The organism is Streptomyces sp. NPDC049541 (assembly GCF_044465725.1).
Lineage (GTDB): Bacteria > Actinomycetota > Actinomycetes > Streptomycetales > Streptomycetaceae > Streptomyces.
This window is the reverse complement of sequence record NZ_JBITLY010000004.1, coordinates 508,280-564,361: the sequence shown is the minus strand read 5'-3', so window position 1 is coordinate 564,361 and position 56,082 is coordinate 508,280. Positions and strand designations below refer to the sequence as shown.

The 56,082-nt window shown below is 71.5% G+C and carries 49 protein-coding genes and 2 pseudogenes (2 of these 51 only partly in view); 21 read left to right on the top strand and 30 right to left on the bottom strand.

Translation table 11 applies throughout. The features are described 5' to 3' along the window. Nucleotides 1-532: the 3' portion of an amidohydrolase family protein gene (locus ACIBW9_RS18405; protein WP_398956158.1), read on the top strand. The gene continues 374 nt to the left of window position 1, outside the view; the window shows 532 of its 906 coding nt (coding positions 375-906); the start codon falls outside the window, past its left edge; it ends in the stop codon at nt 530-532. Between the two features lie 146 nt (nt 533-678). Here ACIBW9_RS18405 and ACIBW9_RS18400 read toward each other — a convergent pair whose 3' ends face one another. Next, entirely contained in the window at nt 679-2,151 is a 1,473-nt protein-coding gene (locus ACIBW9_RS18400) for an APC family permease (RefSeq protein ID WP_398956156.1), read from the bottom strand. A 54-nt stretch (nt 2,152-2,205) separates the two neighbouring features. Beyond that, on the bottom strand, nt 2,206-2,931 hold the full coding sequence (locus ACIBW9_RS18395; protein ID WP_398956154.1) for a FadR/GntR family transcriptional regulator: 726 nt from the start codon (nt 2,929-2,931) through the stop codon (nt 2,206-2,208). A gap of 179 nt (nt 2,932-3,110) precedes the next feature. Here ACIBW9_RS18395 and ACIBW9_RS18390 point away from each other — a divergent pair, with 179 nt between their 5' ends. Further along, nucleotides 3,111-4,526: an amino acid permease gene (locus ACIBW9_RS18390; RefSeq protein ID WP_398956152.1), complete on the top strand. Its 1,416-nt coding sequence runs from the start codon at nt 3,111-3,113 to the stop codon at nt 4,524-4,526. Nucleotides 4,527-4,601: 75 nt separating this feature from the next. On the opposite strand, the gene ACIBW9_RS18385 is transcribed toward ACIBW9_RS18390, so the two are convergent. Continuing rightward, nucleotides 4,602-6,503, bottom strand: coding sequence for an ABC transporter ATP-binding protein (locus ACIBW9_RS18385; RefSeq protein ID WP_398956500.1), 1,902 nt, complete (start codon nt 6,501-6,503; stop codon nt 4,602-4,604). A 165-nt stretch (nt 6,504-6,668) separates the two neighbouring features. Between ACIBW9_RS18385 and ACIBW9_RS18380 the strand changes: the two genes are divergently transcribed. Then, entirely contained in the window at nt 6,669-7,658 is a 990-nt protein-coding gene (locus tag ACIBW9_RS18380) for a YbhN family protein (RefSeq protein ID WP_398956150.1), read from the top strand. Between the two features lie 15 nt (nt 7,659-7,673). Here the strand turns inward: ACIBW9_RS18380 and ACIBW9_RS18375 are convergent, their stop codons facing one another. Beyond that, nucleotides 7,674-8,390 carry an SDR family oxidoreductase gene (locus tag ACIBW9_RS18375; protein ID WP_398956148.1) on the bottom strand — a complete coding sequence of 239 codons (717 nt, stop codon included), beginning with the start codon at nt 8,388-8,390 and terminating at the stop codon, nt 7,674-7,676. Between the two features lie 103 nt (nt 8,391-8,493). On the opposite strand from ACIBW9_RS18375, the gene ACIBW9_RS18370 reads away from it, so the two are divergent. Both ACIBW9_RS18370 and ACIBW9_RS18365 read left to right on the top strand, forming a co-directional pair. Beyond that, the gene (locus ACIBW9_RS18370) at nt 8,494-9,258 is read left to right on the top strand and encodes a crotonase/enoyl-CoA hydratase family protein (protein WP_398956146.1); all 765 of its coding nucleotides are present in this window, start codon (nt 8,494-8,496) and stop codon (nt 9,256-9,258) included. Between the two features lie 135 nt (nt 9,259-9,393). Then, a complete protein-coding gene (locus tag ACIBW9_RS18365) occupies nt 9,394-10,500 on the top strand; it encodes a mechanosensitive ion channel family protein (RefSeq protein ID WP_398956144.1) in 1,107 nt (368 codons plus the stop codon). 21 nt (nt 10,501-10,521) lie between these two features. Here the strand turns inward: ACIBW9_RS18365 and ACIBW9_RS18360 are convergent, their stop codons facing one another. After that, the gene (locus ACIBW9_RS18360; protein ID WP_398956142.1) at nt 10,522-12,081 is read right to left on the bottom strand and encodes a M1 family metallopeptidase; all 1,560 of its coding nucleotides are present in this window, start codon (nt 12,079-12,081) and stop codon (nt 10,522-10,524) included. 220 nt (nt 12,082-12,301) lie between these two features. On the opposite strand from ACIBW9_RS18360, the gene ACIBW9_RS18355 reads away from it, so the two are divergent. Both ACIBW9_RS18355 and ACIBW9_RS18350 read left to right on the top strand, forming a co-directional pair. Then, the gene (locus ACIBW9_RS18355) at nt 12,302-14,521 is read left to right on the top strand and encodes an NADP-dependent isocitrate dehydrogenase (protein ID WP_398956140.1); all 2,220 of its coding nucleotides are present in this window, start codon (nt 12,302-12,304) and stop codon (nt 14,519-14,521) included. A gap of 156 nt (nt 14,522-14,677) precedes the next feature. Further along, nucleotides 14,678-14,977: a hypothetical protein gene (locus tag ACIBW9_RS18350; RefSeq protein WP_398956138.1), complete on the top strand. Its 300-nt coding sequence runs from the start codon at nt 14,678-14,680 to the stop codon at nt 14,975-14,977. A gap of 25 nt (nt 14,978-15,002) precedes the next feature. Here ACIBW9_RS18350 and ACIBW9_RS18345 read toward each other — a convergent pair whose 3' ends face one another. Both ACIBW9_RS18345 and ACIBW9_RS18340 read right to left on the bottom strand, forming a co-directional pair. Next, on the bottom strand, nt 15,003-15,245 hold the full coding sequence (locus tag ACIBW9_RS18345) for a hypothetical protein (protein WP_398956136.1): 243 nt from the start codon (nt 15,243-15,245) through the stop codon (nt 15,003-15,005). A gap of 79 nt (nt 15,246-15,324) precedes the next feature. Further along, a pseudogene (locus ACIBW9_RS18340) lies at nt 15,325-15,665 on the bottom strand (DUF5713 family protein). A gap of 109 nt (nt 15,666-15,774) precedes the next feature. Between ACIBW9_RS18340 and ACIBW9_RS18335 the strand changes: the two are divergent. The 3 genes from ACIBW9_RS18335 to ACIBW9_RS18325 all read left to right on the top strand — a co-directional run bounded on the left by ACIBW9_RS18335 (nt 15,775) and on the right by ACIBW9_RS18325 (nt 18,420). Further along, nucleotides 15,775-16,323, top strand: coding sequence for a YciI family protein (locus tag ACIBW9_RS18335; protein WP_398956134.1), 549 nt, complete (start codon nt 15,775-15,777; stop codon nt 16,321-16,323). Next, nucleotides 16,323-17,126: an N-formylglutamate amidohydrolase gene (locus ACIBW9_RS18330; RefSeq protein WP_398956132.1), complete on the top strand. Its 804-nt coding sequence runs from the start codon at nt 16,323-16,325 to the stop codon at nt 17,124-17,126. Before ACIBW9_RS18335 ends, ACIBW9_RS18330 begins: the two co-directional genes overlap by 1 nt. 73 nt (nt 17,127-17,199) lie before the next feature. Then, on the top strand, nt 17,200-18,420 hold the full coding sequence (locus tag ACIBW9_RS18325) for a cytochrome P450 (RefSeq protein WP_398956130.1): 1,221 nt from the start codon (nt 17,200-17,202) through the stop codon (nt 18,418-18,420). Between the two features lie 15 nt (nt 18,421-18,435). Here the strand turns inward: ACIBW9_RS18325 and ACIBW9_RS18320 are convergent, their stop codons facing one another. From ACIBW9_RS18320 to ACIBW9_RS18310, 3 genes are read right to left on the bottom strand one after another with little or no spacing between them, the layout of a single operon-like run. After that, nucleotides 18,436-18,963 (bottom strand): hypothetical protein, encoded by a 528-nt coding sequence (locus ACIBW9_RS18320; protein ID WP_398956498.1) that lies wholly within the window; start codon nt 18,961-18,963, stop codon nt 18,436-18,438. Nucleotides 18,964-18,968: 5 nt separating this feature from the next. Then, the gene (locus ACIBW9_RS18315; RefSeq protein WP_398956128.1) at nt 18,969-19,544 is read right to left on the bottom strand and encodes an RNA polymerase sigma factor; all 576 of its coding nucleotides are present in this window, start codon (nt 19,542-19,544) and stop codon (nt 18,969-18,971) included. Between the two features lie 59 nt (nt 19,545-19,603). Further along, nucleotides 19,604-21,040, bottom strand: a complete 1,437-nt coding sequence (locus tag ACIBW9_RS18310; RefSeq protein ID WP_398956125.1) for a S8/S53 family peptidase — start codon at nt 21,038-21,040, stop codon at nt 19,604-19,606. Between the two features lie 149 nt (nt 21,041-21,189). Between ACIBW9_RS18310 and ACIBW9_RS18305 the strand changes: the two genes are divergently transcribed. Together ACIBW9_RS18305 and ACIBW9_RS18300 are read left to right on the top strand one after the other, a co-directional pair. Beyond that, complete coding sequence (locus ACIBW9_RS18305; protein ID WP_398956496.1) at nt 21,190-23,754, top strand: CHAT domain-containing protein; 2,565 nt, start codon at nt 21,190-21,192, stop codon at nt 23,752-23,754. Between the two features lie 136 nt (nt 23,755-23,890). Next, entirely contained in the window at nt 23,891-24,382 is a 492-nt protein-coding gene (locus ACIBW9_RS18300; protein WP_398956123.1) for a hypothetical protein, read from the top strand. Between the two features lie 73 nt (nt 24,383-24,455). On the opposite strand, the gene ACIBW9_RS18295 is transcribed toward ACIBW9_RS18300, so the two are convergent. Beyond that, on the bottom strand, nt 24,456-26,369 hold the full coding sequence (locus tag ACIBW9_RS18295) for a LuxR C-terminal-related transcriptional regulator (RefSeq protein WP_398956121.1): 1,914 nt from the start codon (nt 26,367-26,369) through the stop codon (nt 24,456-24,458). 95 nt (nt 26,370-26,464) lie between these two features. Here ACIBW9_RS18295 and ACIBW9_RS18290 point away from each other — a divergent pair, with 95 nt between their 5' ends. Together ACIBW9_RS18290 and ACIBW9_RS18285 are read left to right on the top strand one after the other, a co-directional pair. Continuing rightward, a complete protein-coding gene (locus ACIBW9_RS18290) occupies nt 26,465-27,550 on the top strand; it encodes a M12 family metallopeptidase (RefSeq protein WP_398956119.1) in 1,086 nt (361 codons plus the stop codon). A 168-nt stretch (nt 27,551-27,718) separates the two neighbouring features. Further along, entirely contained in the window at nt 27,719-28,102 is a 384-nt protein-coding gene (locus tag ACIBW9_RS18285; RefSeq protein WP_398956118.1) for a hypothetical protein, read from the top strand. A 12-nt stretch (nt 28,103-28,114) separates the two neighbouring features. Here the strand turns inward: ACIBW9_RS18285 and ACIBW9_RS18280 are convergent, their stop codons facing one another. Then, complete coding sequence (locus ACIBW9_RS18280) at nt 28,115-28,723, bottom strand: TetR/AcrR family transcriptional regulator (protein WP_398956116.1); 609 nt, start codon at nt 28,721-28,723, stop codon at nt 28,115-28,117. Nucleotides 28,724-28,879: 156 nt separating this feature from the next. On the opposite strand from ACIBW9_RS18280, the gene ACIBW9_RS18275 reads away from it, so the two are divergent. The 3 genes and pseudogenes from ACIBW9_RS18275 (at nt 28,880) to ACIBW9_RS18265 (ending at nt 32,217) form a co-directional block, all read left to right on the top strand. Next, nucleotides 28,880-29,815, top strand: coding sequence for an NAD(P)-dependent oxidoreductase (locus ACIBW9_RS18275; protein WP_398956114.1), 936 nt, complete (start codon nt 28,880-28,882; stop codon nt 29,813-29,815). A gap of 111 nt (nt 29,816-29,926) precedes the next feature. Beyond that, a complete protein-coding gene (locus ACIBW9_RS18270; RefSeq protein WP_398956111.1) occupies nt 29,927-31,444 on the top strand; it encodes an APC family permease in 1,518 nt (505 codons plus the stop codon). Between the two features lie 267 nt (nt 31,445-31,711). Next, nucleotides 31,712-32,217 (top strand): annotated as a pseudogene (locus ACIBW9_RS18265) (AAA family ATPase). Here ACIBW9_RS18265 and ACIBW9_RS18260 read toward each other — a convergent pair. After that, nucleotides 32,207-33,484: an MFS transporter gene (locus ACIBW9_RS18260; RefSeq protein WP_398956109.1), complete on the bottom strand. Its 1,278-nt coding sequence runs from the start codon at nt 33,482-33,484 to the stop codon at nt 32,207-32,209. The pseudogene ACIBW9_RS18265 and the gene ACIBW9_RS18260 overlap by 11 nt on opposite strands. Nucleotides 33,485-33,553: 69 nt before the next feature. Then, on the bottom strand, nt 33,554-34,531 hold the full coding sequence (locus tag ACIBW9_RS18255; RefSeq protein ID WP_398956108.1) for a cytochrome c oxidase assembly protein: 978 nt from the start codon (nt 34,529-34,531) through the stop codon (nt 33,554-33,556). 201 nt (nt 34,532-34,732) lie between these two features. Here ACIBW9_RS18255 and ACIBW9_RS18250 point away from each other — a divergent pair, with 201 nt between their 5' ends. Beyond that, complete coding sequence (locus ACIBW9_RS18250; protein ID WP_398956106.1) at nt 34,733-35,248, top strand: hypothetical protein; 516 nt, start codon at nt 34,733-34,735, stop codon at nt 35,246-35,248. Nucleotides 35,249-35,251: 3 nt separating this feature from the next. On the opposite strand, the gene ACIBW9_RS18245 is transcribed toward ACIBW9_RS18250, so the two are convergent. The 13 genes from ACIBW9_RS18245 to ACIBW9_RS18185 form a co-directional block, all read right to left on the bottom strand. Then, the gene (locus tag ACIBW9_RS18245; protein ID WP_398956104.1) at nt 35,252-36,376 is read right to left on the bottom strand and encodes an MsnO8 family LLM class oxidoreductase; all 1,125 of its coding nucleotides are present in this window, start codon (nt 36,374-36,376) and stop codon (nt 35,252-35,254) included. Then, the gene (locus ACIBW9_RS18240; protein ID WP_398956102.1) at nt 36,369-37,460 is read right to left on the bottom strand and encodes an LLM class flavin-dependent oxidoreductase; all 1,092 of its coding nucleotides are present in this window, start codon (nt 37,458-37,460) and stop codon (nt 36,369-36,371) included. The genes ACIBW9_RS18245 and ACIBW9_RS18240 overlap by 8 nt, the downstream gene beginning before the upstream one ends. Next, complete coding sequence (locus tag ACIBW9_RS18235) at nt 37,457-38,830, bottom strand: NtaA/DmoA family FMN-dependent monooxygenase (protein WP_398956100.1); 1,374 nt, start codon at nt 38,828-38,830, stop codon at nt 37,457-37,459. Before ACIBW9_RS18235 ends, ACIBW9_RS18240 begins: the two co-directional genes overlap by 4 nt. Nucleotides 38,831-38,850: 20 nt before the next feature. Next, nucleotides 38,851-40,098: an LLM class flavin-dependent oxidoreductase gene (locus ACIBW9_RS18230; RefSeq protein WP_398956098.1), complete on the bottom strand. Its 1,248-nt coding sequence runs from the start codon at nt 40,096-40,098 to the stop codon at nt 38,851-38,853. Nucleotides 40,099-40,211: 113 nt separating this feature from the next. Continuing rightward, the gene (locus ACIBW9_RS18225) at nt 40,212-40,322 is read right to left on the bottom strand and encodes a putative leader peptide (protein WP_398956096.1); all 111 of its coding nucleotides are present in this window, start codon (nt 40,320-40,322) and stop codon (nt 40,212-40,214) included. Between the two features lie 59 nt (nt 40,323-40,381). Continuing rightward, nucleotides 40,382-41,116, bottom strand: a complete 735-nt coding sequence (locus ACIBW9_RS18220; RefSeq protein WP_398956093.1) for a GNAT family N-acetyltransferase — start codon at nt 41,114-41,116, stop codon at nt 40,382-40,384. Nucleotides 41,117-41,192: 76 nt separating this feature from the next. Continuing rightward, a complete protein-coding gene (locus tag ACIBW9_RS18215) occupies nt 41,193-42,215 on the bottom strand; it encodes an ABC transporter substrate-binding protein (RefSeq protein ID WP_398956091.1) in 1,023 nt (340 codons plus the stop codon). Between the two features lie 78 nt (nt 42,216-42,293). Next, on the bottom strand, nt 42,294-43,091 hold the full coding sequence (locus ACIBW9_RS18210) for an amino acid ABC transporter ATP-binding protein (protein ID WP_398956089.1): 798 nt from the start codon (nt 43,089-43,091) through the stop codon (nt 42,294-42,296). Continuing rightward, entirely contained in the window at nt 43,088-44,068 is a 981-nt protein-coding gene (locus ACIBW9_RS18205) for an amino acid ABC transporter permease (protein ID WP_398956087.1), read from the bottom strand. Before ACIBW9_RS18205 ends, ACIBW9_RS18210 begins: the two co-directional genes overlap by 4 nt. 429 nt (nt 44,069-44,497) lie before the next feature. Further along, complete coding sequence (locus ACIBW9_RS18200; RefSeq protein WP_398956085.1) at nt 44,498-45,361, bottom strand: glutathione S-transferase C-terminal domain-containing protein; 864 nt, start codon at nt 45,359-45,361, stop codon at nt 44,498-44,500. Nucleotides 45,362-45,418: 57 nt separating this feature from the next. Beyond that, nucleotides 45,419-45,529, bottom strand: coding sequence for a putative leader peptide (locus ACIBW9_RS18195; RefSeq protein ID WP_390694027.1), 111 nt, complete (start codon nt 45,527-45,529; stop codon nt 45,419-45,421). A 61-nt stretch (nt 45,530-45,590) separates the two neighbouring features. Then, nucleotides 45,591-47,207 (bottom strand): oxidoreductase, encoded by a 1,617-nt coding sequence (locus ACIBW9_RS18190; protein ID WP_398956082.1) that lies wholly within the window; start codon nt 47,205-47,207, stop codon nt 45,591-45,593. A 70-nt stretch (nt 47,208-47,277) separates the two neighbouring features. Next, on the bottom strand, nt 47,278-48,249 hold the full coding sequence (locus tag ACIBW9_RS18185; RefSeq protein ID WP_398956080.1) for a TauD/TfdA dioxygenase family protein: 972 nt from the start codon (nt 48,247-48,249) through the stop codon (nt 47,278-47,280). A 373-nt stretch (nt 48,250-48,622) separates the two neighbouring features. On the opposite strand from ACIBW9_RS18185, the gene ACIBW9_RS18180 reads away from it, so the two are divergent. The 3 genes from ACIBW9_RS18180 to ACIBW9_RS18170 all read left to right on the top strand — a co-directional run bounded on the left by ACIBW9_RS18180 (nt 48,623) and on the right by ACIBW9_RS18170 (nt 51,844). Beyond that, nucleotides 48,623-49,444, top strand: coding sequence for an ROK family protein (locus ACIBW9_RS18180; RefSeq protein ID WP_398956078.1), 822 nt, complete (start codon nt 48,623-48,625; stop codon nt 49,442-49,444). Further along, complete coding sequence (locus tag ACIBW9_RS18175; RefSeq protein ID WP_398956077.1) at nt 49,404-50,738, top strand: PP2C family protein-serine/threonine phosphatase; 1,335 nt, start codon at nt 49,404-49,406, stop codon at nt 50,736-50,738. Before ACIBW9_RS18180 ends, ACIBW9_RS18175 begins: the two co-directional genes overlap by 41 nt. A gap of 89 nt (nt 50,739-50,827) precedes the next feature. Beyond that, nucleotides 50,828-51,844 (top strand): MASE1 domain-containing protein, encoded by a 1,017-nt coding sequence (locus ACIBW9_RS18170; RefSeq protein WP_398956075.1) that lies wholly within the window; start codon nt 50,828-50,830, stop codon nt 51,842-51,844. Nucleotides 51,845-51,852: 8 nt separating this feature from the next. Here ACIBW9_RS18170 and ACIBW9_RS18165 read toward each other — a convergent pair whose 3' ends face one another. The 3 genes from ACIBW9_RS18165 to ACIBW9_RS18155 form a co-directional block, all read right to left on the bottom strand. Beyond that, nucleotides 51,853-53,757: an ABC transporter ATP-binding protein gene (locus ACIBW9_RS18165; protein ID WP_398956073.1), complete on the bottom strand. Its 1,905-nt coding sequence runs from the start codon at nt 53,755-53,757 to the stop codon at nt 51,853-51,855. A 199-nt stretch (nt 53,758-53,956) separates the two neighbouring features. After that, on the bottom strand, nt 53,957-55,258 hold the full coding sequence (locus ACIBW9_RS18160) for a ricin-type beta-trefoil lectin domain protein (protein ID WP_398956493.1): 1,302 nt from the start codon (nt 55,256-55,258) through the stop codon (nt 53,957-53,959). Between the two features lie 45 nt (nt 55,259-55,303). Then, nucleotides 55,304-56,082, bottom strand: partial view of an alpha-L-fucosidase gene (locus tag ACIBW9_RS18155; RefSeq protein ID WP_398956071.1) — the final stretch only. It continues 1,210 nt past the right edge of the window; 779 of the gene's 1,989 nt are visible here — the last part of the coding sequence; its start codon lies off the right edge, out of view; it ends in the stop codon at nt 55,304-55,306.

The window sequence follows — 56,082 nt, the reverse complement described above, 5'->3', positions numbered from 1 at the left end:
CGACTGGCTGCAACGCCCCGATGTGGAACGCGGGTTGGCGGCGGCCCGCGATCGCGGTCTGCGCTACGACGTGCTCGTGCGCGACCACCAGCTCGACCAGGCGATCAGGCTCGCGGAACGCTTCCCCGACCTGCCCCAGGTCCTCGACCACGCGGGCAAGCCGGACCTCGCCCAACAGGACGTCGCCGACTGGGAACGCGGCATCCGGCGGCTGGCCGCACACCCGCACGTGGTGTGCAAGGTCTCCGGGCTGATCACCGAGGCCGACCACACCCGCTGGACCACCGCCGACATCCGCCCCGCCTGGGACGTCCTGGTCTCCGCCTTCGGCCCCGAGCGACTGATGTTCGGCTCGGACTGGCCCGTCGCCAACCTCGCGGGTGGCTGGAACCGGTGGGCCGCCACCGTGGACGAACTGCTCACCGGCTGGAGCGAGAGCGATGTCCACGCGCTTCTGGCCGGCACCGCGACCGCGTTCTACGGGCTTGCCCCCGTCGCCGCAGAGAGCGGCGCAACCAGGCGAACGACCTGACCCCGCACCGCCGAACATCGCACCGAACCCGCGCCGGACACACCGCCCCGCATGCTTCGGTCCGCGCCGAAGGGACTATCTCCCAGGCGGCGTAACGGGGCGAGATCGTGCGGTCGGAGGGCGTCAGGCCTGGGCCGGGGACATCCTCATTCGGCGTCGGCGACGACCGAGCCGACCCGTTCGGCGATGCCCGGATCGCGGCGGACCAGCAGGGTCGCGTAGCCCAGCGAGAGCAGCAGGGCGGCCAGTGCCGCGACGGGGAACCAGTTGTACGGCGCGGGCTGGCCGGGCTTGGCCAGGTAGTACAGCGGGACCAGGATCGCGAGCGCGCCGAGGGCGGGCAGCACCAGGTGGCGGCCGGTGCGGAACTCCTGTGGGCGGTAGCGGCGGTAGTACAGCGGCAGCGCGATGTTGGAGGCGAGGTAGACCAGCAGGATCAGGATGGAGCCCAGGCTGGAGGACTCGGTGAAGAAGACGACGGGGTTCATCGGGCCGCCGTCGGCGCCGAGCAGATGGCCCAGGCCCCAGCCGCCGATGATCAGCAGGGAGATGGCGGCGAAGGTGACGATCGCGTTGTTCGGCGTACGGCGGGTGGGGTGGACGTAGCCGAAGAACGACGGCAGCAGTCCCTCGCGCCCGGCGTTGAACACCAGGCGGGCCTGGGAGTTGATGCCGGCGATCAGCACGCCGAGGGTGGAGGTCAGGCCCCCGAGGTAGGCGAGGAAGGCCAGCGCGCCGAGCGTGTGGTGGGCGACGTCGATGAACGGGATGCGTGCCGCGCCGAGCCGGGCGACGTCGTAGTCGAAGCCGGTGACCGTGGCGTAGGAGAAGAGGATGTAGCTCACGGTCATGATCCCGATGGAGGAGAACACGGCGCGGCCGACGTTGCGCCGGGGGTTCTCCGTCTCCTCGGCCAGGGCCGCGGAGTTCTCCCAGCCGATGAAGAGGTAGACGGCGAGGGGGAAGCCCGCGGCCAGGCCCCGCAGGCCGTGGTGGATGTGGTCGGGCAGGAACGGGGCGGCGGAGAGGGTGCCGCGGTGTTCGACCAGCGCCGCGACCGAGACCACGACGAGCACGAGCATCTCGACGCCGAAGAAGTAGCCGGCCCACTTGGTGGAGACCACCACCCCGCGCAGCATCAGCACCACCGCAAGCCCGGTCAGCAGCAGGGTCCAGATGATCCAGGGCAGGTCGACGCCGGTGTAGTGGTGCAGGGTGATCTGCACGAAGCCGCCGGAGATCGCGATGACGGAGGCCATCGCGATGATGTAGCCGAGTACGGCCAGCAGGGCGGTGGTGACCGCGCTGACCGGCCCGAAGGTCTTCCCCACGAAGGTGATGAAGCTGCCCGCGGAGGGGTGCGCGCGGGAGAACTGGGCGAGCGTGTTGCCCAGCAGCGCGACAGCGACGCCCGCGGCGAGGATGGTCAGCGGGGACGCCACGCCGGCGGTGGTGGACAGGAAGGCGAAGCCGAAGAAGAAGCTCATGGCCGGGCCGACGTTGGCCATGGTGGCTGCGGCGATGTCGGCCATGCCGAGCACGCCCCCGCGCAGCCGCTGGGGCGTGCCGCCGACGGCGCCCGGCGTCGGCGGCGGGCCGACGGCTTTGGGGTCGGGCATGGCGGCGGCTCCTTCTGATCCGGTGCGGCGGTGCGAGCGGTGCGCTGCGGGATGTCAGCCGGGGTGGGTGTTCTGGTGTGCCTTCACCGCCTGTACGGCCGGGCCCAGCGCGCCGCGGCCGAGTTCGGTGAGCAGGTCGGCGTGGCAGCGGTTGCGTGCCCGTACGGCGGCGAGGTCCGGGGCGGGCTGGACCAGGCACAGCCTGCCCAGGAGGTCGGCGGTCAGTTCGCGAACGCCTGCGCCGCCGAGTGCCTCGGCGAGGTCGAGGTGGAAGCGGGTCTCCAGCATCAGCAGCTGTCCGGGGTCGTCGGTCAGGTCCATCTCGTCGACCAGCGCCTGCAGCCCGTCGAGCCGGCCGTCCGGGACCTCGCCCGCGGCGTGGGCCACCAGGCCGCACTCCAGCAGCAGCTGGAAGGCGCTCAGCGAGGCCGCCTCGCCCTCGTCGTGCAGCGCCGGGACGATCGTGTCCCAACCCTGGGCGACGAAGGTGCCGCCGGTCCGGCCGCGCCGGCGGTCGAGCAGGCCGTCCTGGCACATGGCCTCCAGCGCGCGCCGCACGGTGATCTCCCCTATGCCCAGTTCCTCGGCGAGGACACCGGCGTCGGACAGCCGGTCCCCCGGCGAGACGGAGGTCAGGCGCACCTGCAGGGCGATCCGGGAGCGGACGAGTTCCGCGCCGGTCTGGCCGCGGCCGGGCAGCACTCGGGCGTCGTGCACACCGGCGACCGACGCCGGTGCCGGCTGGCCGTAGGGCCCGAACTTGCCCGCTGCATTCACCACGACGTCACCTTAACGGCCTGCTGAGCGGGGGTTACGGCGGGCGGTGGAGCAGGGTGCTGTGCTCGCTCGGATGCATGCTCGGAAAATAGAGCATGGTGAACAGTTAAACAAGACTGTTCTTTTGGATCGTACTGAACTAATTTCCCGGTCACCGTCCCCGCTCCCCTCATGGATGTGTGATGACCTCAACGCTCACCCAGAGTCCGCCCTCCGAGCCCGGCCTCAAGGCCGGACTGAAGAACCGCCATCTGTCGATGATCGCCATCGGCGGCGTCATCGGCGCCGGCCTGTTCGTCGGCTCCGGCTCCGGCATCGCCGCCGCGGGCCCGGGCATCCTCATCTCCTACGCCCTCGTCGGCGTCCTCGTCGTGCTCGTCATGCGGATGCTGGGCGAGATGGCCGCGGCCAACCCGACCTCGGGCTCGTTCTCCGCCTACGCCGACCGGGCGCTGGGCCGCTGGGCCGGGTTCACCATCGGCTGGCTGTACTGGTTCTTCTGGGTCGTGGTGCTCGCCGTCGAGGCGACCGCCGGCGCGAAGATCCTGGCCGGCTGGATACCGGCGGTCCCGCAGTGGGGCTGGGCGCTGATCGTCATGGTCGTGCTGACCGCCTCCAACCTGGCCTCGGTCAGCTCCTACGGCGAGTTCGAGTTCTGGTTCGCGGGCATCAAGGTGGTCGCCATCGCCGCGTTCATCGTGGTGGGCGGTCTCGCGATCTTCGGTCTGCTGCCCGGCTCCGACCACCCGGCGTCCGGCTTCTCCAACCTGACCGGCCACGGCGGATTTCTGCCGAACGGGCCAGGGGCGATCCTCACCGGCGTGCTGATGGTGGTGTTCTCCTTCATGGGCAGCGAGATCGTCACGCTCGCGGCCGGCGAGTCCGCCGACCCGCAGGGCGCGGTCACCAAGGCCACCAACAGCGTGATCTGGCGTATCGCGGTGTTCTACCTGGGCTCGATCCTGATCGTGGTGTCGCTGCTGCGCTGGGACGACCCGGCCATCCTCAAGGACGGCTCCTACGTCGCCGCGCTGAGCTCCATCGGCATCCCGCACGCGAGCCAGATCATGAACGCCATCGTGCTGACGTCGGTGCTGTCCTGTCTCAACTCCGGCCTGTACACCGCCTCACGCATGGCCTTCTCGCTGGCCCGGCGCAGTGACGCCCCCGCCTCCTTCGGCCGCACCACCGGGCGCGGCGTGCCGCGGGCGGCCATCCTTGCCTCGGTGGTCTTCGGCTTCGTGGCGGTGGCCTTCAACTACCTGTGGCCGGACACGGTCTTCCAGTTCCTGCTCAACTCCTCCGGTGCGATCGCCCTGTTCGTGTGGCTGGTGATCTGCTTCTCGCAGCTGCGGATGCGCAGGATCATCGAGCGGGAGACGCCGGAGAAGCTCGTCGTCCGGATGTGGCTCTACCCCTATCTGACCTGGGCCACCATCGCCCTGATCACCTTCGTCCTGGGCTACATGCTCACCGACACGGCCGACGGCGGCGGACGCGACCAGGTGGTCCTGTCCACCCTGGTGGCGCTCGGCGTGGTCGTCTTCGCGTTGCTCCGCGAGCGGGTGGGCCGCAAGAAGGACGCGCTGGTCCCGTAGAAAGGACCTGCTGGTCCCGTGGGACTACGGCACCCCGAGGGGCGGCAACACCGCCCTTCGGGGGCGCTGCGTCTCCTACGCCACCGCCTCCCCGGCGGCGGCGATCCCGCCGGCCTCCGCCGCCCGCTCCTCGAACTGCGTCCGGTACAGCTCCGCGTACCGCCCGCCGGCCACCAGCAGTTCCTCGTGCGTGCCCCGTTCCACGATCAGACCGCCCTCGATCACCAGGATCACGTCCGCCGCCCGCACCGTGGACAGCCGGTGGGCGATCACGACCGCGGTGCGGCCCTCCAGGGCCTCGGCCAGCGCCTCCTGGACCGCGGCCTCGGAGGTGTTGTCGAGGTGGGCGGTGGCCTCGTCGAGGATGACCACGCGCTGGCGGGCCAGCAGCAGCCGGGCGATGGTCATGCGCTGGCGTTCACCGCCGGAGAGACGGTAGCCGCGCTCTCCGACGACCGTGTCGAGACCGTCGGGCAGGGACCGTACGAGATCGTCCAGGCGGGAGCGGCGCAGGGCGTCCCACAGTTCCGCCTCGGTGGCGGTGGGGGCGGCCAGCAGCAGGTTGGCGCGGACCGTGTCGTGGAACAGGTGGCCGTCCTGGGTGACCATGCCGAGAGTGGCGCGCAGGGAGGCGGCGGTCAGGTCGCGGACATCGCTGCCGCCGACGCGTACGGCGCCCCCGTCGACGTCGTAAAGGCGCGGAAGCAGTGCCGCGATCGTCGACTTGCCCGCACCGGACGAGCCGACCAGGGCGACCGTCTGGCCGGGTTCCGCGCGGAACGAGATGCCGTGCAGGACCTCGGCGCCGCCCCGGGTGTCCAGGCTCGCCACCTCCTCCAGGGAGGCCAGCGAGACCTTGTCGGCGGACGGGTAGGCGAAGCGGACGTCGTCGAACTCGACGGAGACCGGGCCGTCGGGCACGGCGTGCGCGTCGGGCTTCTCCTCGATGAGGGGCTTGAGGTCGAGCACCTCGAAGACCCGCTCGAAGCTGACCAGCGCGCTCATCACCTCGACGCGTGCACCGGCGAGCGAGGTGAGCGGCGCGTACATACGGGTCAGCAGCAGCGCCAGCGACACCACGGCGCCAGGCTCCAGGCTGCCGCGCAGCGCGAACCAGCCGCCGAGGCCGTAGACCAGGGCGAGGGCCAGCGAGGAGACTAGGGTCAGGGCGGTGATGAACACCGACTGGGCCGTCGCGGTGCGCACGCCGATCTCCGCGACCCGGCGGGCGCGGGCCGCGAACTCCACCGACTCCTCCTCCGGCCGCCCGAAGAGCTTGACGAGCGTGGCCCCCGGGGCGGAGAACCGCTCCGTCATCCGGGTGCCCATCGCCGCGTTGAGGGTGGCCGCCTCCCGCTGCATACGGGCCATGCGGCTGCCCATGCGCCGGGCGGGGATCACGAACGCCGGGAGCAGCACCAGCGCGAGCAGGGTGATCTGCCAGGACAGCGTCAGCATCACAGCGAGGGTGAGCAGCAGGGTGACCAGGTTGCTGACCACTCCGGACAGGGTGTTGCTGAACGCGCGCTGCGCGCCGATCACGTCGTTGTTGAGACGGGAGACGAGCGCTCCCGTACGTGTGCGTGTGAAGAACGCGACCGGCATCCGCTGCACATGATCGAACACAGCTGTGCGCAGATCGAGGATGAGTCCCTCCCCGAGCGTCGCCGAAAGCCTCCTGCCGAGGATGCCGAGGGCCGCCTCCGCGACCGCGATGAGCGCGATGAGCAGGGCCAGACGTACGACCGTGCCCTCGTCGTGCCCCGACACGATCGCGTTCACGACACGCCCGGCCAGTACGGGCGTCGCGACGGCGAGCAGTGCGGTCACCACCCCGAGCAGCACGAACTGCGCCATGCGGGCGCGGTGCGGACGGGCGAAGGCGGCGATGCGACGCAGCGTGGCGCGCGCCAGGGGGCGCCGCTCCTGCTCGGCGTTCATGACACTGTGCAACTGCATCCAGGCGGTGGTCTCCATGCTCATGAGAGAGACCGTAGAACCTCAATCAACATTGAGGTCAATGTTTTCCTGACGTCCCCCGCGAAGGACCCGATGACCGTACGCAAGCCGCTGTCCCCGCTTCAGCCGCTGTCCCCGCTTCCGCAACCCGCCGTTGGCGCGGCGTGGAAACCCTCTCCGGATGTGACTGCGGTACACCTTCCCCAAGGGCCACTCCCCCAAGGACGATTCCCCCGGCGCGTCCCGGCCCGCGCGCTCCGGCAGATCCTGTGCCTGCTGCCGCTGCTGCTCGTGTCCGTCGTGGCCGTGCAGCACCGCTCCGTGCTCGTCGAGGGCTTCGGTCATCTGCGGGCCGCCGAGTGGCCCTGGCTGCTGGCGGCGGCCGGCGCCACCTGCCTGACCTGGGTGGCGGCCGCCTTCACCCGGCAGGGCGCGGTCGTCGACCGGCTGCCCAGGCGGCGGCTGCTCGCCACCCAGTTCGCGGCGGGCTCGGCCAACCACCTGCTGCCGACCGGTCTCGGCGCGGGCGCGGTCAACCTGCGGTTCATGACCGTGTGCGGCATCCCGCTGGCCCGTTCCTCGGCCGCGCTCGCCCTGTATCTGCTGGCGGAGACGGTCGCCCGGCTGAGCCTGCTGGCCGGGTTGCTGCTCGCCTTCCCGGGAGCGCTGCACTTCGGCACTCTGCTGCCCGACGGCGCGGTGGGCCCGCTGCTGCTCGCCGTCGCCGGCGCCGTGGTGGTGGCTTCGGCCGTCCTGGTTCTCGTACGACGGCTGCGCACGGCCGCCGTGTCCTTCCTGCGCACGGCGCTGTGCGAGTTGCGCTCGGTGCACACCCGTCCGTCCCGGGCGCTCGCGCTGTGGGGCGGTTCGCTCGCCTTCCCCGCGCTGCAGGCGGCCGGGCTGGTGCTGGTCGGGCTGTCGCTGGGGCTGCCGGTGCCGCCCGTGCACATGGCGGTCGCGTATCTGGCGGCGACGGTGGCGGTCGCGCTGGTGCCGACGCCGGGCGGGCTCGGCTCGGTGGAGGCGGCGCTGGTGGTGGCGCTGGTGGCGGCGGGCGGCCCGGCGGCCGTGGCGACCGCGGTGGTGCTCGCCTACCGGATCATCACGGTGTGGCTGCCGCTGCTGCCGGGCGCGCTGACGCTGGGCGCGCTGGTCCGGCTGAAGGTGATCTGAGCCGGCTCCCGGGCCTCACCAGGGAATCGGTTTCCCGTCCCGGAAGAACCCCCCGGTCGGCCCGTTGTCGGGCAGGGTGGCCGCCCACACGATCCCGGCGGCTCCTTCGGCGACGGGACGTCCGCCGTGGCCGCCCATGTCGGTGGCCACCCAGCCGGGACAGATCGCGTTGACCAGGATGTGCTGTCGGCGCAACTCACCGGCCAGCAGGCAGGTCAGGGCGTTGAGGGCGGCCTTGGAGACGCTGTAGGCGGGGGTGCCGCCGCTCATCGACTGCAGCGAACCGCCCTCGCTGCTCACCATCACCACCCGCGGATGCGGGCTGCGCCGCAGCAGCGGGAGCAGCGCCTGGGTGACCCGCCAGGCACCGAACAAGTTGGTGTCCAGGGCCCGTTGGACCTCTCCGAGATCGGCCGACCGGGCCTGCGCCCAGGTGTCGTACAGGATCGCCGCGTTGTTGACGACCACGTCCACGCGCCCCAGGTTCCCGCCCACCCACTCCGCCATGGCGGCCACGCTCGCCGCGTCGGAGACATCGAGCTGCACCGCGCTCACCCGCTCGCCGCCGGGATCGATGCGGGCGGCGGCGGAGCGCCCCTTGGCGAGGTCGCGCGAGCCGAGCACTACATGGTGCCCACGGGCGGCGAGCTGCCGTACGACCTCGTATCCGATGCCGCGGTTGGCGCCGGTCACGACGGCGACCGGCGGTGCGCCCGCATGTTCTGCGGCCATCAGCAACACTCCCTCTGTACGGTGATCCAGCCTCGCACAGCCGTTCCACGATCGCCCCGACGGTCGCCGCCCGCACCGGCACTGTCGGAGAAAGGGGCCCAGCATGCCGGTCCGTACCGAACGCCAGGGACACGTCACCACCGTCGTCCTCTCCCGCCCCGAGGCCCGCAACGCGGTGGACGGGCCGACGGCCGGCGAACTCGTCGCCGCCTTCCGGGAGTTCGAGGCGGACGACGAGGCGCGGGTGGCGGTGCTGTGGGGCGAGGGCGGCACGTTCTGCGCGGGCGCCGACCTCAAGGCGCTCGGCACCGACCGCGGCAACCGGGTCGCGGAGGACGGCGACGGTCCGATGGGGCCGACGCGGCTCCGGCTGTCCAAGCCGGTGATCGCCGCGGTCGCGGGGCACGCCGTGGCCGGGGGGCTCGAGCTGGCACTCTGGTGCGATCTGCGGGTCGCCGAGGAGGACGCCGTCTTCGGCGTGTTCTGCCGCCGCTGGGGTGTCCCGCTGATCGACGGCGGCACGGTACGGCTGCCCCGGCTGATCGGGCAGAGCCGCGCCCTGGACATGATCCTCACCGGGCGTGCGGTACCGGCCCCCGAGGCCTACGAGATGGGCCTCGCCAACCGCCTCGTCCCCACCGGAACGGCCCGCACCGAGGCGGAGACACTGGCCGCCGGGATCGCCCGCTTCCCACAGGCCTGCCTGCGGAGCGACCGGGCGTCGGTGCTGGCGCAGGACGGGCTGGACGAGCCCGCGGCGATGCGGGGCGAACTCCGCCACGGGACGGGCGTGTTGGCGGAGGGCCTTGAGGGGGCGGCCCGGTTCGCGGCGGGGGCCGGGCGGGGCGGGTCGTTCACGGACCTGTGACGGAGACCTTGAGCGCCCCACCCTTGGTGCCGGACGCCGTCCGAAACCGCACCGTCCCGCCGGACGCCAGGTACGAACTCCTGTGCGGAATAAGGCAGGATGAGCGGCTGCACATCCCGAACTTGGAGGTAGCCGGTGAACCGAGCGCTCACCGTGGACGACCTGGTCATCGCCTCAGTCGCGCTGGCGGCGGGCCTGTTGGCCGCGTTCCTGCTGCGCATAGTGCTGCGCTGGCTGGGCAAGCACGCCGATCGAACCCGCTGGAGCGGTGACGACGTCATCGTCGACGCCCTGCGCACGGTGGTGCCGTGGGCGGCGGTCGTGGGCGGCGCGGCCTCGGCGGGAGCGGCGCTGCCGCTGACCCGGACGGTCCAGAACCACGTCAACCAGGTGCTGACCGTGGTGCTCATCTTCGTCGTCACGGTGACGGCGGCCCGGGTGATCGCCGGTCTGGTGCGGACGGTCACCACGTCACGGTCCGGAGTCGCCGGGTCGGCCACGATCTTCGTGAACATCACCCGGGTGCTGGTCCTGGCGATCGGCTTCCTGGTGGTGCTGCAGACGCTGGGCATCTCGATCGCCCCGATGCTCACCGCCCTGGGCGTGGGCGGTCTGGCCGTCGCGCTGGCGCTCCAGGACACCCTCGCCAACCTCTTCGCGGGCATCCACATCCTGGCCTCGAAGACCGTGCAGCCCGGCGACTACATCCGGCTGAGCAGCGGCGAGGAGGGCTATGTCGAGGACATCAACTGGCGTCAGACGACCGTGCGCGCGCTCTCCAACAACCTGGTCGTCATCCCCAACGGGGAGCTGGCGAAGGCCAACATGACCAACTTCATGCGCCCCGAGCAGAAGCTGACGATCCTCGTCCAGGTCGGTGTCGCCTACGACAGCGACCTGGAGCACGTCGAGCGCGTGACCATGGACGTCATCGCCGAGGTGATGACCGGGGTCGACGGAGCGGTCCCGGACCACGAACCGGCGATCCGCTTCCACACCTTCGGCGACTCCCGGATCGGCTTCACGGTCATTCTGGGCGTGGGCGAGTTCAGCGACCAGTTCCGGATCAAGCACGAGTTCATCAAGGCGCTGCACAAGCGCTACCGCGAGGAGGGCATCCGCATCCCGGCGCCCGCCCGGACGGTGGCGCTGCAGCAGGGTTCGGTCAGCATCCCGCAGCAGCGCGGCCCGCAGGGGACGGTCGTCGAGGCGAGCGACGTGTCCGCCGCCCGCCTCGACTGAGATCCGGAAGGGGCAACAGCGTCAGAGCGTCGCGGAGTTCTCGTGCCAGTGCCCGCCCCGGCGGCTGTGCGGTGAGGCGAGCGCGGAGCTCACCGGCTTGACCGTCCAGTCCGGGTGGCCGGGCATCCGCGGCGTCTTCGTACCGTAGAGCCAGTCCCTGAGAAAGCCGGACTGGTCCTGCCCGGAGACCTCCGAGGCGACGGCGATGTAGTCGTCCGTCGTCGCCGAGGAGTTGCGGTACCGGTCCAGGAAGCAGCGCTCGATGGCGTGGAAGACCTCCTCGCCGACGACCTGGCGCAGCGCGTACAGGACGAGGACGCCGCCGGTGTAGCGCTGGCTGTCGAAGAGGTTGACCGCGTTCGGGGCCGCGACCGGCCCCGAGTCGTGGCGCCACTGGTCGCCGAGTCCGTACGTGTACTTCATGCGGTCCTCGAAGGTGCTGTAGCCGAGCGAGTCGGTCCAGCCGCGCTCGTAGCGGTACAGCAGTCCGTAGTAGTCCGCGTGGCCCTCGTTGAGCCACAGGTCGGCCCAGTTGGCGGGGCTGACGAGGTTGCCGAACCAGGAGTGGACCAGCTCGTGCATCATGTGCGAGCCGATCTTCTTCTCCTCCTGGAGCAGGAAGTTCGGCTTGTACAGGGTGAGGGTCTGCGTCTCCAGGCCGGTGAAGTCGAAGGCGTTCGGGTTGTCGGAGTTGCACGGCAGCAGCCCGTACGTCTCGAAGGGGAACGCCCCGAGCCGCTGCTCCAGCCAGTCGACGAGCCCGGGGGTGAGCGCCAGCGCCGGTTCCAGGGCGGCGGCCCGGGTGGTCGGCACGACGTCCCGCAGCGGCAGCCCGTGCGGGCCCTGCCGGTCCTTGACGACGTAGTCGCCGACCGTGATCTGCACCAGCTCGGTGGCCATCGGCTCACGGGAGCGGTACGCGTACGCGGTGCGGCCGTCGGCGAGGGTCTCGGTGCCGGTGAGCAGGCCGTTCGCGACGCCTCGCAGACCGGCCGGGACGGTGACGCGGAAGGTGAAGTCCGCCTTGTCCGACGGGTGGTCGTTGCAGGGGAAGACGGTGTGCGCAGAGTTCGGCTGCGGGCAGATCGCGAAGCCGTCCGGGGTGACGACCCAGGCGGTGTGCGCGAGGGTGCGGCTCGGGTCCGCGCCGTACTCGATGCACACCGTCGTCCGGGCCTTCTCGGGCAGCGGCCGGGCCGGCGTGATCCGCAGCTTCTCGTCCGCCTGCTCGAAGGCGGCGGTGCGGCCGCCGACGCGGACGGAGCGTATGTCCAGGCCGAGGGCGTCCAGCGAGAAGCGGGTGAGCGCCTGGGTGGTGCTGATCCTCAGGGTGGCGGTGGCGTCGACGAGCTTGGTCGCCGGGTCGTAGGAGAGGTCGAGGTGGTAGGTCCGGACGCGGTAGCCGTCGTTGCCGAGGGTCGGGAAGACGGAGTCGCCGAGGGTCTCGGGGCCGGGGATGCCGTCGTCCTTCGGTCTGGCCTTGGCTCTCGGTGCGGCGGACGCGGTGCCCCCCACGGTCAGTGCCGCGGCCGTGCCGATCAGGGCGGCCGCGGGGGCCGTCACTCTGCTGCGATATCTCATGGTCAGCTTTCGCTCTGGCGGCCGGGAGGTCAGCCCCGGCCGTCGACGAACAGATGCACGATCTCCTTCCAGGACCCAAGATCGGCCGCTTTGGTTGCACGGCGGGAGCGCGGATCGGGTTCCGGAGTGTGGGACGTGTGGCCGGACCCCTGTCGAGCCGACCTCGATCAGGAGATATCTTGATGTCGAGCAATGTTGCAGACGTGGAGCGGAGCACCCGGTGACTGACTCGACCATCTTCTATACGCACACTGACGAGGCCCCGGCCCTGGCGACGTATTCCTTCCTGCCGGTGGTCCAGGCGTACGCCTCGCAGGCGGGTGTCGCTGTGGAGACCCGTGACATCTCGCTGGCCGGGCGCATCATCGCCCTGTTCCCGGAGTACCTGACCGAGGACCAGCGGATCCCGGACGCCCTCCACGAGCTGGGCGAGCTGGCCAAGACGCCCGAGGCCAACATCATCAAGCTGCCGAACATCTCGGCGTCGATCCCGCAGCTGAAGGCCGCGATCGCCGAGCTGCAGGGCCAGGGCTACGCGCTGCCGAACTACCCGGACGACCCCAAGACCGACGAGGAGCGGGAGATCCAGGCCCGCTACGACAAGGTCAAGGGCTCCGCCGTGAACCCGGTGCTGCGCGAGGGCAACTCCGACCGCCGCGCCCCCGCGTCGGTCAAGAACTACGCCAAGACCCACCCGCACCGCATGGGCGCCTGGACCCCGGAGTCCAAGACCAACGTCGCGACCATGGGCGAGAACGACTTCCGCTCCACCGAGAAGTCCACGGTGATCTCCGAGGCCGGCTCCCTGAAGATCGAGCTGCTCGGCGAGGACGGCACCACCACGGTGCTGCGCGAGTCCGTACCGGTGCTCGCGGGCGAGGTCGTCGACGCCTCCGTGATGCGCGCCGCCGCGCTCAACGAGTTCCTCGCCGCGCAGGTCGCCCGCGCCAAGGCCGAGGGCGTGCTGTTCTCCGTGCACCTCAAGGCCACGATGATGAAGGTCTCCGACCCGATCGTCTTCGGCCACGTGGTGCGCGCCTTCTTCCCGAAGACGTTCGCGAAGTACGGCGAGACCCTCGCCGCGGCCGGCCTGTCCCCGAACGACGGTCTGGGCGGCATCTACAAGGGCCTGGAAGGTCTGCCGGAGGGCGCCGAGATCAAGGCCTCCTTCGACGCCGAGCTCGCCGAGGGCCCGGCGCTCGCGATGGTCGACTCCGACAAGGGCATCACCAACCTGCACGTGCCGTCCGACGTGATCGTCGACGCCTCGATGCCGGCCATGATCCGCACCTCCGGCCACATGTGGGGCCCGGACGGCCAGGAGGCCGACACCCTCGCGGTGCTGCCGGACTCCTCCTACTCCGGCGTCTACCAGGCCGTCATCGACGACTGCCGGGCCAACGGCGCCTACGACCCCGCCACCATGGGCTCGGTGCCCAACGTCGGGCTGATGGCGCAGAAGGCCGAGGAGTACGGCTCCCACGACAAGACCTTCGAGATCAAGAAGGCCGGCACGGTCCGTCTGGTCGACCAGGCCGGCAACGTGGTCCTGGAGCAGCCGGTCGCGGTCGGCGACATCTTCCGCGCCTGCCAGACCAAGGACGCGCCGATCCGCGACTGGGTGAAGCTGGCCGTCACCCGCGCCCGCGCCACCGGCGACCCGGCCGTCTTCTGGCTGGACGAGACCCGCGCCCACGACGCCAACCTGATCGCCAAGGTCAAGCAGTACCTGCCGGAGCACGACACCGAGGGCCTGGACATCAGGATCCTGTCCCCGGTGGAGGCCACCAAGCTGTCGGTGGAGCGCATCCGCCGCGGCGAGAACACCATCTCGGTGACCGGCAACGTGCTGCGTGACTACCTCACCGACCTCTTCCCCATCCTGGAGCTGGGCACCAGCGCCAAGATGCTGTCGGTCGTCCCGCTGATGGCGGGCGGCGGCCTGTTCGAGACGGGCGCCGGCGGCTCCGCGCCCAAGCACGTCCAGCAGCTGGTCAAGGAGAACTACCTGCGCTGGGACTCGCTGGGCGAGTTCTTCGCGCTGGTGCCGTCCCTGGAGCAGTACGCCACGGCCACCGGCAACACCCGCGCCAAGGTCCTGGCCGACACCCTCGACCGCGCCACGGCGACCTTCCTCAACGAGGACAAGTCCCCGACCCGTCGCGTCGGCGGCATCGACAACCGCGGCAGCCACTTCTACCTGTCCCTGTACTGGGCGCAGGAGCTGGCCGCGCAGACCGAGGACGCGGACCTGGCGAAGGTCTTCGCCCCGCTCGCCGAGACGCTCACCGCCAACGAGCAGAAGATCGTCGACGAGCTGCTCGCCGTCCAGGGCAAGCCGGCCGACATCGGCGGCTACTACCAGCCCGACCCGGCCAAGGCCGCCGCGGTGATGCGCCCCTCGGCCACCTGGAACGCGGCGCTGGCGTCCCTGAGCTGACGCACCGGGCCCTGAGGGCCCGTTCCTGACTCCGCCCCGGTCGGCACACTGCCCGGCCGGGGCGGAGCCGTGTCACGAACGGCGTACCACGGCGGGTGACCGCTGTGCGGGCTCGGTGTACTGAGCAGGGGGAACCGGACAGAGGAGGCAAGTCATATGGCTGTTGTGATGTCCTTGACCTGGCCAGGGGTCTCGCCCCAGCAGTACGACACCGTGCGGCAACTGGTCGACTGGGAGCAGGACCAACCCGAGGGCGCCGTCCTGCACGTGGCCTGGTTCGAAGGGGACGCCCTGCGCGTCATCGACGTGTGGAACGCCCAGTCCGACTTCGAGCGGTTCTTCGCCGGCCGGCTGGCACCCGCCGTCAAGGAGGCCGGCATCACCGGCGAGCCGGAGTCCACGTTCTCACCGCTGCACCGGCGTTTCGTGGCATCGGGGGTCAGCGGCGGCGGCTGACGGCAGGCCGGCGGGCCGTCACCGGTCAGGGCAGCGCGAACCCCAGGTCGAGCCGGCGGGCCGCGAGCCGCAGGCGCCGCTGGGTCACTTCGCGCTGCCGGTCCTGTACGGGCCACCCGCACCCTTCGGCGCCGAGCCGGTCGAGGGATGTCCCGGCGGCAGGCGTCGTCGGCCGCCACCCCTCGCGCAACGACGGGGGCGTGCCCAGCTCCGGCCAGTCGGCCATCTCCGCCCGGTACGGCGCGAGATCCTCGGCGGGCCGGATCATCGCCGGCGGCTCCAGCAGAGGTCGGCGCTGGGCGCGACGGCGGCCGCCGAGGCGATCTGCAGCAGAGGCAGCCGACGGCTCACCACTCCCGGGTGGCGATCAGCTTCTCCGCGTCCGCGTCCTCGAAGCCGTACGCCCGGGCGATGAACCAGAAGTCGCCGCCGATCTCCTCCCGCGCCACGGTCTCGATCTCGCTGCCCGCCGCGTCGAACGCGGCCTCCAGGATGTTGAACTCCTCCGTGGCCGCCTGCGTCAGCGCGTAGAGCGCGGCGAGGTCCGCGGGCCGCTCGGTTTCGATGCGCTCGCACAGGCCCAACAGGATCGCCTTGCCGCGGTCCAGCACCTGATCGGGAAAGTAGTCGTCCTCGTCCAGCACTTCCAGAAAGCGTGCTCGATGACCTGCTGATGGGTGATGCGCATGCTGCTCCCCCACCGGTGCTCGTCGAACGAAGGTGAGCCACACCGTAAGCCCTCGGGGGCGTACGGATATCACGCGGCGACTTCTGGCGGAGGCTGGCAGGCTGTGGCCATGGAGTTCTTCTGTTACCACCGTGATCGGTCCGGATCCCTCGGCCTGCGTGGGGAGTTGGTGGAGGAGCACTGGTCCTACATGGACCGGTACGCGGCGGAGCTGATCGCCCGCGGCCCGACGTTCGCCGGCGACGGTGAGACACCTTCCGGGAGTGTGCACATCGTCGACCTGCCCGATGCCGCGGCCGCCCGTGCGTTCGCCTTCGACGAGCCCAACTACCAGGCCGGGGTCTATCGCGACGTGCTGCTGCGGCGGTGGCGGAATCTGCTGGGGCGCACCATGTGGGAGTTTCCCGGTGGCAAGAGGGGCGGCAACCGGTACCTCGTGCTCGGCCTCGGGTCCGGCCCGGCGGCCGACCTCGAGGTGCCCGCCGGGCGTGCCGAGTTGATCGCGTACGGGCCGCTGTCTTCCGACGACGGTGCCACCTGGCTCGGGACGGCCGCTCTGCTGCGCGCTCCCGGCCCGGACGAGGCCCGTGCCGTCCTCACCGCGGAGCGCTACGCGGACGTCGAGGTGCATGCCTGGGAATTCGGCGGGCGGCGCTGATGAACTCCGTCGTACCGTCACCGTCCTACGCGTTGCTGCCCGGCGCGGCCGACTCCCCCGTCATCCTGCATGTGCCGCACTCGGCGCGGGAGATACCGGCCGAGGTGCGGGCGAGCATCGTGCTGGATGGGCCTGCACTGGAGCGGGAGTTGGACCACATCACCGACTCGCGCACCGCGGAGATCGCCGCGGCGGCGGCCGAGCTGGCGGGGGTCGCTCCCTGGCGGTTCGTGAACCGGCTCTCGCGGCTGGTGGTCGATCCGGAGCGGTTTCCCGACGAGCGGGAGGAGATGCTCGCCGTCGGGATGGGTGCCGTGTACACACGGACCACGCACCGGGAGGCGCTGCGGGCCGAGGACACCGACCCGGCGCCACTGATCGAGCGGTACTTCCGGCCGTATGCGCAGGCCATGACGGAGGCGGTGGCCGACCGGCTGGCCGTGACCGGGCGGGCCGTGATCGTCGACGTCCACTCCTACCCGAGCGTGCCGCTGCCCTACGAGCTGCACGGCGCGGGCCCGCGGCCGCCCGTCTGTCTGGGCACCGACTCCTTCCACACACCGCCGGGGCTGCTCGCGGCGGCGCGGGAGGCGTTCGCGGGGTGCGGGGAGACCGGGCTGGACAGCCCGTTCAGCGGGACGTATGTGCCGCTGGAGTTCCACGGGAAGGACCCGCGGGTGAGCGCCCTGATGGTGGAGATCCGCCGGGACACGTACATGACCGAGCCAGGTGGTCCTGCCGGGCCCGGGCTGAAACGGCTGGCGCAGGCGCTGGCCGCACTCGTCGACGCCGCGACGGGCTGAGGCACGGGCTTCCACCCTCCGGCTGGAGCACTCCCGCGCGACATGCGCCCGGGCCGCGGTGAGGGTGGAGGGCATGACTGAGGAGACCACCACGCTGACGGAGCAGGTCCCGCCCCCGGTACGGGAGTGGCCCGCGCACGACCTGACCGGGACGGAGTTCGACCCGGTGCTCGCGGACCTCATGCGTGAGGGCCCGCTCACCCGCATCCGGCTGCCGCACGGCGAGGGCTGGGCGTGGCTGGCCACCCGCTACGAGGACGTGAAGCTGATCACCAACGACCCGCGGTTCAGCCGCACGGAGGTCACCCGTCGTCAGGTGACCCGGCTCGCCCCCAACTTCGCGCCCCGGCCGGGCTCACTCGCCTGGGCCGACCAGCCGGACCACAACCGGCTGCGCAAACCGGTCGCCGGCGCCTTCACCGTGGGCGCGATGAAGCGGCTGCGGCCCCGCGCGCAGCAGATCCTCGACGGGCTGCTCGACGGGGTCCTGCGCGACGGGCCGCCGGCCGATCTCGTCGAGCGGGTCCTCGAGCCCTTCCCGATCACCGTGGTCAGCGAGGTGATGGGGGTGCCCGCCGAGGACCGGGAGCAGGTCCATGCCTGGACCCGGCAGATCATCTCCACCTCCGGCGGCTCCGAGGCCGCCGACCGCGCCAAGAACGGCATGTACGGGTGGATCACCGACACCGTCCGGGCTCGGGCCAACAGCACGGACGAGGACGTGTACGCACTGCTCGGTGCGGCGGTGGGCCGCGGCGAGATCAGCGAGGAGGAGGCCGTGGGCCTGGCCGGGCCGCTGCAGATCGGCGGCGAGGCGGTCACCCACAACTGCGGGCAGATGCTGTTCCTCCTGCTCACCCGGCCGGAGTTGATGCAGCGCATGCGGGAGCCGCAGGCGCGCGGGCGGGTGCTGGACGAGCTGCTGCGCTACATCCCGCACCGCACCTCGGTCGGCCTCGCCCGCATCGCCCTGGAGGACGTCGAGCTGCACGGCCACCGCATCAGCGCCGGCGACCCGGTGTACGTCTCCTACCTGGCCGCCAACCGCGACCCGGACGTCTTCCCCGACCCGGACCGGATCGACCCCGACCGCGACCCCAACCCGCATGTGGCGTTCGGCAACGGCCCGCACTACTGCACCGGCGCCGTCCTCGCCCGTCTGCAGACCGAACTGCTCGTCGACACGCTGCTGGAACGGCTGCCGGGCCTGCGCCTCGCGGTCCCCGCCGATCAGGTCGTCTGGCGCCGCAAGACGATGATCCGCGGACCGCAGACCCTGCCCGTCACCTGGTGAGGGCAGGGCCCCGCGTCAGGCCGTCACCCAGTCCGTGACGAGCACTCCCTCGCCGGTCCGCAGCCGCAGCGCGAAGGGGCCGGCGGGGGGTTCGTCGTAGGTGAAGCGGCCCATGTCGTCGGTGGTCAGCGGCGATCCGGCCTGCGGGCCGCTGAGCACCTCGATGCCGGCCGGCTGCGGCGGCAGCACCTGTCCCATCAGCCCCTGTGCGGTCAGTTCTACGTCGACGGTCACCCCGCCCGCGTGAAAGGTGAGCATCCGTGGCACGTCCGTCGCTCCCCTGACGGGGATGGCGTCCACCACCGAGTCGAAGGTCAGCTCGGCGATGCGGGCGTCGAGGTCGTGCAGCGCGAAGGCCTCGACGGCGATCTGCAGCAGCTGGGCCGGCACCGGGTCCAGGATGGCCGCGGCCCTGCGGAGTTCCTTCTCCACCAGGTCGTACGCCACCTCGTCGATGCCGTCGATGTCGCCCGGGTCGTTGGTGTCCTCGTTGATGTCGTTGATGTCGCCGTTGTGGTCGGAGTTGTCGTTGGCGTTGTTCATGTCGGTCACACCGCTCCCCGTGCTTCCAGTCGTGCCCGCAGGCGCCGCAGACAGCGCTGGCGGAGCGGTCCGATGCTGCCCACGGCGATGCCGAGCGCCGCGGACACCTCCTGGTAGCTGGGCGGCGGGGAGGCCATCAGGACGCGCAGCAACTGCCTGCAGCGATCGCCGAGTTCCTGGAACTCCTGCCACAGGTGCCGGATGCGCTCGGTCTCGGCGGCCGCCTCCTCCAGGTCGAGGAACGACTGCTCGGGCGTACGGTCCTCACTGACCCGGTCCAGCAGCTGCGGATCGTCCGTCGGGGTCAGCCGCCTTAAGCTCTTGAGGACCTTCAGGGACTCGTGGCGCGCGGTACTCGCCAGCCACGACCCGGCCTTGTCGGGTTCGCGGATGCGCCCCAGGTGCTGGGCGAAACGGAACCACACCGTCTGGTACACCTCGTGCGCGTCGGCGTCCGAGAGCCGGTGTGCGCGCACGACCGACCACACCAGTGGGCTCAGCCCCTCCACGAGCGCCTTCCAGGCCGCCGCGTCGCCGTCGACGGCGGACTGGACCAACGCGCCGACATCTGCTCGGTCCACGGCCCCACCCCTCGTGTACGGCAAGTCATCGTACGCCGTGGAAGGGACCGTTCCGGACCTCATGCCGGAGGTGCCAGCTGCGTGACGGGCATGGGGTGCCAAGTCGGCGGACGCAGCGCCGGCACATGCGCCCCGCGCACCTCGGCGTACGCCCCGGTCTCCGCGAGGAGCTTCCTGCGGGCGGCACGCGCATCACCCAGCTTGTTGGCACTCATGTAGGCGACGACCATGCCCGCGGCGACCGGAGCGGCGAACGAGGTGCCGCTCCAGTGGGCGTAGCCCTCGAACATGACCTGGTCCGCCTTGCCGGCGGTGGGGGTCCCCGCCGTGCTCAGCACGCCGGTGTGCCGCGGGTACTGGCAGGTGCACGCGTACGTGAAGTGGTACCGGCACTCGTCGTAGGTGGAGTGCTGGTAGACGTACGGCACGGGTGCGTCGAAGCCGGCCAGCGTGCTGGTCAGCCGCTCCCCAGGGGCGTAGGCCTTCACCCAGGAGCCGTAGTTGGAGAAGCAGGCGCCGAACTCGCCGTCGCTGCGCAGCGCTCCCACCGACAGCACGGCGTCCTCGTAGTCGGGCAGGTCGGCGTAGGCGGCGGGCCAGAACTTCGACGCGCTGGAGTTGTTGCCTGCCGCAGCGACCAGCAGGGTGCGCTGCCCGCGCAGCTCGTCCATGAAGCTCTGCACGCCGAGGAGGCCGTCCTCGCGGCCGTTGGCGGTGCCGGCGGAGAGGCTGATGACGTCCGGCCAGCCGTGTTCGTCGACGGCGTCGAAGAGCCGCTGCCCGAACTGGTCCTCCAGGATGGCGCCGGCGTCGTTGAGGGTGTTGCGCACGGTGATGTTCGTGTTGGGTGCGACGGCCGCGAGGAGGCCCGCGATGAACGTGCCGTGGCCGACGTACTGCAGCAGGTTGCCCTGGGCGTCGTTCTCGGTGCCGTGCAGGTCGCCCTGGACGTGGGCGAGCAGCGGCACCATGCCGTGGTCGTGGGTGAGGCCGTTGTCGATGACCAGCACACCGACGGCGGTGTCCGCGTCGTAACCGGCCTCGGCCGCGGCCGGGTTGGTGCCCTGGGTGAGCGGGGCGGGCACGGGCTCGTCGCCGGGACAGGAGTTGACCGCGATCGACACCACGTGGTTGCGGCTGACCAGCCGCTGCTGGGCGCGTGCCTCGTGCTCGCGCATGGCCCGCAGGGCGTGCGCGACCGCCCGGTCGCCGCGCCGGTCGCCATGGCCCGGGTCGCCGACCTGGATGCGGGTGATGCCCGAGCGGTTGGTCTCCGGGCCGGCCCGCCGCACATGGTCGGCGGTCAGTCCGGTCGCCGCGGTGAAGTGGTCGCGCACGGTGTCCTCGACGAGCCGCGCCTCCTCACCGTCGCGGGCCAGGACCACGCCCTTCTCGTAGATGAACTCCGCCGCGTCGTCGGGCCCCATCGCCAGGGAGATGTCCGGCATCGAACGCTGGATCTGGTCGAACTGTTCGTGGAATCGCTGAGGTGCCATGGCGTGTCCTCCCCCTTGAGGCGACTGTCGTCAGAAAGAGTCGCTGAGCCGTCGATTGATACAGCGCCAAACCGGTGTGGGGCGCAACCACGGCCACTACCATCCTTTGAGTGACAGCGGGAAGCGACTCGGTTCTCGAACTGCTGCCGATGGTGTTCGCCGACCCCGGCGAGGCCCGGGCGCGGGCGCAGGGCGTGCTGGACTCCGATCCCACGCCCTGGCACGCCTCCGTCGCACACCAGGTGATCGGCATCTGGCAGCGGGACTGGGGCGACATGCGGATCGCGCTGCACCATCTGCGCCGCGCCCGCGACCTGGCCGCGCGCGCCCAGGCACCCGACCGCGAGGGGGACATCCTGGCCACCCTCGGCGTGGCGCTGGTGCACTCCGGCCGTACCCGGCAGGGCCTGGAGGCGCTGGAACGGGGGGTCGCGGTCAGCACCGGGCACACCCGCGCGCGGGTCCTGTTCCGGCGGGCGTACGCCTCCTGGGTGCTGGGCCGGCACCGGGAGGCGCTGGAGGACGTACGCCGGGCGATTCCCGTGCTGCGACAGGCGGACGACGTCATCTGGACGGCGCGGGCGCTGACCCTGCGGGCCACGGTGCATCTGGCGCTCGGCGCGGTGGACCGGGCGGAGGCGGACTTCACGGCCGCGCACGCGCAGTGGGACACCACGGGCCAGGAGCACGACAAGGCGGACGTGGTGGAGAGCCGGGGCCTGGCCGCGTTCCGGTCGGGTGACATCCCGCTCGCGCTGCGGCTGCTGGACGAGGCCGAGGAACGCTACGCCAAGCTGGGCACACCGTCGTTCATGCTGTACATCCGGCGCTGTGAGGTGCTGATGGCCGCCGGGCTCGCCCCGGAGGCGCTCGCCGAGGCGGACACGGCCATCGGTGCGCTCGACGGCATCGGCGGGCAGTCCACCCGCAAGGCGGAGCTGCTGCTGGTCGCGGCCCGCGCGGCGCGTCTGGCGGGCGATCCGCACACGGCGATCGCGCGGGCGGCGCTGGCGGTGCGGTTGTTCGCCGGGCAGCGGCGCAGCTGGTGGGAGACGCACGCGCGGCTGGTGCTGATCGAGTCGCGGGTGGCCGCGGGACGCCGCTCGGGACGCCTGGTCGCGGACGCGGCGGCGGTGGCCGAACGGCTCGCCTCGTTCGGGGCGCCGGCCGCCCCGGAGGCCTCGCTGCTGGCGGGCCGGATCGCGCTCTCGCTGGGCTGGACTGCGGACGCGGAGCGGCATCTGGCCGTCGCCGCCCGCAGCCGGCACAGCGGGCCGCCGCTGGCGCGGATGACCGGCTGGGCCGCGCAGGCGCTGCGCGCGCGGGCCGCAGGTTCCGGACGGGGTGTCCTGGAGGCGTGCCGGCGCGGACTCGACGTGCTCGACGACCACCGGATGACGCTGGGCGCCTCCGAGCTGCGGGCCCGCGCCACCGAACAGGGCGCGGAGCTGGCCGCGTTGGCCCAGCGGGCCAGCCTCGACTCGGGCAGCCCGCGCCGGCTGCTGATGTGGAGCGAGCGCTGGCGGGCCACGGTCCTGTCCACGCCGCCGACCCGGCCGCCCGCCGATCCGGCCCTGCTCGGCAACCTGACCGCGTTCCGGGAGATCGCCGCCCGCGCGGAGGAGGCCCGCAGCGACGGCCGCCCGATTCCCGTCCTGGAGCGTGAACAGCGGCGTCTGGAGCGGGAGATCCGCTCCCGGACCCTGCACATGCGCGGCGACGCGCCCGGCGACGGGGACCGCTTCGAGCCCGGCCGACTGCTCGAACGGCTGGGCGAGGTGCGGCTGGTGGAGCTGGCCGTGCTCGACGGAAGGGTCCAGGTGCTGCTGTGCGGGCAGGGGCGGGTACGGCGGTTCGAGGCGGGGCTGCTCGCCGACGCCGAAACCGAGGCCGAGCATGTGCAGGCCGGTCTGCGCAGGCTGGCCCACCCGGGCGCGGAGGCACGGCTTCCGGTGGTCGAGGCGATGGGCCGCCGGCTGGAGGAGCTGCTGCTCGGCCCGGCCGCCGCACAGCTGGGCAGCGGTCCGGTTGTGGTCGTACCGCCCAGCCGGCTGCACCGTGTGCCGTGGGCGCTGCTGCCGTCGCTGCGGGAGCGGGTGCTGAGCGTGTCGCCGTCGGCGAGCAGCTGGCTGCGCGCCCACGAGACCGAGCCGCCGCCCGGCGGCCGCCATGTCCTGGTGCGCGGGCCGGGGCTCGCCACCGGCGGCGCGGAGGTGCCCGAACTCGCCGACCGCTACGGCAGACCGACCCTCCTGGAACACGAGGACGCGCGCGTGCCGCGCGTCCTGGAGGAACTCGACGGCGCCGCGCTGGCGCACATCGCCGCGCACGGCACCTTCCGCGCCGACAGTCCCCTGTTCTCCGCGCTACGGATGGCCGACGGCCCGCTCATCGTGCACGACTTCGAACGCCTGGACCGCAGCCCGTACCGGATCATCCTGTCCAGCTGCGACACCGCCCGCCTCGCCTCGGTCGGCGCGGACGAACTCCTCGGCCTGGTCACCGCCCTGCTGCCGCTCGGCACGGCGGGAGTCCTGGCCAGCAGCGCCCCCGTCAACGACCACGCCGTGGTGCCCCTGATGCTCGCCCTGCACAAGGGCCTGAGCGCGGGCCTGTCCCTGGCCGAAGCCCTGCGCGACGCGCGCGCCTCACTGCCGGGGGATGCGCTGCACCAGGCGACGGGGTGGGCGTTCACGGCGTTCGGGGCGGCCTGAACTCGCCGGGTCGGGGTCGAGCCCTGTTCGCACCCCCGGACGACAGTTACGGAATGATCACTCCCCTCACGCATTCTTCACATGCCTCCATGTAGGGCACTACGGTCACTCCACCCGAAACACCCAGGGGGACGAGATGACCAACCCGTACACGGCACCCATACCTCCGCCGCCCCGCCCGCCGGACATCCGTCCGCTCCACAAGCGCAAGCGCGTGTGGCTCGGCGGCGCGGGCCTGCTCCTCGCGGGCGCGCTGATCGCCTCCCCCGCGAACAGCGACAAGCAGCCCGTCGAGGCCAAGGTCAAGCCCGCCACGACCGTCACGGCGACGGTGACGGCAACGCCCGAGCCCGGCCCGACGGTCACCGAAACCGTCAAGGCCAAGGCAAAGCCCGCCCCCACGGTCACCGTCACCAGAACCGCCGCCGCCCAAGCAGCCGACAGCGGCAGCGACAGCAGCGGCCAGGACAGCGTGGGCACCTGCTCGATCACGTCCAACTCGGGCAACTGCTACTCGGCGGGGCAGTTCTGCCGCAACAGCGACCACGGGGCCACGACGACCACCGCGGACGGCACGCCGATCAAGTGCGCGTACAGCTCGGGCCGGTGGCGCTGGACCTACGCCTGACGGGAGACGCCGGTCGGCGGCCTGACCCCTCCCCCGAATACTGGGGGTCAGACCGCCGGGTCTCGGGCGCGGCTCAGGCCGGCTGCGCGTCCGGCAGCTCCACGAGCCACGGCAGGGCACCCCGGTCGCTGGCGCCGAGGCGGGCGTAGGCGCTGTAGAGGTGGTTGCCCACGGTGCGGATGGACAGCGTCAGCTGTTCCGCGATCTGGCGGTTGCTCAGGCCCGCGGCCGCCAGGGTGACGATCTGCCGCTGGCGGGCGGTCAGTTCGCCCAGGACCAGCCCGGACAGGGCCGGGGTGCGGGCGCCCTGGCAGCGGCGGGCCAGGGCGACGGCACGCGTGCGTGAGGTGCGTGCGGCGCGCGGGTCGCGGTGCGCGCGTACCGCCTGCGCGTACGCCTCGGCCGCGAACAGCAGGAAGCCGCGCTCCTCCAGCGCCTCCGCGGCCCGGTCCAGCGCCGGTCCATCACCACGGGCCAGCGCCTCGGCATGCTGGGCGAACACGCCGTCGGCCGGGAGGCGTTCGGCGACCTTCTCGGGGGCTCCGAGGCGTACGGCGTCGTAGAGAGCGAACGCCGTGTCGGAGCCGGCGGCCATACGATCGCTGCCGTCGCCGTATCCCTGCACCATGCCGTCGGTGGCCTCGCCGATCGCCGCGAGCGCCCCGTCCACGTCCCCGCGGGCCGCGATCAGCCAGGCGGACGGCTCGGCCGGCTCCGGGCAGCCCGCCACGGCGTCCCGGGCGGTCGCCGCGTCCCCCGACTGGGCGGCGGCCAGGGCGAGTTCGGTGCGGCAGGACGCGTCCCCCCACGCGTCCCGCAGCCCCTCCCGCGCCCAGGCCGCCGCCTCCCGCAGCTCCCCCCGAAGCCGCGAGAACCTCGCCCGTACGGCCGCGTACCCGGCGGGCACCGGTGCGCCCTCCTGCGCGAGCCACTCCCCCACGGGCGTCGGCAGCGGCCGTACGTCCGCCTGCTCGATCCGGCGGATCAGCGCGGCCGATTCGGCGGCGAGGGCCCCGGCGCACTGGGCCGGGGTACGGGCCAGCCGCCTCGCCCGGAGCCTGCCGGCCGCGGCGCGCAGCACGGGGCCGTGCAGGGGGTGGGCGAGGCGGACCGTGCCCTGGTCGCCCGGGTCTGCCTGGTCGTCGATGCGGATCAGGCCGTCGGCCTCGAGGTTCTCCAGGATCCGCAGGTCGAGTTCGTCCAGGTGCAGGGACAGCGGCTCCGCGAAGGCGAGGCGTTCGAGCGTCCGGCGCTCGTCGGGGCCGGGGCGTTCGAGGAGCTCGGCGGTGCGCCGGCGGACGGTCGCCGTCACCGGTACCGGGCCCCGCCACGCCCATTCCTCCGTGTCGGGCAGCAGGCGGGTCAGCAGGCCCTGCTCGCGCAGCGCGTCCACCAGTTCGCGCAGCAGCCTCAGATCACCCCGGCACAGGTGGTGGAGGCGGTTCAGGGTGAGCGGCTCCAGGGTGCCGCCGACGCCCGCCGCGAGGAGCTGTTCGGTGTCCTCGCGGGGCAGCGGCTCCAGGGCGAGGCGGGGCAGCAGTTCGCCGGTCCACAGCCGGGAGATCGCCTCGGGGCACGGGCCGCCGTCGGCGGCGACGACGATCAGCCGGGTGCGGCCGTGCACGGCCAGCTGGTGCACGAGGGCGGCCGAGGCGTCGTCGAGCAGGTGCGCGTCGTCCACCACCAGGAGCCGTACCCCGGACAGGAGTTGGACCGCCCGGTGCAGGGAGACCGATTCGGGCAGCAGATGGGCGAACGCGGCGAAGGGGAGGTGCCGGGTCTCGGGCGTCCCGCCCGCTCGGGTGCGGTCGCTGCCCCGTACGGCCTCGGTGACCAGCCGGGTCTTGCCGCTGCCGGCCGGGCCGGTCACCACGATGCCGTGCCGGCCTGCGGTCAGGGAGCGGCGGATCAGCTCGAGCTCGTCCTCACGTCCGGTGAACTGCCAGGGCAGTTCCAGGGCCTTCGCGTCGCGTTCGAAAGTCGTCACGGGAGTATGAGCGCGAGTACTCAACCCTGATACAGGGTGACTTGAGTAGCCCTCGACTCAGGCGCCTGTGACACCGCCCACGGCAACCTGTGCGCATGACCGGACGCTACTGCTCCCTCGTGCAGCAGTCGGCCCCCGCCTTCGCACCGGGGCTGACCGCCGAGCGGCTCAGTGCGCTCATCGGCGGACGGTCGATGTGGGTCAACGGCACCGTGCTGCACTACTGGTTCTTCGACGGCGACACCGACGGGTCGGTCATCTCCGTACCGGGGACCGGGCAGTCCCGCCGGGTGTCGTGGGTCGGCGCCGCGGAGCAGCGGGATGTGGTGCGCGAGTGCTTCCAGGAGTGGCAGGGCCTCGGCATCGGCGTGTCCTTCGTCGAGGTCGGCGACCGCTCGGAGGCCGAGCTGCGCATCGGGTTCCAGCTCGGTGACGGCTCCTGGTCGATGGTGGGCAAGGACTGTCTGCAGGCCGGACAGAACGAACGGACCATGAACTTCGGCTGGGACCTGACCGCGCCCGGGGAGCGCGCGACGGCCCTGCACGAGATCGGTCACGCGATCGGCATGCTGCACGAGCACCAGAGCCCGTTCGCCGGCATCCACTGGGACGACGAGGCCGTCTACGCCGAGCTGGCGGGCCCGCCGAACTTCTGGAGCCGGGACAGGACGTACGTCAACATCCTGCGCAAGCTCGACCCGGACGAGGTCAACGGCTCCGTCTGGGACCCGCAGTCGATCATGGAGTATCCGTTCTCGGACGGTCTGATTCTGGAGCCGGAGCAGTTCCGCGGCGGCCTGCACCCGCCCGGCACGCTCTCCCCGGGCGACAAGGAGTTCGTACTGCGCTGGTACCCGCCGGCCGACGTGCCGAGGCCGCCCGCGCTGGTGCCCTTCCGCTCGGCGCCGCTGGGCCTCGGCCCCGGCGAGCAGGCCGACTTCACCGTCGACCCGCCGGAGACCCGCGAGTACACCCTCGGCACCTTCGGCGCGAGCGACTGCGTCCTCGTGGTCTTCGAGGAGCGGAACGGGGAACCCCGCTACCTCGCCGGCCGGGACGACGGCGGAGCACCGCACAACGCCACCCTCAGGGCCCGGCTCGTCAAGGGCCGCCGCTACTTCGTCCGAGTACGCCTGTACTCCGCGTGGGGACCGGGGGAAACAGCGGTCATGTGCTGGTGACAGCACAGATCCGCACCCACGCGGTCAGCCGGTCCACAGTCCGGCGCCGGGGGAGCGGTCGGGGACGGTCACCTTCGGGGGAGGGAGACCGTCCCCGACCCATGTCCGGGGTCGCTGCAGTGAGGCCCGTTCCGGGGCGATGTCAGTGGCGGCCGCTAGCTTCGAGGCATGAGTCGATCACAGATCAGTGGATACGTCATCGGCGAGAGCCTCCGGCCCGGCGCGGTCTTCCAGCCCCCCGGGCTACATCTGCGCAACGTCACTCGCCTGGACGTCTCGGCAAGCGCGAGCGCCGCGCAGCCCCGGCTGTGGACGCTCGTCGAATGGGAGACCGACAGCGACGACGTGAGCGGCCTCGCAGAGGCGCTCGCCGAAGCCCTGGAGCCGGAGAACGGCTGGTACGCGGACTTCACCGCGGGGGACGAGCGCGTGGTCGTCTTCGCCCAGAAGGTGTTCCGGTATCGGCGCGGCGATGCGGCAGGCCGCGCCGAGGCGATCGCGTACGGCCGGTCGGTGGGGACTCCCGAGCATCAGCTCGACTGGAAGGAGTGAGCCGGGCAGGGGTCAGGCGCCGTCCTTGACCACCGCCGCGTCGAGGAGGGGGCCCAGTTCCCGGGCGACGCTCGTCAGGGCGCGGACGTTCCGCTCGGCGCGGGCGATGAGGATCGCCCCCTCCAGGGCTGAGATCATGAGGGTGGCGAGCGCCCCGGCCCGGTCTTCGGGTACGCCCATGTCCGTGAGAGCCCGGGCGACCGAGCCGGTCCAGGTGCCGAACGCGGCGGCCGCGGCCTCCCGCGTCGACGCGGTGGACTCGGCGCGGTCGACCGTGGCGGCGGCCACCGGGCAGCCGCCCGCGAATCCGGCGGTCTCGTACTCGTCGGTCCACTGGCGCACCATCTCGGCGAACAGTCCGCTGGGTGTCGGCATGGGCAGCGCGGCGAGGAAGCGGTCGATACGGTTGCCGGCGTATCTCCCGGCCCAGCCCACCGCCTCGTTGACGAGCTGCTCCTTGCCGCCGGGGAAGTAGTGCTGGAGGGAACCACGTGGCGCCTGCGCATACGCGGCGACCTCCCGCATCCCCGTGGCGGCGACCCCCTCGCGCCGGATGAGCTGGGCCGCCCCGAAGACCATCCGCTCCCGCGGTCCACGCCGCGGCGCCTCTGCGGCCGACATCCTCGGTCTCCTCCCACCACTCGAAGCGTCGACGACTCCCTGCACTCTATGACTGCCGTCATAGCACGGGCTACTATGACCGCTGTCATAGTCCGGGGCGCAGGGAGTCGGTCTCCGCTCCGGCCGGAGCGGTATCGGCCAGGACGGTGGTACATCGTGTACGTGGGTTTCGTCGGCCTCGGGGTCATGGGGCAGCCCATGGCGCTCAACCTCGCCCGCGCCGGAACACCTCTCGTCGTCTTCAACCGCACACCGGCCCGGTGCGAGCCCCTGCGGGCCGCCGGAGCCGAGATCGCGGTCGACCCCGCCGGGGTCTTCGACCGGGCGGAGACCGTGATCCTGATGCTGGCCGACGAGAGCGCCGTCGACGCGGTCCTGGGGCGCGGCACCCCGGATTTCGCCGCGCGGGTCGCCGGACACACCGTGGTCCACATGGGCACGACCTCGCCGGAGTACTCGGCCGAACTGCGGGAGGCCGTCCACGGCGCGGGCGGGCGTTACGTGGAGGCCCCGGTCTCCGGGTCCCGAGTCCCGGCGGAGCAGGGGCAGTTGGTGGCGATGCTGGCGGGGGACGACGACGCCGTGGCGGCCGTACGGCCCCTGCTGGCACCCATGTGCCGGGAGACGTTCGACTGCGGCCCCGTGCCGGGCGCGCTGCTGATGAAGTTCTCGGTCAACCTGTTCCTGATCACTCTGGTCACCGGGCTGGCCGAGGCGTTCCACTTCGCCGACCGGCACGGGCTCGACGCGCGGCTGCTGCGGGACGTCCTGGACGCGGGCCCGATGGCCAGCGCCGTCTCCCGGGTGAAGGCGCCCAAACTGCTGGACCGTGACTTCGCCGTCCAGGCGGCGGCCGCCGACGTCCTCAAGAACAACCGACTGATCGCGGAGGCCGCCCGCACGGCAGGTCTGGCCTCCCCGCTGCTCGACGTCTGCCACGCCCTGTTCGGGGAAACGGTGGCACAGGGTCATGGAGGCGAGGACATGGTGGCCGTGGTGCGGGCGCTGGAGGCCCGCTCCGACGGCGCTGTCCTGTCCACCCGCCCCGCTCCTGCCGGGTCAGATGTTTCGGCTGGGTTTCCGGCGCAGTAACGCGCCCCAGGCGATGGTCAAAACTTGTACAGGAACGCTTGTGCGGTTGTGCGGCGGCGTCGATCATTGGCCGAATCGCATCCACCACCCCGCGCGCACGCAGGAGCTCCCGTGACCGTTGGCGAGATCGCGTCCGAGCCGGCAACGGCCCAGACGGAGCGGCAGAAGCTGCGCAAGCACTTCAGTCGCTTCGACATTCTCTTCTTCCTCCTGTGCACCATCGTCGGCGTGGACACCATCGGCACCGTGGCATCGAAGGGAGCCGAGGCGTTCACCTGGCTGATCGTGCTGGCTCTCGTGTTCTTCGTGCCCTCCGCGCTGCTGACCGCGGAACTCGGGGCCGCGTTCCCCGAGGAGGGCGGCCCCTATATCTGGACCAGCCGGGCCTTCGGTCGCCTCGCGGGCGCCGTCAACAACTTCCTCTACTGGATCACCAACCCGGTGTGGCTGGGCGGCACGCTCTCCGTCTCCGCCGTGACGGCCTTCACCACCTTCTTCAACGACGGCAAGGACCTGAGCACACCGGCCTTCTACGTCTTCACCCTGCTCTTCGTCTGGGTGGGCGTCCTCGCCGCGATCCTCTCCTTCGACGTGGGCAAGTGGATCCCCACGCTCGGCGCCTGGAGCCGTTTCGTCCTCCTCGGCCTGTTCACCGTCACCGTCGTGATCTACGGGATCAAGCACGGCCTGCACGGCTTCGGGGCCGGTGACTTCTCGCCGACGTACGCGGGCTTCGTCGCTCTGGTGCCGGTCCTGATGTTCAACTACGTCGGCTTCGAACTGCCCAACACCGCGGGCGACGAGATGACCGACGCCCAGAAGGACGTGCCCTTCGCCATCTTCCGCAGCGCCGCCCTCTCCGTCGCGCTGTACGCACTGCCGATCCTCGGCATCCTTCTTGTCCTGCCGGTCAAGGCCGTCACCGGTCTCGGCGGGTTCCTCGACGCGATCCGGCAGGTCTTCACCGTCTACGGCGGCCACGTCGCCGCCGACGGCACGGCCACCCTCAGCGGCGCCGGCAGCCTGCTCGGGGACCTCGCCGCGATCATGTTCATCCTGACCGTGCTGTCGTCCGGCGTCACCTGGATCATGGGCTCCGACCGCGCCCTCGCCGTCTCCGGCTACGACGGCGCCGCGCCCCGCTTCCTCGGCGTCATCTCCAGCCGCTTCGGCACCCCGGTGCGGGTCAACATCCTCAGCGGCCTGGTCTCCACCGTCGTCCTGGTCCTGGCCCACGAACTGACCCACGGCAGCGCGGCCAAGCTCTTCGGCGCGGTCCTCGGCCTCGCCGTCTCCACCACGCTCGTCAGCTACCTGGGCATCTTCCCGGCACTCGCGGTACTGCGCCGCAAGGCCCCGGACGTCCCCCGCCCGTACAAGGCGCCCATCCCCGGCATCATCAGCATCGTGCTCAGCGCACTCATCCTGTTCGCCAGCGTGCAACTGGTCGCCCCCGGGCTCGGCGACCACTGGTTCGGATCCGCCTACGCGCCGGACGGCTGGAGTCACGCCGAGCGCTGGAAGTACCTGCTGACGGAGGCCGTCCCGCTGGTCGGGTTCATGCTCCTGGGCGTGCTCTTCTGGGCCCTGGGCAAGCCGACCCGCGCGTCGCTCACCGACGGGGAATGACCTGACCCACTCCCCCGCGGACGGCATGGCACCTCACCGCAACCGGCCCAACTCGCCTAGGGTCACAGGGAGTGGATAGTCCCACTTCGTGCGAGGTGGCTGTGCCCAAGTCCCACACACCGTCACGACGTGCCCTGCCGTGCGGACTCACGGTCTCCGGTGCGGCGGCGGTCGGCTTCGACCCCGCCGCCCGGAGCTGGGCGACGACCGGATCCGGGTCCGGTCCGGGCGGGCGGGCGGGCGGGCGGGCGGGCGGGCGATGAGCGCATGCTCGTCGTGATCGGCGGTCTGCCCGCCACCGGGAAGACCACCCTTGCCCGGCTGTTGGCCGCGGAGATCGGCGCGGTGCCAGTGTGGGTGGACACCATCGAGCAGGCACTGGTCAGGTCCGGGCCGGCCCGGCATCCCGTGGGGCCTGCCGGTTACCTCGTCGGGTACGCGCCGGCCGAGGAGCAGTTGCGGCAGGGCCTGTCCGTGATCGCCGAGCCGGTGAATCCCCTGGCGGTCACACGGGACGCCTGGCGGGACGCGGCGGTGCGGGCGGGTGTCGCCTGGGCCGAGGTGGAGGTGGTCTGCTCGGATGCGCGGAGCACCGGCGGCGCGTGGCATCACGGTCGGTGGACATCCCCGAACTGCCCCTGCCGGACCGGGCAGAGGTCGTCGGCAGGCAGTACGAGCCGTGGGACCGCGAGCGCATCGTCGTGGACACCGCGGGGGCGACCCCCGAGGAGTCGCTTGCCGCGCTGGTGAGGGCGATCAGCGTCAACTCGTGACAACGGGGTCGGACGTCGGCGCGGCCTGTGGGACATCGCGCATGCGGCGGAGCGGGGAGAAGAACACGAACCAGCCGGCCGCCCACGAACCGATGAGGGCCAGCCAGAGTGCGGGCCGCACCCCGATAAGAGTGCCCAGCGCCCCGCCGAGGACGCCGCCGAGCGGCAGCGTGCCCCACACCACCCAGCGGACGGCCGCGTTCATCCGGCCCATCAGCTCCGGCGGTGTCACCGACTGCCGGTAGCTGATCTGGGCGACGTTGTAGACCATCCCGGAGAAGTACGCGACGCCCCAGCCCAGCGGGAACAGCAGCACTCCCCAGCCCTGCCAGGCCGCCGCCGCGACGACCTGCGGCGCGCTGAAGACCAGCATCGACACCCAGATGATGCGCGCCGAGCCGACCTTCCTCGCGAGCCGGCCGGCCAACGCTCCTCCGGCGATCCCGCCGATGGCCGCGCCCGCCATGACCAGCCCGGTGAGCGCGGGGCGCACATGCAGCACCCGGATGAGGAAGACCATCGCCAGCGCCGAACCCATGCCGCCGAACAGGTTCGCGGTGGCCGTGCACGCCACGACCCTGCGCAGAATGGAGTGCCCGAACACGAACCTCAGGCCCTCGGCGATCCGCTGCCGCAGCGTCTCGTCCGCAGGGCGCGCCGGCGGCGGCTCCTCCCGGGTCCTGATCCCGAGGACCGACAGGACCGAGACCGCGTAGGAGACCGCGTCGGCCGTCATCGCCCCCGCGGCACCGAACACCCCGACCAGGCCGCCGCCCAGACCCGGTCCCGCGAGCTGGGCGAACGCCTGGGTGGTCCCGAGCTTGCCGTTGGCGCTCATCAGGTGTTCGGAACGGACGAGTGACGGCACATAACTCTGGTACGAGACGTCGAAGAACACCGAGCACACACCGGCCGCCACCGCGACCGCGTACAGCTGCGCCATCGTCAGGACACCGAACGCCGCGGCCAGCGGAACCGAGCCGATGACCACCAGACGGAGAAGGTTGCAGACGATCATGATGGAGCGCTTGGCGGCGCCGTCCACCATCGCACCCGCCGGGAGCGCGATCACCGCGAAGGCCAGGGTGGTGGCCGCGGTCAGCAGCCCGACCTGGAACGTGCTCGCCTTGAGCGCGACGACCGCGAGCAGCGGCAGAGCGACCTCGGTGACCGCCGATCCCATCTCACTGACCGTCTGGCCGCTCCACAGCAGCATGAAGTCCCGCTGCCGCCACAGGCCCCGCACATCCTTCGCCGCTTCCGTCACAGCACCGTCCCCCGCTTTCGGATCCACGGCCTGCACTTTGCCATGGGAAGCGGCGGCGGGGTCAGCGGGTCACTGCTGCCGGATGCGGCGGGCGATCTCGCTGTTCTCGGTCTCCCACCACGGGCGTACCAGGTCGGGCGACCCGCTCTGCCCCTCGGTCTGCCCCGCCGTCGGCGCCGCCGGGACCAGTTCCGTCGCCAGGCGGCGGTCCAGTGCGGCGGTCGTCGCCCGTTCGGTGCGGGCCCACTGGACCAGGATGGCGAGCAGGAAGGGCAGGGCCACCAGCTCGGCGATGCCGACCATCGCGCCGCCGCCGAGCTGCTGGTCATGCTGTACGTCCCGGGACCACGGCGGGGCGTGGTGCAGATACCAGGCGCCGGCGATCAGCGTGCCGTGGGTCATGACCACGATGCCGGGGACGGCGTCGACGATGCCGTCGAGGAAGACCAGCGCGGCCCGCACCGGGTGGGTGCACCAGGCGGGCAGCGTCTCCTCGCGGGTGAGCACCGGCACCACGAACAGACAGCCGGCGAGCAGCAGGTGCAGATACATCAGCTGGTGCAGCCAGCCGTGGCGCAGGGCGGTCTCGAAGTACGGGGTGAAGTACACGGTCAGTTCGGTCGCCAGCACCAGGGCCGTGCTGACCAGCGGGAAGGTGAGCAGGCGCACCAGGCGCCCGGCCATCGCCCGTTGGGCGCGCCCGGCGGCCCGTTCGGGAAGGGCGCGGACGGCCAGTCGCAGGGGGTCGCCCAGTGCCAGGCCGAGCGGTGCGACGAGGTCGAGCAGGATGTTCTGCACCGCGGCCGGCCAGAACAGCACACGGTCGTAGACGGCGAGGGCCGACATGGTCGCCACGACGAGGGTGCCGAGGCCGAGCCCCGCGAAGGCGGCGGTGCGGGACACGGGCCAGCGTTCGCCCCGGCCTCGCAGCCGCAGGACGCCCCAGCCGTAGAAGGCGCCCAGCAGCAGGACGAGCAGCAGCGCGGGCAGGTCCGGTTGCCATGAGGACAGCAGCCGCCCCACGGTGAGTTCCGGCGGACTTGCCATCGCGCGCTCCCTCCACGGCATGTCGGGCCACCCGACCGGACCCGGCCAGGCACTTTACGCCGCCCCCAGCGCCCGTACCGCGCCGCGCCCGGCGATCGCCCTGCGTCATACCGAGCTCATGTCGAGCTCTTACCGAGACCTCCGGAGCGATCATTTTCGGCCAGGGATCGACTACGCTGGCCGCCGACCTCAGGGAGAGACATGTTCATGACGCGTCGGCTGCTGGCTGCCGGAGTGACGGCCGTCCTCATGGCCGGGCTCGGCGCATGCGGGAGCGGCGGGACCGACAACGGCACGCAGGACAACGTCGGAGGGCACATCCAGCCGAGCCCGGAAACCGTTTCCGGGCTCCGGGACACCGTCCGCCACCTCTCCCGGAAGACGGTCACGGACACCCGCCCCCATCTGGTCAGCAGGTGCACGTCCGCCACCAAGGAGGTCCGGCACACCTCGCGTTCGGGCTCCGGCACCCACAGGACGACCCGCGTCTGGTACACCACCGAGCGCTACCGGAGCTGCCGGAAGGTCCGTCAGGGTACGGAGACCTACCGGCGGGTGGTCCGGCCCGAGCGGTGGTGCGTGAGCCTCGACGACGTGAACGGCGTCAAGGCCCGGGACGACGTCTGGTACCGGGTCACCCGCGGGATCTACGACCGGGCGCAGGCGGCGGACCGGCACACCCGGATCGTGTTCGCCCCGACCGGTTCCGGGTGCTGAGTCTCACCGCCGCTTCCACTCCTCGGCCAGCAGCTCGTACGACCGCACCCGGTCCGCATGGTCGTGGGTGATCGTCGTGATGAGCAACTCGTCGGCATCCGTGGCCTGTTGGAGCTGTTCCAGCTGGTCCGCCACCCTCGCCGGGGAGCCGACGAACTGGGTGTCGAGGCGGTCCTGCACGAGGGCGCGGTCCTCGTCGGTCCAGGGGTGGGCGCGTGCCTCCTCGGGCGTCGGGAACTCGATCGCCCCCTCGGCGGTGCGGATGCTGCGCACCCACGGGCCGTAGCCGGTGGCGAGTTCGCGGGCCGTCTCGTCGTCCTCGGCGACCACGACGTCCGCGGACACACTGACGTACGGCTTGTCGAGGACGTCGGAGGGCTGGAAGAAGGACCGGTAGCCGTCCACCGCCTCCAGGACGGTGGCCGGGCTGACGTGGTAGTTGGCGGCGAACCGCAGGCCGCGCGCGCCGGCGACCTCCGCGCTCTGGCCGCCGCTGCTGCCGAGGATCCACACCTCGACCTCGGCGCCCTCGCCCGGCACCACGTGCGCCTCGACGCCCTCCGGGGAGCGGTAGGTGCCGGCCAGCAGGGCGAGGATGTCGTCGATCTGCTCGGCGTAGTCCTGCGATGCGGCGTTCGGGGGGAGGAGCAGTCTGCGTTGCAGGGCGATCCGGGGCGAGCCGAGGAGGCGTTCGAAGGAGAAGCGGGGTGGGATCAGCAGGCCGTTGGGGGCGCGCCCGTCGACGACCGGGGTGGCCGTCGGCCCGGTCGCCTTCTCGCCCGGCGGGCGGCCGCCCGAGCGGCCCAGGCCCAGGTCGAGACGGCCGGGGTGCAGGGCGTCGAGCAGGCCGAACTCCTCCACCGTGGACAGGGCGGTGCGGTGGCCGAGTTGGACGGCTCCCGAGCCGAGGCGGATGGTGGAGGTGGCGGAGGCCGTCAGGGCCAGGACGACCGCGGGGGACGTGCCCGCGACGCCCGGGTTGAGGTGGTGTTCGGCGAACCAGTAGCGGGCGTAACCGAGGCGTTCGGTCTGCCGGGCCAGGTCGATGGAGTTGCGCAGGGCGTCGGCGGCCGTCGAACCGGAGGAGATCGGCACCAGGTCGAGGACGCCGAGGGGGATGTCAGACATGGGCCGGCTCCTCAGTGGTGGGCGTTCCCGGCAGCACGGGGCCCCAGTCGAAGGGCGGGTCCGGGATGGCCTTGCGCAGGGTCGGGGCCACCGCCGACTGGAACAGCTCCAGCGAGTCGCGGTGCTGGGCGTCGGTGAGTCCGCTCGCGTCCGCGTGCAGGTGCACCACCGTGTGTCCGAACTGCTCGTGGTAGCGGTGCACCTTGTCGATGACCTGCTGCGGGCTGCCGATCAGGGCGGAGCTGCGCTCGACGAAGTCCTCCAGGGTCTCGAAGACGACCGGCAGACCGGCCTTCTTGAAGAACGCCAGGTTGGACTCGAAGACCGGCCGGTACGCGGCCAGCGCCTCCTGGGTCGTGGGCGCGACATGGATGCCCGCTGTGCCCGCGCCGACGGCGATCCGTGCCGGGTCGTGGCCGTAGTGCTCCCACCGCTCGCGGTAGTGGCGGATCAGCTCGGCGTACGGCTCGATGGGGTTGGTGACGTTGGCCGAGAACAGCGGGTCGCCGTAGCGGGCGGCGAGGTCGACCGACTCCTTGCTGGTCGCGCTGCCGTGCCAGACCCGGACCGGCTGCTGGTAGGGGCGCGGCCACACCTCCGCCTCCGCCAGCTCGGGACGGAAGCGGGTCGCCGCGGTGACCTTGTCCTGCCGCCAGATCTGCCGGAACACCTCGTAGCTCTCGGCGTTGCGGTCCCACTGGTCCTCGGGCGTGACATGGAACAGGTCGCGCTGGGCGGCGCCGTTGCCCTTGCCGATGATCAGGTCGAGGCGGCCGTTCGAGAGGTGGTCGAGGGTGGCGTAGTCCTCGTAGGCGCGGACCGGGTCCAGGAGGCTGAGGGTCGTCACCGCGGTGAACAGGCGGATGCGCTTGGTCAGCGCGGCGATGTGGCTCAGCACCACCGGCGGCGCGGAGGAGATGAACGGCCGCTCGTGCCGCTCCCCCACGCCGAATCCGTCGAAGCCCAGTTCCTCGGCGAGCAGGGCGTTGTCGAGTACCTCCCGGAACCGGTCGTGAGTGGACTTCTGCACCCCGGTGACCGGGTCCGGGCGGTGCACGATCAGGGTGATCGCGAGGAACCTCACGAGGCCACCCGCTCGTCCGACGCCTCGCCGGGGTGCGCGAGGCCCAGGTGGTGGCGGAGGGTCGGGCCCTCGTACTCCGTGCGGAACACGCCCTGTTCCTGGAGCAGCGGGACGACCTTGTCGGCGAAGACGTCGAGGCCGCTGGGGGTGATGTGCGGGACGAGGATGAAGCCGTCGCTGGCGTCGGCCTGGACGAAGTCGTTGATGGCCTTGGCGACGGTGGCCGGGGAGCCGATGAAGTTCTGGCGGTTTCCGGTCTCGATGACGAGGTCACGGATGGACCAGTTGTTGGCGGCGGCCAGCTCGCGCCACTCGCGGGCGGTTGCCAGCGGGTCGCGGTACATGCGCACCTGGGCGCGGCCCTTGGAGATGTGGTTGTCGCTGATGTCCGGGTCGATGTCGGGCAGCGGGCCCTCCGGGTCGTAGGAGGACAGGTCCCGGTTCCAGACGAACTCCAGGTGCTTGATGGCGGTGGCCCCGCTGACCTGCTGGCGGCGCACCTCCTTGGCCAGTTCCTCGGCCTCCGCGTCGGTGTCGCCGAGGATGAAGCTCGCGGCGGGCAGGATGAGCAACTGGTCGGTGCGGCGGCCGTACTTGGCGAGGCGCTTCTTGACGTCCTTGTAGAAGCTCTGGCCCGCCTCCAGGGTGGCGTACCGGCTGAAGATGGCGTCGGCGGAGGAGGCGGCGAACTCGCGTCCCTCGTCGGAGTCGCCGGCCTGGAAGATGACCGGGCGGCCCTGCGGGGAGCGCGGCACGTTGAACTGGCCGTGGATGTCGAAGTGCTGGCCGGAGTGGACGAAGGAGCCGGCCTTCGCGTCCTTCAGGAAGACGCCGGTGGCCTGGTCGGCGATGATCTCGTCGCCGCGCCAGGAGTCGAAGAGCTCCTGCGTGGTGGTGAGGAACTCCTTGGCGCGGGAGTAGCGCTCGTCCTGTGGGAGGAAGCCGCCGCGGCGGAAGTTCTCGCCGGTGAAGGCGTCCCAGGAGGTGACGACGTTCCAGGCGGAGCGGCCGCCGGAGAGGTGGTCGAGGCTGGCGAACTGGCGGGCCACCTCGTAGGGCTCGTTGAAGGTGGAGTTGATGGTGCCGGTCAGGCCGAGGTGTTCGGTGACGGCGGCGAGCGCGGCCAGGACGGTGAAGGTGTCGGGGCGGCCGACGACGTCCAGGTCGTAGATCTTCCCGCCCTGTTCGCGGAGCCGGAGCCCCTCGGCGAGGAAGAGGAAGTCGAACTTGGCGCGTTCGGCGGTCTGCGCGAAGTGGACGAAGGAGCTGAACTCGATGTGGCTGCCGGCCTTCGGGTCGCTCCACACGGTGGTGTTGTTGACGCCCGGGAAGTGCGCGGCCAGATGGATCTGCTTCAGCGGCTTGCTCATGTCGGTGCGGTCCTTCCGGCTCAGGCGGTGGGGGTCCCCCCGAGCGCGGGCGAAGCCGAGCGCTTGGGGGAGTAGCGGTTGACGGGGCGGGCAAGGCCCAGCAGGCCGCGCAGGGTGCCGGCCTCGTAGGCGGTGCGGAAGGCGCCGCGGCGCTGGAGTTCGGGGACCAGGCCCCGTCCGATGGCGGGCAGGTCGTGTCCGGCGACAGCGGGCCGCAGCCGGAACCCGGTCAGCCCCGCCTCGGCGAACTCCTGCAGCAGGTCGGCGAGTTGGGCGGGCGTACCGGCGAAGATGCGGGCGTCGCTGGTGTACGGCTCTGCCGCGAGGGCGTCGAGACGGGCACGGCGGTCCTCCGCGGCGGCCTGGTCGTCGTCGAGGAAGACCACCAAGTCACCGAAGACATGCAGGAGTTCACCGGCGCGCCCGGCGGCCTCCTGCTCGGCGCGGATCTCGGCGACGATCGCGCGTGCCTGGTCGGTGTCGTGCGGGGTGACGTAGCCGACGTCGGTCTGGCGGGCGATCAACCGGTACGGGACGGTCTGGTGTCCGAGAGAGGTGACCAGGGGCTGGCCCTGCGGCGGACGTGGGGTGATGGAGGGGCCCTTGACGCTGAAGTGCCTGCCCTCGAAGTCGATGTAGTGCAGCTTGTCGCGGTCGATGAAGCGGCCGGTGGCGACGTCCCGGATCTCCGCGTCGTCCTCCCAGCTGTCCCAGAGCCGGCGCACGACCTCGACGTAGTCGGCGGCCTCGTCGAAGAGCTCGGTGAGCCGTTCCTGCCCGGCCGGGCTCTGGAGTTCCGCCAGGTCGATCGGCGGGAAGGTGCGGCGGCCGAAGTGGTCGGCCTCGTGCGGGCGTGCGGTGATCTGCACCCGCAGGCCTGCGCGTCCGGTGCTCACGTAGTCGAGGGTGGCGATCGCCTTGGAGATGTGGAAGGGCTCCGTGTGGGTGGCGATCACGGTCGGCACCAGGCCGATGTGCCGGGTGAGGGGGGCGATGCGGGATGCGATCAGTACGGCGTCGAGGCGGCCCCGTACCTCGTCGGTACGGCCGTCCAGCTCGCCGTAGCGCGAGGACTGCAGGCCCAGGCCGTCCTCGAAGGTGACGAAGTCGAGCAGTCCGCGCTCGGCCTCGGCGACCTGGGCGGCCCAGTATCCGGCGGTGAACAGGTCCCGGGGGCGAGCCACTTGCTCGCGCCAGGAGGCGGGGTGCCAGCCGGAGCCCTCGAGGGCCACGGCAAGATGCAGACGGGAAGCGGGAGTTGGGGACACAAGGGTGCCTTCCTGGAGGTCCGTACGAGATCGCCGGCCCGCGGGATCGGGGCGCACGGCGGCAGGGCGACCGAAGGGAGAGGGGGCTCCCCCGGCCGCAGGCTGGGGGACGGTCAGGAGCAACAGAGGGCGCTGGCCACGCGCTGGAGGTCGATGTGGGGCCGGGAGTGCAGGCGGACCCGGTGGCGCGGGTTGTGGGCACGGACGCGGAGTACACGTGTCACGTCCCACACCTCCGCCCGAACGCGCGAACAGCCGGCCTCCGACAAGGACAACGCCACGGCTATGCCGTTTCTTCCAGGGCGACGGCTCCGGTCGGCCGTACGAGCGAGAAGACCGTACGGCGGCGCAGGGTGAAGCCGATCGACTCGTAGAGCCGGATGGCGTCGGCGTTGGTGGCCCTGGCGTGCAGGAAGGGGCGTTCGCCGCGCTCCTTGATGCCGGCTGCTACCGCGCGGACCAGGCGAGTGGCGAGGCCCCGGCCGCGGTGGGCGGGGTCGGTGCACACGGCGCTGATCTCGCTCCAGCCGGGCGGGTGGAGACGTTCGCCGGCCAGGGCGATCAGGCGTCCGCGGTGGCGGATGCCGAGGTAGGTGCCCATCTCGACGGTGCGGGGCAGATAGGGGCCCGGTTCGGTGCGGGCGACCAGGTCGAGGATCTCGGGTACGTCGTCGGGGCCGAGCCGTACGGCTTCCGGGTCGGGTTCGGCGCGCAGGCCGGTGTCCACGAGCTGGACGCCCTGTCCGGTGCGCAGGACCTCCCAACCGGCCGGTGCCTCGGTCACCCCGCGCACCGAGGCGGTGCCGCCCGGTCCGACGAGGGTGGCCAGGTCGGCCCAGGCCTGTGGGTCTCCGGTGTCGGCGAGGGCGTAGAACGGGGCCACGTCCTGCCGGTAGCGGGCGGCGCGGCCGACGCGTTCGGCGAAGTGCGCGTGCGGGCCGATCAGGGCAGCCCAGGCAGGGTTGTCCAGAAGGTGCGAGGAGGGGGCTTCGATGCTTTCGATGCTGGTGGCGGACATCGTGGGGCGGTCTCCGAAGGCCTGGGAGCGGGGGCCCCGCCGCGGGGCGGCGGTGGGGCCCCCTGGCGGTGGCGGGTCAGGAGTTGTCGAGCGGCAGGCCGGGCGGGTTGACCTCGGACGTGGCGACGGCCTCGTTGGAGAGGTTCCAGGCGGCCAGCCACTTGGCGTACTGGCCGTTCTTGATGAGGTAGTTGATGGCGTCGGCGAGCGGCTTGGCGAGGCCGCTGTCCTTCTTGGCGGTGGCGGCGATCAGGCCCTGCAGCGAGGCGCCGGCGCCCGAGTAGGTGCCCGCGTTCCGCGTCGGGTTGGGCGTGCTCGCGGACTGGGTGATGTGGTAGGCGATGCCGGGGTTGGGCCCGAAGAAGGAGTCGATCTTGCCGCTGTTGAGGGCCAGGTAGGTGCCGTTGCGGTCCGGGTAGTACTTGACGGTGAGCTTCTTGCCCTCGCTCTCCAGCTTCTTCTTCCACTCCAGGAGGATCTTCTCCTGGTTGGTGCCGGCGCCGACGGAGACGGTCTTGCCGGCGAGGTTCTCGTAGTTGCCGTCGAAGTTCCACTTGCTGGACTTGAGCACCTCGAAGCCGAGGTTGTCCTTGCGGTACGAGGCGAACTCGTACTTCTTCTTGCGCTCCTCGGTGTCGGTGACGTTCGAGAAGGCCACGTTCACCTTGCCGCTGTCGATGCCGACGAAGAGGTTCTCCCAGGTGAAGTTCTTCAGCTCGGGCTTCAGGCCGAGGACGGCGGCGACCAGGCGGCCGAAGTCGGGCTCGGCGCCGGTGAGGGTCTTCTGGTCGCTGCCGACATAGGCCAGCGGTGCGAACCCGGCGGGCAGGGCGCCGATGCCGATCTCCAGCTTGCCGCTGCTCTTGACGGACTTGGGCAGTTCCGCGCTGATCGACTTGACCTCGGAGACCTTGAGGCCGGTCTGCTTGGCTGCGCCGTTGGAGAGCTGTCCGACGGTCACGGTCCCGTCGGCGGCGCCGGTCGTGGTGGCCGCGTCGCTGTTCCCACCGCAGGCGGCGAGCCCGGTGGCGAGGGTGGCGACCGCGGTCGCCGCGGTGATGCCGCGTGTCAGGCTGCGTCGGGTGAAGTGGACAGACATGGCCGTTCCTTGTCGCTGGGAGGGTGATGAGGTGGTGGCGTGGGGGGAAGTCGTGGGGCGTGCAGGTGTGTCAGGGGGTCAGAGGACCTTGCTGAGGAAGTCCCTGGTGCGCTCGTGCTGCGGCTTGTCGAGGATCTCCGAGGGTGGGCCCTGTTCGACGATCCTTCCGCCGTCGATGAAGACGACCCGGTCGGCTATCTCGCGGGCGAAGCCGATCTCGTGGGTGACGATGACGAGGGTGGTGCCGCTGGTCGCCAGGTCCTTGATGACGGCGAGGACCTCGCCGACGAGTTCGGGGTCGAGGGCGGAGGTGGGCTCGTCGAAGAGGATGACGCCGGGGCGCAGGGCGAGGGCGCGGGCGATGGCGACGCGCTGCTGCTGGCCGCCGGAGAGCTGGCGCGGGTAGGCGCCGGTCTTGTCGGCGAGCCCGACCCGGCCGAGCAACTCGCGGGCCAGTTGCTGCGCTTCGGGCTTGCCGAGCCTGCCGGTGGCGACCGGGGCTGCGGCCACGTTGTCCAGGACCGTCAGATGCGGGAAGAGGTTGAAGTTCTGGAAGACGAAACCGATCCGGCCGCGCTGATTGAGGATGGCCCGCTCGCTCAGTTCCTTCAGCCGGTCGCCCTGCCGCTTCACGCCGATCAGTTCGCCGTTGATGCTGACGTGGCCGATCTCCGGCTTCTCCAGGTGGTTGATGACCCGCAGCAGGGTGGACTTGCCGGAGCCGGACGGACCGAGGATCACGGTCACCTCGCCCGGCCGCACCGTCAGGTCGATGCCGTTGAGGACGCGGTGGGCGCCGTACCACTTGTGCACGTCGTGCACCTCGACGGTGGCGGCCTCGACGTCGGCCAGGGCCTCGAGGGTTTTCGCGCTCATACGGCGGCCTCCCTGCGGATACGGGCTCGCAGGTCGGTGAGACCGGTGCGGAGCTTCTGCAACGGTGTCGGCGGCAGGGAGCGGGTGGCGCCCCGGGCGTAGTACCGCTCGACGTAGAACTGGATGACGGAGACGACGCTGGTCAGGATCAGGTACCAGACGGTGGCGACCAGCAGCAGCGGCACGATGTCGCCGGGGTAGGTGGCGCCCATGGACTGCGCGGTGCCGAACAGGTCGAGCAGTGAGACGTAGAAGACCAGCGAGGTGCTCTTGATCAGGCCGATGAGCTGGTTGACGTAGTTCGGGGTGATGGAGCGCAGCGCCTGCGGGAAGACGATCTTCGTGAACTGGTAGCTCTTCGGCAGGCCCAGGGCCGCCGCCGCCTCGTGCTGGCCCTGGTCGACGGAGAGGATGCCGCCGCGGACGACCTCGGCCGCGTAGGCCGCCTCGTTGAGGCTGAGGCCGATGACGGCGACGACCATGTCGGTGGCGAGCTTGGACTCGTCGAAGGAGAGGAAGGCCGGTCCGAACGGGACGCCGACGCTGAGCGTCTTGTACAGGGCGCTGAAGTTGTAGAGGAAGAGCAGCACCACGATGAGCGGGATGGAGCGCAGCGCCCAGATGTAGGTCCAGCTGACGGCCCGCAGCACCGGGCTCTTCGAGAGCCGGGCCAGGGCGAGGACGATGCCGCCGGCCAGGCCCAACACCGCGCTGTAGGCGGCGACTTCGAGGGTGATGAGCAGGCCGTCGACGATGTTCGGCCGCAGGAACCAGTAGCCGAACCGGTCCCACTGGTAGAACGGGTTGGTCGTCAGGCCGTGCACGAACTGGGCCGCGAGGACCAGGACGACGGCGGTGGCGATCCAGCGTCCCGGCCTGCGCAGCGGCAGAACCCGCTGTGCGGCGAGGGGCTTTGCCTGTTCGTCGGCGGGCGGCGCATCGGCGAGGGCGACGGTGGCGCCAGGGGGTTCACTCATGGTGGGCTCCGGCGGAGTCGGACACCCCACAGGCCGCGGCAGCCCTGCGCTGGAGCGGCTTGCTCAGCGCACGGGTGTGCAGGGGCACCGGGGGCGGGGAGGACAACGGCACACCGCGCGGGCGGTGTTCGTCAGGGGGTGCGGGGGCTGTGGGGAGGTGTCAGCCCCGACAGCGGGCACGGCCCGGTGCGGTACACAGTGCGCTGCTCACACGGAGCAGATCGACGGCACGGTCGGCGGCGAACAGGTTCAGCAGGCTCGCGTACGGCTGTACGCAGCCCTGAGGGCGGCGTGCGGCCGTCCTGGGAGCTGCGTACATGGCGTCACCATCACTGTTCCGGCCCTGGTGGGCCCCGTGCTTACGAAAGGTGGGCAAAGTTAAGACAGTTGCCGGAGGTAATGTCAACGCCGGTCCACCGAGTGGAACGGCTAGCGGGAGGCGTGGGCCGCCCAGTCCAGGATCTGGACAGCGGCTCCGGCGGCCTCCAGGCCCTGGCAACGGGCGTGGTGGCGCCGGGCGATGCCGTCCAGGTCGAGGTGCGGGCCGAAGGCCGGATGGGCGGCCAGCCGGCGGGCGTAGGCCCACAGGGTGGGGTGGCCGGCGATCCGCTGGACGGCACCGGCGTCCAAGTGATTGCGGTGCACGGTGTCGAGTTGGACCAGCGCGACCCACAACTCGACGTCCGCGGCGGTGACTTCGTCACGGATCATGTACGTCCGCCCGACCAGCCACCGCTCCAGTGCACCGAGCGTCTCGAGCAGCGTCTCGAGCGACGCCGCGCGCTCCGACTCCGCACCGCCGGCCGATCCGGCGCGTTGCGCGGCGTCCTGAATGCCCTGCGCGCACATCCGCTCGACGGCCTCGATCTCCGACTCCGCGCCGCACGGGTACGGCGAGGGCCGGTCGCTGCCGAAACGGCGGGCGAGGTCGCGCATGATGTCCGGGGCGTGTGTGCTGACGATCCGTCCGGACCAGTCGTCGCTGAGCACGGGCGCGACGGCCGGACCGGTGTAGTGGTGCGCGCTCGCCTCGTACAGCGGGCGCAGCACGCAGTGGCCGCCTTCGGGGGTGTCGGGGACGGCGGGCAGGAAGGTCGCCGGACAGACGGTGTCCAGGCCGAGCAGGCTGTGGATGACGGCGATGCGCAGGCCGTCCGGACACGCGGTCGACAGATGGAGGCGGTAGCGGCCCGGTACGGCGTAGTGGCCGCTGCGGGCGTCGCTGCCGATCCGGCCGCGGAACGCGGGCGCGGGCTGGGTGGAGGTGTGGGCGGCCAGCGGTGTGACGGACATGGGTCTCCCCGGGTGAGGGCGCGGACGTACGCGCAGCGGAAGCGACGTCGGGCGGACTCAGCCCCGGGGGCTGATCGCACTGCAGACACGCTGCAGATCGATGTGACGGCGGGAGGTGAGGAGAGGCGGACGGATCACTCGGACGGTGACCGGCTCAAGGCGCCCCATGCGTTTCCCTACCTATTCACTAGGATTCTCCTCTGGAGTGTCGGTCCGGCTCGGAGCCACGTCAAGAGGGCCGTCCCGCCATGCGGACAGTGCAGTGGACGCACGCGGCGGTCGCGGCCGTCTCGTTCTTCTGCAGGGCGCGGGTCACGCCCGCGATGACGGCCGTCGTCAGCACCCAGCCGAAGGCGATCAGCAGATAGGCCAGCCACTGGAGGGCGCCGCTCGTCCAGTACCAGGTGGTGCGCTGGCCCAGGCCGCCGATCGGGATCAACAGGTCGAGGGTGTAGACGAGGGGCTGGAACCGTGGCCCCTCGCCCGCCTGCACGCGGGTGGGGCTGTGCGCTCTGAACGTCAGGGTCCCCAGCAAGGTCAGCACGAGCAGCCAGACACCCGCCAGCCAGGGCCGGTAGCCGTAGCCCACGGTCACGTCCAGCAACTGCCCCCAGGCGCGGGCCGCCGGCCGCAGCGTGCGCCGCCGATGCCGCTGCTTGGCCAGCAGCACCCGGCGGGCGTCGCCGTCATGGCCGGCCTTGCGGTACCAACTCGCCAACTGCTCGTACGGCTGGGGGCTGTAGCCGGGGCTGCGTCCTATCCACCGCATGCGGTGCGCCACGGAGCCCGGCCACCCCACCGCCTCACGCCGATCGCCCGCCACGGTCACCTTGATGGAGCCGTAGACGAAGCCGTCCAACTCCACCGTCTGCGGCCAGCTGTGCTCGTTGTCGTGGAGATACGACACCTGCGCGCCCCGCAGGTCCACCGCCTGGGACGGCGGGCGGGCGAGGGTGAGGTCGAAGTCGACGGCCTGCATGAGCGCACACAGCAGGGCCGGGCCGTCACCCTCGCCAGGCCCGTTCAGGACGGCTCCCTGGAAGGTCACGTTGTCCGAGACCCGGGTACCGCGCAGACGCACGGTGCCGTTCGCGGTGAAGCCGCGGGAGAACTCGAGCGTCGAAGCCACGGCGTTGTCCAGGGCGAGGGCCACCCCGCGCGGGCCGGGGCGCTCCAGTTGCGCGCCCTGCATGAACAGCCCGCCCGGCAACTGTGCGCCCAGCAGCCGCACTTCACCGTGCGCGACGAAGCCGCCCCCGCAGAAGAGGCCTCCGTCCGTGACCAGGCCACCGGCCGACAGCGCCCACCCCTCGGGCGCGAGCAGCCGGGCCTTGTTGAGGTTCACTCCGCCGGTCACGTGCGCGTGGGTGAGGGACAGGGCGCTGAGCTCCCGGTGGAAGGTGGAGACCGGGCCGGCCTCCACGGTCGACCCCAGCAGGTCGAGACGTCCTTCGATGCGGGCCGACCCGGCTTCGAGGCCGGGTATCCGGCTGCGGGTGATCGCGACGGTGCGGGTCTCGGCCCCGAAGAGGCTGACGTCCCGCTCGAACCAGCAGTCCTCGATCCAGAGAGGGTGATCGATCCGCGCTCCGGCCAGGTTGATCCGGCCGGTTATCCGCGCGCCCGCAAGCGCCAGGGCGCCCACCGCGCCGGGCTGCACCGCGTGCACACCGAGCAGCAGCGCGACGATCACTTCGGCCCGGACGGTACGCCCGGCCCCCCACCGCCCGCCGTCGGCCACCCGGTCGTCCTCGCCCACACCGGACCGCAGATCCACGCGGCGCCCTTCGGGAAACGCGTCCCACAACTCGCGTTCCGGAGAGGTCAGTTCGTCGTATGACAGCACACGGACAGGGTAGTGATCTCTCGTCGCCGCAGGCCTGCTTCTCCGCTCTCCCTGTGGGCCGCCTTGGACGTCATGCGGGCGCCTTGACGCCCTCCTCGGCGACCTTGCCGTCCGTGGAGGCGCCGGAGGCGATCCCGTACGTCGGCTCCGGCACCGACGTCGGCTCCAGGAGTACCGAGCGGCGGCCGTCCACGCCCACCGGCACGTCACCGTCGATGGTGACGCGACGCAGGGTGCGCGCGTGGTCGCCGGAGTCGTCGACGCCGTAGTGCTGGGTGGCCCGGTTGTCCCAGACGGCGACGTCGCCGGAGCGCCACTGCCAGCGGACGGTGTTCTCCGGGCGCTCGACGTGCGACTGGAGGACACCGATGATCGCCCGCGAGTCCGGGCCGCGCAGGCCGACCAGGCGCTTGACGAAGCTGCCCAGCACCAGGGCGCGTTCCCCGGTCTCCGGGTGCACCCGCACCACCGGGTGGTCGGTGCGGAACTTCGTGGAGGTGAACACCTTGCGGTGCTGCTCCAGTTCGCCGGCGCGTGCCTCCGGGCGCGCCTCCGCGTAGTCGTAGTCGTTGCTGTGCTCGGCCCGCAGGTTGTCCGCCAACAGCTTGAGGGCGTCGGGGAGTTCGGCGTAGGCGGCGGCCGTGTTGCCCCACAGGGTGTTGCCGCCGTACGGCGGGACGACCTCGGCGCGCAGGATCGAGAAGGCGGGGTAGGCGGGCACGAACGTCACGTCGGAGTGCCACTGGTTGGCTCGGCCGCCGTGGTCGTTGTCGACGCCGAAGGCGTACTTGCCGTCGACGGAGGGGACGGTGGGGTGGGCGACGGGCTCTCCGAGGAGCCGGCCGAAGGCCTCGTGGCTGTCGGCGTCGAGGTGGTGCTGGTCGCGGAAGAAGACGACCTTGTGCTCCAAGATCGCGGCACGGATCGCCGCCACCACGGGCTCGGGGAGGTCGCCGCCGAGGCGGACACCGGAGACGACGGCGCCGATGCGGCCGCCGACCTTCTCGACGGCGAGGGTCGCGGCGGGTGCGGTGGAGGTCATGGGAGGGTTCCTCGCGAGGTGACGGCGGTTAGTTGCTTTCCGAGCGGAAGGAAATCCGGGCAGGTGGGGGCCGGGCCGGTGAAGAATGACGGGGGTAGGGGTTCCTCAACGAGCTTGGGCGGCCGCCGCACGCCGGTCAACACTCCCCCGGGCCGTTTCACGACCCTGCAACACGCCCGCCATGCCAGCCGTGGTCCCGGCCACTCCCGGTCGCCAAACCGGCCGGGGACACGGCATGTTGGACCCTGTCACCCCCGCCGGACGGAAACCGCGAGACCGAGAAGGCCTGCCATGTCGACGACCGTTCCCCCCCACCGCGCGCACCTCGGGCGACGGCCGCCGGGAGGCCAACGCCGCGTCGGTGCTGCGGGCCGTGCTCGACCACGGTCCGGTCGCCCGCAGCGGGATAGCCCGGCTGTCCGGGCTGAGTCCGGCGGCCGTCTCCCGCCAGTGCACCGACCTGGCCAGGCTCGGCCTGGTGTGCGAGGTGCCGGAGCTGGTCGCGGCGAGCGGGGTGGGCAGGCCGCAGATCCCGGTGGACCTGCGGACCGGCGGCGCGGGCGGGCCGCTGGTCGCGGGCGTGCACATCGGGGTGCTCGGCGCGGACTTCGGGCTGACCGATCTGCGCGGCACGGTCGTGGCCCGGCAGCAGGTCCGGCACGACGGGATACCCACCGCCGACCTGCCGGAGCACCTGGGCCGTGCACTGGCCCGTTTCATCGCCGACCGCACCCCGGCCGGCGCGAGGGTCCTCGGAGCCGGTGCGGCGATCGGCGGCTGGGTGGCCCCGGAGACCGGCACGGTCGTACGGCATGACGCGCTCGGCTGGCACCAGCGCCCGCTGGCGGCCGAGCTGCGGCGGCACACCGGGCTGCCCGTGCGGGTGGACAACCATGCCCGGGCCGTCGCGCAGTCGGAGCTGCTGTTCGGCCGGCCCGAGGCACGGCGCTCCCTGCTGCACCTGTTCGTGGGCAACGTGGTGGACGCGGCCCTTTCGATCGCCGGCGTGGTGCACAGCGGGCCGCGTTCGGGCGCGGGGGACGTCGCCGGCGAGCGGAAGGGGCGGTTCGCGGACCGCGCCGCCGGTGGAGTAATTGCCGTTCGCCCTGGTCGGCCGTGCGACGCTGGTGTGGGGACCGGTTCAGGAGGCGGCCATGACGGGAGACCGGGAAGGAAGACAGCCCAGGCAGCCTGACCTGAGCGACCTGCAGCTGCGTCTGCGTTCCGAGGTGGGCCGGATCGACGAGCAGCTGCGCACCCTGCTGTCCACCATGGACCGGCTGCAGGGCCTGCTGGACGCGGTGATGGCGATCAGCCGCGAGGTGGAGCTGCCCGCGGTGCTGCACCGCATCGTGACCACCGCCATGGACCTGGTGGGCGCCCGCTACGGGGCACTGGGCGTGCTGAACGAGTCCGGGGAGGGCCTGGAGCAGTTCATCTCGGCCGGTCTGTCCGAGCAGGAACGCAACGCTCTGGCCAAGACCGGCCTGCCTCGCGGCCTGGGCGTCCTCGGCCATCTGATCCGCTGTCCCGAGCCGCTGCGGGTCGAGGACATCCCGGCCCATCCGTCCTCCGCCGGGTTCCCGCCCGACCATCCGCGCCTGCACACCCTGCTCGGCGTCGCCATCAGCGTGCGCGGCGAGATCTACGGCGACCTCTATCTGTCCGAGCGGCGCGACGGGCAGCCCTTCGACGTGTACGACGAGAACGTCGTCGTCGCCCTGGCCGGCGCGGCCGGCATCGCGATCGAGAACGTCCGCCTCTTCGAACGGATCCGGGTCGGAGCCGAGCAGTTCCAGCGGCTTCTGCTGCCCACCCTGCCCGATCTGGGGCCGTTCACCGCCGCCGCCGTCTACCGGCCCGCCGCCGAGCCCAGTCAGCTCGGCGGGGACTGGTACGACGCCATCCCACTGCCCGACGACATGGTGGCCGTCGTCATCGGCGACGTGGTCGGCCACGATCTGCATGCCGCGGCCGCCATGGCCTCCACGCGCAACATGCTGCGTGCGCTGCTGTTCGACCGGCGCAATGCGCCCGGTGCGATCCTCGCCCAGCTCGACCGGACCCTGGAGGCCCTCACCGACAACCCCGTCACGACCACCCTCCTGGCCCGCATCGAACCGGAGGGGCCGGGCTGGCGCCTGCGCTGGAGCAGCGCGGGCCACCTCCCGCCCCTGCTGATGACACCTGACGGCCAGGTGGAGTACCTGCTCGTCGAGCCCGGGCTGCCTCTCGGCGTCGACACCGCGCAGGCCCGGCCCGACCACTCCCGTCTCCTGCCCCCGGCTGCCACCGTGGTCTTCTTCACCGACGGCCTGGTCGAACATCCCGACCACCCCATCGACGAGAGCCTCGCCGAACTCGCCGAACTCGCCGCGGCCCATGCCACCCTGCCCCTGCCGTTGTTCGTCCAGGCACTGGCCGACCACCACCCCAGCGACGGTCACGACGACATGGCCGTCCTCGCCCTGCGCGCGCTGCCCAGCTGACCGGCACCGCCGAGCGGTCCGGCACCGTGGAGGATCCGCGGGATCCGGCGGATGATGGGGTTCGGGCGATGTCGACACGGAGGTCGCCGATGGCTGTCGCGCGGCAGGAACGGCTCCGGCACAGCGGCTCGGCCGCCCTCGAGATCTGTGTCATTGCCGCGCTGTATTTCGGCTCGGCCAAGGTGGGGCTGCTCCAGCAGCTGGTGCGCGGTCAGGTCACGCCGCTGTGGCCGCCCAGCGGTATCGCGGTGGCGAGCCTGCTCCTGCGCGGCCGGCGGGTGTGGCCCGGGATCGCCCTCGGCGCGTTCCTGGTCAACGTGTCGCTGGGGCCGTCCCTGCCGGCCGTGCTCGCCATCGTGGCGGGCAACACCCTCGCACCCGTCTGCTCCTGCGAGCTGCTGCGCCAGGCGGGCTTCCGCAACGCCCTGGACCGTTTGCGGGACGCCCTGGCCCTGATCTTTCTCGGCGCGTTCACCGGCATGCTGGTCAGCTCGACGACCGGCACCGCGACCCTGGCCCTCGCCGGAGTGCTCGGCCCGGGTGACTTCTGGCCGACGTGGTCGGTGTGGTGGACCGGTGACGCGATGGGCGTCCTGGTGGTCACGCCCGTGCTGCTCGTCCTGCGCTCGGCACACCGGCCGAAGGACGCTCCGCCGTCCCGGTGGGTGGAGGGACTGCTGCTGGGGGCCGCCGCCATCGGTGTCGGTTTCCTCGAGATCAGCCGTGCGCCGCTGCTGTTCCTCGGTATTCCGCTGCTGATCTGGGCGGCCTTCCGCTTCCAGTTGGCGGGGGCCGCGCCCTGCGCACTGGCCGTGTCGACCTTCGCGATCATCGCGGCCGCCCGGGGATCGGGCCCGTTCCACGGTCACGACCTGCTCATCAACATGATCACGCTGCAGGCGTTCAACGGCTCCGCCGCGCTGACCGCCCTGCTGCTCGGGGCGGTGGTCAGCGAGCGGAACCAGACCCAGCAGGAGATCGCCCGGGCCTGCGGGCAGCTCGCCGAGATGGTGGCCAGGATGGCCACCGGAGACCTCCGCCCCACGCTTCCCCACCGGCAGAACGAGAGGGATGCGCAGGGCGAAGAGGCCCCCAGACGGGCGTGACCGGCCGGTCAGTGCAGGTCGGCCGGGGCGGGACTGCCGTCCAGGGCGGTGTCCTCCCTCGCACTCTCTGCGACGGCACTGTCGTCCCCAGCAGTGTCGTCCCCGGCACTGTCGTCCACGGCACTGTCGTCGAGGAACCCTCCCGACTGGTGCTGCCACAGCTTCGCGTAGGCGCCCTGGGCCGCGAGCAGTTCCTGGTGCGTGCCCTGCTCGACGATCCGGCCGCGGTCGAGGACGACGAGCCGGTCCATTCCGGCGACCGTGCTCAGCCGGTGCGCCACCACGAGCGCCGTCCGCCCCTCCATCAGCCGCCACAGCGCCTCCTGCACCAGGACCTCGCTCTCGGAGTCCAGGGCGCTGGTCGCCTCGTCGAGCAGCAGGATCGGCGCGTCCCGCAGGATCGCCCGGGCCAGGGCGACCCGCTGGCGCTGTCCGCCGGACAGCTTGATTCCGCGCTCGCCGACCATGGTGTCGAAGCCGTCCGGCAGCGCGTCGGCGAACTCCGTCACGTGCGCCGCCTCGGCCGCGCGGCGGATCTCGGCGTCGGTGGCGTCCGGCCGGGCGAAGGCGATGTTCTCCTTCAGCGTGCGGTGGAACATGGCCGGGTCCTGCGGCACATAGGCGATCAGTCCGCGCAGGTCGGCCTGGCGCATCCGGCTGATGTCCTGACCGCCGACCAGGATCCGGCCGCCGTCGATGTCCATCATCCGCAGGAGGAGCCGTGACAGCGTGGTCTTGCCGCCGCCCGAGCGGCCGACGAGACCGATCTTCGTGCCGCTGGGCACGGCCAGGTCGAGGCCCCGGAAGAGCGGGTCACCGCCTCCGTGGGCGAAGGTCACCCGCTCGAAGCGGACGTCGGCGGGCCCCGGCAGCAGTGGCTCCGGCGACGCCGGGTCGAGCACGGTCGGCGGGACCAGCAGCAGCTCGGTGAACTGTGCGGCCTCCGTCATCGAGCTCTCCAGGCGGCGGTAGATCTGGTTGAACTCGAACATGATCTTTGTGGCGTTGCTGTAGTACGTGAAGGCCACCACGACCGCCTCCACGCCGTGCTCGCCCCCGCCGAGCGCGACCGCGAGCAGCAGGCCCAGCACATTGGTCACTACGGACATCGGCGCGACGAGCGTGTCGATGCGCAGGTTGCCGTAGTCCCACGACCGCAGTGTGAGCCGCCGCGAGTGGGCGACGCGGGTGCGGTGCTCGGCGGCCTCGCGGCGCTCGGCGGCGAACGCCCGGACCGTGTCCATGTTCATCAGGCTGTCGGCGACATGCCCCGACACCCGGGCGATCGCCTCCTCCCGCTGGTCGACGAGGCGCTGGCGGCGCCGGATGAGCGGCGCGACGCACAGCGCCGTCACCGCGATCATCGCCAGCAGCCCGACGACGAGCAGCGGTTCGTAGCGCCACAGCACCACCGACCCGAACAGCAGCGGTACGAGGCTGCCCATGACGCTGAAGGTCAGTGTGTCGGCGAACTCCTCAAAGCGGGAGGCGAAACTCAGCACCCGCTTGGTGAGGGCCCCGGCGAAGTTGTCGTGGAAGAAGGCGGCGTCCTTGGCGAACAGTTCGTCCATGCCGAGCACGTACAGGTGCTCGATGCCCAGGGCGTCGAGGCGGTTCAGGCAGTGCAGACCGATCCGCCACAGCGCCTCCGCCAGCAGCAGGACACCGGCGAAGGCGAGGACGTACGGCAGCGTCGCACCGATGCCGATGTCTGCGTTCCCGGCGATACGGCCGACGAGCTTCGCGACGACCAGCGGCGCGATGTAGTTGATCCCGATGTTGCCGAGAGACGGGAGCAGCATGCCGGGCACGGTCCACACCCGTAGCCGGCCCAACTCCCGTCCGTAGTAACGAAGTGCGAGGAGCACGGAGCCCCTGCGCGGAGACACCTTGCTTGGTTGAGGTGATCCCATCCCGATCCCGTGTGGTAGTTCGGCGGGATGGGAGTGTCCCGCGACGACACCCACGGCGTCCAAGCGTTTTTTGGGCTGATGAGGCCTTCGCCCCATGTGTCACCAGGGATCCGTACAGGGGCAGCCCGTCGGCCCGATCGTCCTGTGCACCGAGGTGCCGGGGCCGGGGAGGCGGCGTGCCGTCCCCGGCCTCAGCGTTTCAGTTCTCCAGGCGCCAGTGCTGGTTCGCGCCGCCCGTGCAGCTCCACAGTTGGATCTTCGTTCCGTTGGCTGTTCCCTGGCCGACGGCGTCCAGACAGAGACCCGACTGCACTGCTGTGATCGTGCCGTCGGGATTCACGTTCCATTGCTGGTCCGCCTGCCCGCTGCAGTCCCAGATCGCCGCCGCGGTGCCGTTCCCCGCTCCCTGGCCGACGCCCAGGCACTTGTTGCCGTAGACGACCAGCTGCTTTCCGGTGCTGTAGGTCCACCGTTGGTTGGAGCCGCCGTTGCAGTCCCACAGTTGTGCCTGGGTGCCGTTGGCGGTGGTGAAGTTGTTGATGTCGAGGCAGCGCCCCGACTGCTGGCCGACGATCTTCTGGTTGCCTGAGGGCTGCGGGTCGGGCGGGGGCGTGCTCGAGCCGAACTGGGTGAAGAACTGCCACACCGCCGCGGACGTCCAGGTGCGCCAGCCGTCACCGGTGGAACCGTCGATGGGGCCGGGGTCGTGGCCCGCCCCGTCGAACGCGGCCCAGACGACGGGGTATCCGGACCTGCATCCTGAGTAGGTGGTGATGATGTGCGTCAGGCTTCCGTTGGCCGGCTCGGGCGGGTTCTGCGGGGTGCAGCCGTTGGCCCGGACGAAGGTGTCGCGCAGTTCCCGTCCCAGTGAGATGGGCAGCACGTTGTCCCGGAGGCCGTGCAGACCCATGTAGGCGATGGGCTGGGTGCCGCCGTTGCACCCGCTGAGGTTCGCGCCGGAGTACACCGCCACCGCGCGGAAGACCGTCGCCCGGGAGCAGGCGAGGGCGTACGACATCGCGCCGCCGTAGCTGAAGCCGGCGGAGAACAGCTGGGTGGTGTCGACGCACAGGCCCGACTCGATCTGGTTGACCAGGGCGTCGACGAAGGCCACGTCCTGGCCACCGGGGTTGGCCCAGCCGTTGCCGTTGCCCTGCGGGGCGACGAAGATCGTGCCGTTGTTCGCGCTGTCCGCCAGGCGCCTGAGGCCGTAGTAGGACCAGTTGTATCCGTCCGTTCCGCCCGAGTCGACGTCGTTCGCCGTGCCGCCCCGCCAGTGGAAGCCGAAGATCAGCCGGTAGGGGTGGTTGTTGTCGTAGCCGGCGGGGACCCGCAGGATGTAACTGCGGTTCTGGCCGCCGCTCTGAATCGTGTGGTTACCACTCGTCAGCGCGGGGGCCTTGCCGCAGCCGCTGCTCGCCGCCGCGGGTGCCCTCAGGCCGCTGCCGAACGAGGTGCCCGCGGTTGTCAGGACGAGGAGCAGGGCGGCCACCAGGGACATGAAGAGCGGTTTGCGTTTCATGCACACCTTCTTCCATGGTCGGATTCAGACGGCGGTGATGGTCCATGCGTTGTTGGTGCTGGAGTTCGGCGTCCACAGCACCGTTGTCGAGCCGTTCGTGGTGCTGCCGCTGCCGTCGAGGGCGGTGCCGGTGCCGCGGTTGACGATCTGGTAGCGGTTGTTGCCGAGGCTGCTGAGCGACCACTGCTGGTTGTTGCCGCCGTTCCAGGTCTCCTGCCGAGCGGGAGCGCCGTTGGCGGAGTTGCCCCAGCTGTCGGCGACCATGCCGTTGGTGCGGTTCACGATGCGGTAGTAGCCGTTGCCGAGGTCGATCAGCTGCCACTGCAGGTTGGTGCTGCCGTCGTAGTTCCACTGCTTGAGGTTGGATCCCGCGGCGACGTTGCCTCCGCTGTCCAACACCAGCCCGCTGGTGACGTTGGCGATCTTCACCCAGGTCGTGGAGCCGCCCGGTGCGCCCAGGACGGGGATCTCACCGGAGAAGGTGAACTTGACCGTGTACGCCAGGGCGTTGAACGGCGGGTTGGCCGAGGGCATGGTGAGGTGCAGGCCGGAGGCGTCCTGGGTCGGTGCGGGCAGGTCGATGGAGGTGCCGGCGGTGTTGCCCAGCAGTTTGGCGCCGGTCAGGGTGCTGAGGTTGATCTGGTTCGAGTTCAGCGTCGTGATCGTCATCGTGCCGCCCTGCCAGCCCAGGGCGGTGGCGTAGAGCACCTTGTTGTCCCGGCTGCGGGTGAACCGGATGTCCTGCGGCTTGCCGGCCACCGGTCCGCTGAACGAGCCGCCGCCCATCTTGGTGGGGCCCTCGC

Excerpts from the sequence above, each read along its gene's own strand:
- ACIBW9_RS18160 (WP_398956493.1), bottom strand. The coding sequence starts at position 55,258 with ATGTCCCTGGTGGCCGCCCTGCTCCTCGTCCTGACAACCGCGGGCACC.
- ACIBW9_RS18400 (WP_398956156.1), bottom strand. The coding sequence starts at position 2,151 with ATGCCCGACCCCAAAGCCGTCGGCCCGCCGCCGACGCCGGGCGCCGTC.
- ACIBW9_RS18245 (WP_398956104.1), bottom strand. The coding sequence starts at position 36,376 with ATGTCTGACATCCCCCTCGGCGTCCTCGACCTGGTGCCGATCTCCTCC.
- ACIBW9_RS18170 (WP_398956075.1), top strand. The coding sequence starts at position 50,828 with ATGGCTGTCGCGCGGCAGGAACGGCTCCGGCACAGCGGCTCGGCCGCC.
- ACIBW9_RS18185 (WP_398956080.1), bottom strand. The coding sequence starts at position 48,249 with ATGACCTCCACCGCACCCGCCGCGACCCTCGCCGTCGAGAAGGTCGGC.
- ACIBW9_RS18165 (WP_398956073.1), bottom strand. The coding sequence starts at position 53,757 with ATGGGATCACCTCAACCAAGCAAGGTGTCTCCGCGCAGGGGCTCCGTG.
- ACIBW9_RS18210 (WP_398956089.1), bottom strand. The coding sequence starts at position 43,091 with ATGAGCGCGAAAACCCTCGAGGCCCTGGCCGACGTCGAGGCCGCCACC.
- ACIBW9_RS18280 (WP_398956116.1), bottom strand. The coding sequence starts at position 28,723 with ATGTCGGCCGCAGAGGCGCCGCGGCGTGGACCGCGGGAGCGGATGGTC.
- ACIBW9_RS18305 (WP_398956496.1), top strand. The coding sequence starts at position 21,190 with ATGGTGTTCGCCGACCCCGGCGAGGCCCGGGCGCGGGCGCAGGGCGTG.
- ACIBW9_RS18290 (WP_398956119.1), top strand. The coding sequence starts at position 26,465 with ATGACCGGACGCTACTGCTCCCTCGTGCAGCAGTCGGCCCCCGCCTTC.
- ACIBW9_RS18205 (WP_398956087.1), bottom strand. The coding sequence starts at position 44,068 with ATGAGTGAACCCCCTGGCGCCACCGTCGCCCTCGCCGATGCGCCGCCC.
- ACIBW9_RS18320 (WP_398956498.1), bottom strand. The coding sequence starts at position 18,963 with ATGAACAACGCCAACGACAACTCCGACCACAACGGCGACATCAACGAC.
- ACIBW9_RS18200 (WP_398956085.1), bottom strand. The coding sequence starts at position 45,361 with ATGTCCGTCACACCGCTGGCCGCCCACACCTCCACCCAGCCCGCGCCC.
- ACIBW9_RS18375 (WP_398956148.1), bottom strand. The coding sequence starts at position 8,390 with ATGGCCGCAGAACATGCGGGCGCACCGCCGGTCGCCGTCGTGACCGGC.
- ACIBW9_RS18370 (WP_398956146.1), top strand. The coding sequence starts at position 8,494 with ATGCCGGTCCGTACCGAACGCCAGGGACACGTCACCACCGTCGTCCTC.
- ACIBW9_RS18300 (WP_398956123.1), top strand. The coding sequence starts at position 23,891 with ATGACCAACCCGTACACGGCACCCATACCTCCGCCGCCCCGCCCGCCG.
- ACIBW9_RS18220 (WP_398956093.1), bottom strand. The coding sequence starts at position 41,116 with ATGTCCGCCACCAGCATCGAAAGCATCGAAGCCCCCTCCTCGCACCTT.
- ACIBW9_RS18255 (WP_398956108.1), bottom strand. The coding sequence starts at position 34,531 with ATGGCAAGTCCGCCGGAACTCACCGTGGGGCGGCTGCTGTCCTCATGG.
- ACIBW9_RS18285 (WP_398956118.1), top strand. The coding sequence starts at position 27,719 with ATGAGTCGATCACAGATCAGTGGATACGTCATCGGCGAGAGCCTCCGG.
- ACIBW9_RS18350 (WP_398956138.1), top strand. The coding sequence starts at position 14,678 with ATGGCTGTTGTGATGTCCTTGACCTGGCCAGGGGTCTCGCCCCAGCAG.
- ACIBW9_RS18385 (WP_398956500.1), bottom strand. The coding sequence starts at position 6,503 with ATGGAGACCACCGCCTGGATGCAGTTGCACAGTGTCATGAACGCCGAG.
- ACIBW9_RS18235 (WP_398956100.1), bottom strand. The coding sequence starts at position 38,830 with ATGAGCAAGCCGCTGAAGCAGATCCATCTGGCCGCGCACTTCCCGGGC.
- ACIBW9_RS18310 (WP_398956125.1), bottom strand. The coding sequence starts at position 21,040 with ATGGCACCTCAGCGATTCCACGAACAGTTCGACCAGATCCAGCGTTCG.
- ACIBW9_RS18330 (WP_398956132.1), top strand. The coding sequence starts at position 16,323 with ATGAACTCCGTCGTACCGTCACCGTCCTACGCGTTGCTGCCCGGCGCG.
- ACIBW9_RS18325 (WP_398956130.1), top strand. The coding sequence starts at position 17,200 with ATGACTGAGGAGACCACCACGCTGACGGAGCAGGTCCCGCCCCCGGTA.
- ACIBW9_RS18335 (WP_398956134.1), top strand. The coding sequence starts at position 15,775 with ATGGAGTTCTTCTGTTACCACCGTGATCGGTCCGGATCCCTCGGCCTG.
- ACIBW9_RS18390 (WP_398956152.1), top strand. The coding sequence starts at position 3,111 with ATGACCTCAACGCTCACCCAGAGTCCGCCCTCCGAGCCCGGCCTCAAG.
- ACIBW9_RS18195 (WP_390694027.1), bottom strand. The coding sequence starts at position 45,529 with ATGGGGCGCCTTGAGCCGGTCACCGTCCGAGTGATCCGTCCGCCTCTC.
- ACIBW9_RS18215 (WP_398956091.1), bottom strand. The coding sequence starts at position 42,215 with ATGTCTGTCCACTTCACCCGACGCAGCCTGACACGCGGCATCACCGCG.
- ACIBW9_RS18345 (WP_398956136.1), bottom strand. The coding sequence starts at position 15,245 with ATGATCCGGCCCGCCGAGGATCTCGCGCCGTACCGGGCGGAGATGGCC.
- ACIBW9_RS18360 (WP_398956142.1), bottom strand. The coding sequence starts at position 12,081 with ATGAGATATCGCAGCAGAGTGACGGCCCCCGCGGCCGCCCTGATCGGC.
- ACIBW9_RS18175 (WP_398956077.1), top strand. The coding sequence starts at position 49,404 with ATGACGGGAGACCGGGAAGGAAGACAGCCCAGGCAGCCTGACCTGAGC.
- ACIBW9_RS18250 (WP_398956106.1), top strand. The coding sequence starts at position 34,733 with ATGTTCATGACGCGTCGGCTGCTGGCTGCCGGAGTGACGGCCGTCCTC.